This window comes from Mycolicibacterium chlorophenolicum (genome assembly GCF_001044235.1).
Lineage (GTDB): Bacteria > Actinomycetota > Actinomycetes > Mycobacteriales > Mycobacteriaceae > Mycobacterium > Mycobacterium chlorophenolicum.
On the sequence record NZ_JYNL01000011.1, the window covers coordinates 1 to 47,047 of the forward strand.

A 47,047-nucleotide genomic window follows, 5' to 3' on the forward strand; every position below is an offset into this window, starting at 1 on the left:
CAACTGGCACTTCGCCGCACGGGGCGCCGAACCCGGCTCCCCGCTCCAGCACTACTGGCCGCTGTCCATCGAGGAGCAGTTCTATCTGCTGTGGCCGCTGCTGATCCTCGCGGTCACCGCGCTCGTCGTCCGCCGCGCCTGGAGCCGCGACCGCTGGGTCGGCCTGATCGCCGCCACCAGCGGCCTGCTCACCGCCGCCTCCCTGGCCTGGGCCACCTACCAGACCGCGGTGTCCCCGCACAGCGCCTTCTACAACACCGTCGCCCGCGCCTGGGAACTCGGCGTCGGCGCGCTGCTCGCCACCGCCGTCGCCGTCCTCACCACCACCCCGGCCTGGTTGCGCCCGCTGCTGTCCTGGGCCGGGATCGCCCTCATCGCCGCCGGCCTGGTCCTCATCTCCCCCGACTCCGCCGGCTTCCCCGTGCCCTGGGCCCTGCTCCCCGTCGCCGGCACCGCACTGGTGATCGCCGCCGGCGTCGGCAGCGAACCGATGTTCCAACCCCTGCTGCGCAACCCGGCCGCCACCTATCTGGGCGACCTGTCCTACGCGCTCTACCTGGTGCACTGGCCGGTCATCGTCCTGCTCGGCACCGTGATGGACACCAGCGTCTACTTCTACGCCGGCGCGCTGGCCCTGTCCTTCGGCCTGGCCATCGCCTGCCACCACTTCCNGTCGAACCCGGGTTCACCACCGATTACCGTTTCGTCTGGGCGGTGCCCGCGGCCGACCTGGCCCGTCATCGTCCTGCTCGGCACCGTGATGGACACCAGCGTCTACTTCTACGCCGGCGCGCTGGCCCTGTCCTTCGGCCTGGCCATCGCCTGCCACCACTTCCTGGAAAACCCGCTGCGACACGGAAGTTGGGGCGCCGTCCAGCAGGCCCGCGAAGACATGCGGCACGGCCTCTACCACGTCGAGCGGTCCACCAAGATCGCCGCCGTCGCCGCACTGGTGCTGATCACCCTGTCCGTCATCACCTTTGCCGCCCGCCCCGACCGCTACGAACAGACCCACCCCGCCCTGCCCTGCTGCGGCCATCTCGANCGCACTGGTGCTGATCACCCTGTCCGTCATCACCTTTGCCGCCCGCCCCGACCGCTACGAACAGACCCACCCCGCCCTGCCCTGCTGCGGCCATCTCGAGTAACGACCACGCAACATCTCGGCGCGGGGTTTGCCCCAGCCCCCGTAAGGCTAGCTAGGGTGGACGTCAATCCCCCGAAAACAAGGCGAACAGTGACGGACCTCCTCGACGATGCCGCGTTGGGTAGTGGCCTGATTCCGAGCTTTCAACAGGTCGTGTCACTTCCCGGCGGGACCGTCGTCGGATACGAAGCACTGGCGCGGTGGCCCCAACTCGACGGGACCGGCCCGCTGCAGGTCTTTGCCCACGCCGCCCGCAGAGGCACGTTGGACGTGCTCGACCGGGAATGCATCCACCGCGCCGCCGACGCCGCACTGCGCGGCAACAGCACACCCGGAATGCTGCTGCTGATCAACTGCGAACCGTCGACGGAAGATCTGGACCTCGACGACGACGCCGTCGCCGAGGCGGCCGGCGCCTTCCACCTGATGTTCGAGCTCACCGAGCGCGGATTGCTGGACAACCCCCGCGCGCTGCTGCGCAAGTTGGACGCGCTGCGCGCACACGGCTTCATGATCGGTCTCGATGACATTGGCGCCCAACGTGATTCGCTGGCGCTGCTGGACATCATCGCCCCGGAGATCCTCAAACTGGACATGGGGCTGGTGCAGCACCAACCCGACGACGTCCAGGCGCGCACCGTCGCCGCGATCATCGGTCACCACGAACGGACCGGCGCGACCATTCTGGCCGAGGGCATCGAAACCGAACTGCACCTCGAACAGGCACTGGCCTACGGCGCCACCCTGGGCCAGGGTTACCTCTTCGGCCATCCCGGCGCGCTGACCACCGTGCCCGACGTCCGGGCGCTACCCTCGTGGACGTCACGCACGCCGGAGTCGACCAGCCCCTCGGTGTTCGAGCTGGCCACCCCGGGTCTGGTGCAGCGGACGGTGCGCAAGCAGACGCTGCACGAACTGTGCCGGCACATCGAACGTCTGGCCCTGACCGCCGACAGCACCCCGATGGTGTTGGCGACCGTGCAGCACGCGGGCAACTTCGGCGGCGCGACCCGCGACATGTACACGCAGATCGCGCAGCGCTCACCCCTGGTCGTGGTGTTCGGCGAGGGTGTTCCCGACGAACCCGAACCGGGCATTCGAGGTGTGGCCGTCACTCCCGACGATCCCCTGGCCACCGAATGGACCGTGCTGGTGCTCGGGCCCGACACCGCTGCGGCGCTGATCGCGCGCGAACAGCCCGGCGAGCACCCGCCGGTCCTTGACGGCGACCGGCGCTTCGAGTCGGTGATCACCTTCGACCGCACCCGCGTCGCGGCGGCGGCCCGCAGCCTCCTGAAACGTCTGCCCGACAGCGCCGCCGGTTAGCGGCGTCGACGTCACGCGAAAGACGTTCCCCGGCGCAGGATCTTGGCCTGGTACATCGCCGCGTCCGCGTCGCGCAGGATGTCCTCGACGTCGCGCTCGTCCGCGGCCGACAGCTCGGTGACCCCGATGCTGACACTGACCCTGCGAAGCCTGCCGCTGACATAGATCGGTTCCGCGAACTCGCCGTGCATACGCGCGGTGAGGCCTTCCAGCGCCGCGCGGTCCAGGCATCCGTACAGCAGCACCACGAACTCGTCGCCACTGAGCCGGCCCACGAAATCGCCGTCGCGCACGCTGTTGCGCAGCCGTCGCGCGGTTTCCCGCAGCGCACCGTCGCCGGCGTGATGGCCCAGATCGTCGTTGATGGCCTTGAGGTCGTCCAGATCGACGAACAACACCGCCGAAAGGTGCGGGGCACCCGGCTTCTCCGCCCGCGCGAGCCTCGCCTCGATCTGCGCGCGGTTGGGCAGCCCCGTCAGCGGATCATGGTGCGCCTGATAGGCAAGGTGGGCTTTGGCGTTGTGTTCTGCGGTGATGTCGGCGAACGAGACGAGTAGCGCGGAGTTCTCCGTGTCTGCTGGGTCCAGCAGACAGCAGTTGACCGACAGCCATGCGTGGGTGCCGTCCGCCCTCTCGACGCCCACGACCATGTTCTCCAGTGGGGCGTTGGCGAACATCAGCTTCACAGAACCCAGTTCGTTGTCGCCGATCTTGACGCCCCGGTAGTTGAAGACCGGAAACGTGAGCGCGCCGCTGGTGTAGTCGGCGACCAGACCCGCAGTGCCCAGCCGCAGGATGTGGCGGGCCGCCGGGTTGATCGACTGCGGTTTCCCGTGGCGGTCGAGCACGATGACTCCGTCGTGCAGGGACCGTACGACGGATTCGAAGTGGACCTCCGCGCGCCGCTGCGCCGTGTAATCCGAACACAGCACCACATAGCCGTCGTCCATCGCCGCGACCGACAGCCGGACGTTGACGGGAGACCCGTCCGCCGCGCGGTGCCTGGCGTGCACGACCCCGCCGCCGGCGACGATGTCCGCCAGGTCGACATCGCCGTCGACGGCTTCGACCAGCGGCAGGCCGAGCGCACGCTCCACCGGACGCCGGTACACCGCCGCCGCGGCCGAATTCCAGCTGGTGACGATGCCGTCCGCGGTCGTGGCGATGATCGCGTCACTGACGTGGTTGACCAACGCCGCCTGATAGCGCAGCGCCGCCTCGGCCGCCTTCTGCGCGGTCAGGTCGCGGAAGATGACCTGGTAGGCGGGTTCACCGTTCCAGGTGGTCAACACCGAGACCACCTCGACCTCCAACGGGCTGCCGTCGAGGCGCCGCAGGACGGCTTCGGAGGCCGGTGAGCTGTCGCCTTCGTCCGACAGAGCGAGGATGCGTTCCAGCATCGAGCCGATTGAGTCGGGATGGACGAAGTCGATGATCGGACGCCCCACCAATTGCTCGGCGCTGTCGGCGCCGAAACCCCGCACCCCCGCGGGATTGACGTAGACCACCCGACCGTCGGAATGCACGCACATCGGGTCCGGGCTCAGGTCGACCAGCCGACGGTAACGCTCCTCGGCCGTATCGACGTGGCGTCCGGAGTTGCCCTGTGTGCTCGATTCCGACGTTGTCCTCACACTCCCCCTGAGAAATGATTTGCTGCACAATCATATTCAGCAAATCTGACACTCCACTGCCACGAGTGCCTCGCTTCACAGTATGGCCGCGACCTGGCCTTTGGGCTAGTGATCTGCTTGCGAATGGGTGTTAATCGAGCTAGGGGCCCGCGGGGGCAACGCCACAACGAAGGGGAGATCACATGAACACTGCGCACATGGGCATCGCGGGAATCGGGGCTGTCACCGGCTACGGGTGGGGACGGCAAACATTGTGGAACGGGCTGGCGAGCGGAAAGCCGGCCGCGACGCTGTACCCGGGCTTCGGGCCCGGCGGGAACGACGACGCCTGGCTGTCCCGGATCAGCGACGACGGCGATCCGCGCGACGGTCTGAGCCGCTTCGGCCAGGCGCTGCGCGCCGCGGCACGCGAAGCCATCACCGACGCCCGCCGGCGCGGGTGGACACCCGGGCGCCGGGTGGGCCTGCTGCACGCGGTCGTGATCGCCGAGGTCGAGGGCTGGCGCAACTTCTACCTCAAGGACCACGCCACCCGGCGCGTCCGCGACTATCTCACACTGATGCCGTCGACCCCGGTGTCGATGTTGATGCAGGAGTACGGCTTTCACGGCCCGGCGATGAACGTGTCGGCGATGTGCGCGTCAGGCAACGCCGCGCTCATCACCGCCAAGATGTGGCTGGACGCGGGCATCGTCGACGACGTCGTGTTCGTCTCCACCGACCTGTCACTGACCCCGGAGAACGTCGAGCACTTCGTCCGGCTCGGCGTCGGTGTCGTCGACACCGATCCGCTGGACGCCTGCCGTCCGTTCCAGGAGGGCAGCCGCGGCTTCCCGGCCGGCGAGGCCGCCGTCGCGTTCGTGCTGTCCCGACGTAGCGACGCGCCCTACGTGCACGTGCTCGGCGGGGCGATGTCGCACGACGCCTTCCATCTCACCTCGGTCGATCCGTCCCGGACCGAGGTGGACCGCTGCGTGCTCGACGCGCTGGCGTCCTCCGGCGTCGACGCCGCCGACATCACCTACATGAACGCGCACGGACCCGGCACCCAGCAGTGCGACACCGTCGAGGCGGCGGTCCTCGACGAGGTGCTCGGCGGCACGGCCCACATCTATTCGGTCAAGCCGCTGACGGGGCACTGCCAGGGCGCCGCGGCCGCCGTCGAGGTCGCCGCGGCGGCGCTCGGCTACGGCCAGCAGCAGGTGCCCGCCCCGCCGACCGTCGCCCCCGGCCATCCCCGCCTGCTGGACGGACTCACGCCGATGCGGACGGGGCTGACGCTGAAGACCTCGCTGGGCATGGGAGGGCACAACGCGGCCGTCGTCCTCGCCCCTGTTGCGTGAGGAAGGCGTAGCCGCTCGCCGGTAGGCTGACTCCCGTGCCGCTACCGCCTGATCCCACGCCTGCTCTGCAGTCCTACGCCCACCCCGAACGGCTGGTCACGGCCGACTGGCTGTCGGGCAACCTCGGCCGGCCGGGCCTGGCCATCGTCGAGTCCGACGAGGACGTGCTGCTCTACGACACCGGCCACATCCCGGGAGCGGTGAAGATCGACTGGCACACCGACCTCAACGACCCGCACGTGCGCGACTACATCACCGGCGAGCAGTTCGCCGACCTGATGAACCGCAAGGGCATCTCCCGCGACGACACCGTCGTCATCTACGGCGACAAGAGCAACTGGTGGGCCGCCTACGCGCTGTGGGTGTTCACGCTGTTCGGCCACCCCGATGTGCGCCTGCTCGACGGCGGCCGCTCGCTGTGGATCAACGACGGCCGCGACACCACGCTCGACGTCCCGTCCAAGCAGACCACCGGCTACCCCGTCGTCGAACGCAACGACGCCCCGATCCGCGCGTTCAAGGACGACGTCCTCGCCGCGCTGGGCAAGGAACCGCTGATCGACGTCCGCTCCCCGCAGGAGTACACCGGCGAGCGCACCCACATGCCGGACTACCCCGAAGAGGGCGCGCTGCGCGGTGGCCACATCCCGACCGCCGTGTCGGTGCCGTGGGCCAAGGCCGCGCAGGACAACGGAAAGTTCCGCAGCCGCGCCGAACTCGACGAGCTGTACGGCTTCCTCCAGCCCGATGTGAACACCATCGCCTACTGCCGCATCGGCGAACGGTCCAGCCACACCTGGTTCGTGCTGACCCATCTGCTCGGCCGCGAGAACGTCCGCAACTACGACGGCTCGTGGACCGAGTGGGGCAACGCGGTGCGGGTGCCCGTCGCTGTCGGGGAAGAGCCGGGCGAGGCGCCGTGAGCATGCCGGCCGCGCTGGCCGAGGTGGTCTCCGACTTTCAGGAGGTCGAAGGCCAGGACAAGCTCGCGATGCTGCTGGAGTTCGCCAACGAGTTACCGCCGCTGCCTTCGGATTTGGAGGAGGCGGCAATGGAACCGGTACCCGAGTGCCAGTCCCCCCTGTTCCTCCACGTCGACGCCGGCGACCGTGAGCACGTGCGGCTGCACTTCAGCGCGCCGGCCGAAGCTCCCACCACCCGCGGGTTCGCCGCGATCCTGGCGGCCGGCCTGGACGGGCAGTCGGCCGACGACATCCTCGCCGTGCCCGACGACTTCTACACCGACCTCGGGCTGGGCGCGCTGATCAGCCCGCTGCGCTTGCGCGGCATGTCGGCGATGCTGACCCGGATCAAACGCCGGCTCCAAGGCTGAGCGACGCACTACGCTGGACTCCTACGGGTGTGCCGACGTCTCGAGGGGGTCTTCCGATGACACCGGGCGCATTGCCGATCGACGGGCAGCCGCAGCTTGCCGCCGATGACCAACCACCGCACTTCTCCGAAGCCGACTATGTGCGGGGGATGACGCGGCTGACCGACGTCATCCAGGAATTGTCGCTGTCACGGACCGCGAGCGAGGTGCAACGGATCGTCGCCTCCACCGCGCGGGAGGTACTCGGCTGCGACGGGGCCACGGTCGTGATCCGGGACCGTGACATGTGCTTCTATGCCGACGAGGACGCGGTCACGCCGCTGTGGAAGGGCAGGCGCTTCCCTATGGAGGCGTGCGTCAGCGGATGGGTGATGGTGCACAAGCAACCCGCGGTGATTCCCGACATCTACGCCGACGAGCGCGTCCCCCATGACGCCTACCGTCCGACCTTCGTGAAGAGCCTGGCCATGGTGCCGATCCGCCGGCGGGATCCCGTCGGCGCCCTCGGCGCGTACTGGGCGCAGCGTCGGCGCCCCACTCAGCACGAGCTGGCCCTGTTGCAGGCGCTGGCCGACGTGACCTCGGTGGCGATGGAGAACGTCCAGGTGCACGCGGTGCTCGAGCAGCAGATCGGAGAACGCCCGACATCGATCGACGTCGCGATGCCGTCCGCCGCCGCGCCGGGGGGCCTCGACGCGACCTTCGCGGCGGCCTTCGCGAACGCCCCGATCGGCATGGCCGTCATCGGGCTCGACGGAAGCTTTCACAAGGTCAACCGGGAGTTCTGCCGCATCGCCGGGTACCAGCCCGAGGACCTGACCAGACTGACGTTCCAGGACATCACCCATCCGGATGACCTCGATATCGACCTCGCCGAGGCGTCGCGACTCCTCGCCGGCGAGATCGCCAGCTACCAGATGGACAAGCGGTACTACTCCAGGGACGGACACGTCGTCTGGGTGCGGCTCTCCGTCTTCCTGGTCCACGACGACTCCGGCGAGCCGCAAGCATTCATCTCCCACATCGAGGACATCTCCGCGCGCCGCCGCGATGAGGAACAGCTGCGACGGCAGGCGACGCTCGACACCCTCACGGGCGTCTACAACCGCAACAGGTTCGAGGAGGAGCTGCGGCGTTACAAGGTGCGGGCAAGCCGGCACTCGAACGTCGACGAGGCAGCCGTGTTCATGATCGACCTCGATGGTCTCAAGCAGGTCAACGATCAACACGGTCACGGCGCGGGTGACGCCTACCTGAGGAACGTCGCCGACATCATCAGCCGGCGACTGCGTCTGTCCGACGTTCTCGCCCGGATCGGTGGCGACGAGTTCGCCGTGCTGCTTCCTCGGACGACTCCGGCGCAGGCCCAACAGATGGCGCAGACATTGGTGGAGCGCGTCGAGGCTCTGTCTCCGGGCACCATCTGCATCGGTATCGCCATGCTCACGCCGGATGCCATCGACGAAGCCCTCGAGCGCGCCGACCGGGCCATGTACCGCGCCAAACGTCAGGGCGGAAGCCACTGGTGCGGGCCGGAGCCGGCTCCAGTGATCAGCGAGGAGTCAACACGATCACCGGGATCTCCCGCGTCGTCCGCTTCTGGTATTCGGTGAAGTAGGGGTACATCTCGACCAGCCGCCGCCACAGGTCCGGCCTCTCCTCGTCGGTGGCGAGTGCCGCGTCGACGCGGATCGTCTCCCCGTTGACGTCCAGGGTTGCTGTCGGATTCGCCTGCAGGTTGCGCCACCACACCGGGTCGGTGTCGCTGCCCGAATACGCCGCGGCGATGACGAAGCGGTCGCCCTCCTTGATGTAGATGACGGGCACCGTGCGCGGCTTGCCGGTCTTGCGGCCGGTGACGGTCAGCAGCATCGTCGGGTACTTGTGGTTCTGCGCGCGGCCCCCGGTGAGCCGGTAGGCGACGGCGTGCAGCGTGCTGAACGTCCGGGTGACGGGCCGCATCGCCGGACGGCGCAGTACGTCGCTGAGGGCGTTGAAGACCCGCGCTGCCGGGGACTGCATGGAGGACATCAGGGAAGTCTCCCGCACACGGCCGGCAAACACCGGCTCCGGGGATAGCCCGTACAGAACAGCAGTCACTCCGGTAACGTCTGGCGCTCGGGGGACGACGCACTGAGCAAACACCTATCAAGGGGGGCACGTTGACCATGTCGATGACCAAGCGATCGGCGCTGACGCTCGTCGCACTGGCCGCAGCCATGACTGCGGGCGCCCTGAGCTTCGGCAGCGCACTGGCCAAGGCCGACGACATCAAGCCCAGCCCATGGGTGAAGAGCCCGCAGGCCGGCGACGTCCGCCGCGACTCCACCCAGGGCGAGGTGCGCGACGGGTACATCCTGGCCCCCGCCGGCGGGGCCATCCGCCAGTCCCCGGTCGCGACGCCCGGCACCACGGCCGGCGGCTTCAAGGGTGTGCGCGTCGGCCCCGGCATCGGCGGCTGGTGAACGCATGACCGTTGTCCCGAACGCTGACTGACGGGACGTTCCTGCGCGTACGCTCCCGCCATGCAGAAGCTGCTCCAGTCCCTGAGCGAAGCCGACTTCCAGGTCGTCCGCGCGACAGAACCCCGGCAGATGGCCGACCTGGACGAGGACGACCTGCTCGAGTTGCACGCTCGCGTGCGCCGCGCCCGCAACAAGCACGTCGGGAAGTACCGCCGCGCCGGAGCCGTGAAAGTCGGCACCAAGGGATCACGGGCCGCGGCCAAAGAAGCCAACGACCGCAACGCCGATCGCGCTGAGATCTTCGAGGACGCACTGAGCCGGGTCAGCAGACAACTCGCCCAGGTCGCACGGCGCAGCGCCGTCGAACTCAAGGCCGAACGCCTCGCCCGCGCCCAACAGACGCCCGCACCGAGCACCCCGACCCCACGTGAGCGCGGCAAGGTCCGCGCGAGCAGGGCACCCCGGTCAGATGACACGCGGGCCAACCCTGGACGCAAGAAACGCGACGCGGCATCGACGGCAGCGGGCGCCCGACGACAAGCCAAGCGCGACAGTCGCTCCTGACCGTCAGCGCACCGCGTCCCCCGTCTCGGCGTCGAACAGATAGGTCCGCTCCGGCGGCACCAGCAGCCCGACCGGCGTGCCGGCCTCGAGCGCCGTCCCGGGCGGCGCCTGCGCGATCACCCGCGTCGGATCCGGCGTGTCGACCAGCGCCGTCATCAGCACGTGGCTGCCCAGCGGTTCGACGAAATCCACCCGGGCCGGCACCGCGCCGTCCGCCTGGGCGCCGCCCAGCTGTAGATGCTCCGGCCGCACCCCGACCGTGACCGGGCCGTCCGGGCACGGCACCGCGTGCAGCTCCGCCCCGCCGAGATGCAGTGCACCCGAACGGACCACGCCCGGCAGCAGGTTCATCGGCGGGCTGCCCATGAATGCGGCGACGAAGGTGTTGGCCGGCCGGTGGTAGACGTCGTCGGTGCTGCCGATCTGCTGCACCTCGCCGCCGGCCATCACGCACAGCCGGTCGCCCAGCGTCATCGCCTCCACCTGATCGTGCGTGACGTACACCGACGTGACCGGCACCTCGCGGTGCAGCCGCTTCAGGTCGCCGCGAACCTGGTTGCGCAGCTTGGCATCCAGATTCGACAGCGGCTCGTCGAGCAGGAAGGCCTGCGGATCACGCACCAGCGCGCGGCCCATCGCGACCCGCTGGCGCTGCCCGCCGGAGAGCTGACCGGGCTTGCGGTCCAGCAGCTCCCCGATCTGCAGCAGCTCGGCCGTCTCCCGCACGCGGCGCTCGATCTCCGCCCGCGGGGTCTTACGCTGCTTCAGCCCGTAGGCCAGGTTGCGGTACACGGTCATGTGCGGATACAGCGCGTAGTTCTGGAACACCATCGCGATGTCGCGCTGCCCCGGCCCCAGCGTGTTGACCACCTGCCCGCCGATGCGGATCTCCCCCGCCGTGGGCTTGTCCAGCCCGGCCAGCAGCCGCAGCGCGGTGCTCTTGCCGCACCCGGACGGACCCACCAGGATCAGGAACTCGCCGTCACCCACGGTCAGGTTCAGCCCGTTGAGCGCGGTGACGCCACCCGGATACGTCCGGGACACCTCACGGAATTCGACTTCTGCCAACGCCCTACCCCTTGATCCCGGTACTGGCCACGGACTGCACGAAATACCGCTGCGCGATGACGAACACCAGCAACATCGGCAGCAGGCTCATCACGTTGGCCGCCATCAGCAGCGGCCACTGCACATGATGCGCGCCCTGGAAATAGCTCAGCCCCAACGGGATCGTCATCTGATCCTGCGAGGTGATGACGATCAGCGGCCACAGGAAGTCGTTCCACGACGTCAGCACCGTCAACGCGGCCAGCGTCGACATCGCCGGAAGCGACAGCGGCAGCACGATCTTGAACAACACCCCGAGCCGGGAGGTGCCGTCGACGCGGGCGGCCTCCTCGAGTTCCACCGGCACCGTCTGGAAGAACTGGCGCAGGAAGAAGATCCCGAACGCGGTCGCCAGGTTGGGCAGCATCAGCGCGCCGATGTGGTCGATGCCCAGGCCCTCCCACACGTTGTCGCCGAACCACTTCACGATCAGGAACACCGGGATCATCGTCACCTGGAACGGCACCATCAGCGTCGCCATCAACGTGACGAACAGCGCGCCGCGCCCCAGGAAGCGGATGCGCGCGAACGCATATCCCGCGAGGCTGCACACCACCAGGTTGCTGACGAGCACCACCGCGGTCACCGTCAGGCTGTTGAGGAAGAAGTGCCCGAACGGCGCCTGCGCCCACGCCTCGGTGTAATTCGCGAACCGGGGCTTGGCCGGAAACAGCACCGGCGGGAAGTGATTGGCCTCCCCCTCGGTCTCCAGCGAGGTGATCAGCATCCACAGCAGCGGCACGAGCAGCAGGAAGCTCAGCGGGATCAGCACCAGATGCCAGGGGCTGAACGGCAGCCGCCGGCGCGTCGTCGCCGTCATCGTCGTCATGGGTGGTGCGCATATCTGCGGGCGAGCCGGAACTGCACCGCGGTGACGATCAGGATGACGACGAACAGCGCGTAGGCCATCGCCGCGGCGTAACCGGCATCGAAGTGCACGAACGCCTGATCCCACAGGTAGTAGACGATCACCGTGGTGGCCCGCAGCGGGCCGCCGCGGGTGGTGGCGTACACCTCGTCGAACAACTGCAGCGCGTTGATGGTCAGCCACACCAGCAGGAACAGGTTCGCCGGACCCAGCAGCGGCACGGTGATGGTGCGGAACCGGGTGAATGGCTTCGCCCCGTCGATCGCCGCCGCCTCGTGCAGTTCAGGCGGAACACCCTGCAGCGCAGCCAGATACACGATCACCGAGAAGCCGGTCCAGCCCCAGATCGTCATCGCGACGATCACGAAGATGGCCTGCGACGGCGACGCCAGGAACGGTTGCGACGGCACCCCGACCGCGTTCAGCGCGGCATTGACCAGACCGTAGTCCCGGTCGGTCAGCCACAGGAAGATGATGCCCTGCGAGATCGTCGACACCGCCATGGTGATGTAGGCGGCGGTCCGGTACACCGAGATGAACCGCACCGACCGGTTCAGCGCCGCCGCGGCCAGCAGGCCGACGATCATCGTGCCCGGCACGAACAGCGCGGTGTAGATGATCGTGTGCTTGATCGCGTCGAGGAACACCGGATCGTCGGCCATCTTGCGGTAGTTGTCCCACCCCACCCACGGCGTCTCCGGGGTGAGCAGATCCGACTTCTGGAACGACAGCTGCAGCGACATCAGCACCGGCAGCAGACCGAAGATCCCGATCAGCACCACCGCCGGGGTGACCAGCGCCCAGCCCGTCACCCCGTCGGTGCCGTGCGAGCGCCACCTACGCCGCGGCGGGGTGGACGCTGTGCGGTGCGGCGCTCCGGTGTCGGAGACGTCGGCGATCAGCATCGGCGAATGTCCCGTCTACTTCTCGGCCAGCTTCGCGTCGGCGGTCTGGGCGGCGGCGTCCAGGGCCGCAGCCGGCTGCTCTTTGCCGAGCATGACTGCGACGATCGCCTGTCCCAGCGCTTCGGAGATGTCGGGGTACTGCTCCACGGTGGGCCGGACCTTCTGCACGTTGTTCAGATTCTGCACGAACGCGGCTGTGCCGGGCACGTTTTGGTTCAGCTTGTCCAGCACCGCCTGATCCTTGCCGACCGATTGGCGGATCGGCAGGTCACCGGTGCCCAGCGAGAACGCCTTGACCTGCTCGGGCGCCGAGAGCCACTTCACGAAGTCGACGGCCGCCTGCTTCTTCTTGTCGCCGTTGTCGAACACCACCCAGTTGTCGGGACCGGCGATGGTCTGGTGCCCGCCCGACGACCCGGCGAACGTGGGCATCACCTGGACGTCGTAGTCGATGTCGGAGAGCTGGCTGAGATCCCACGGGCCGGTGACGAGCATCCCGACCTTGCCGCTGTTCATCAGCTTCGGGCCGTTCTCGTTGGTGGTGTCCAGATACAGCGACTTGTCGGTGACGGCCATCTGCTGCAGCACGGTCAGCGCCTTCACACCGGCCTCGGAGCTGAACACGGCCTTCTCGTTGTCGGGCGAGAGGATGTCCCCACCGGCCTCCCACAGCATCGGGAGGTAGTGCCACACCGTGTCCTCGCTGCCGTCGGCGGGAATCAGCCAGCCGTACTGCCCCTTCGACGGGTCGGTGAGTTTGGCTGCGGCGGAACGGAAGTCGTCCCACGTCCAGTCCGGGCTCGGCGGGGCCACGCCGGCGTCGGCGAACAGCTTCTTGTTGTAGACGATCGCCAGGTTGTCCACCAGCGCCGGCACGCCGACGATCTTGTCCCCGACCGTCGCGGCCTCCCGCTCGGCGGGATAGAAGTCGTCCCACGTCCAGTCCGGGTTCTTCACCTCGCCGGCCATGTCCACGACCTGCGGGATCTGCGCGATGTTCGGCGACCACGACCCGAACATGTACGCCACGTCCGGCGCGCTGCCGCCCCGCACCGCGGTCAGCACCTTCTGCAACACCAGGTCGTTGCTGGAATACAGCTCGTTGACCTTCACGTCGGGATGGTCCTTGTTGTACTGCGCGATCAGGCCTTTGAACACCTCCCCCTCGGTGTCCTGATATCCGTGCCACACCGCGATCTCGGTGGGTCCGGACGACGAGCCACCACCTCCGCAGCCGGCGAGCACGAGCGCGAGAACGGCGAGCAGGGCGATGCAGAGGCGGCTTCTGATCACGGTGGACACTCCTTAGTGGTGGGTACGCAGGGGTTCGGGCAGCAGATCGCCGTGGGCGGCGGTCAATTCGTCACACAACTCGGCGATCTGGTCGACGCTCAGCGTGGCCGCGGTGTTCGGGTCGACCATGGCCGCCGCGCGGACCAGCCGCCGATCGCCCTCGACGGCGGCGCGCACCGTCAGATCGACCGGGCCGAGGAAGCTCCGGTTCAGCGCGGCGCACTGCGGCGGCAGGTCCCCCACCGCCATCGGGTGCGCGCCCAGGCTGTCGAGCAGCGCGGGCACCTCGACCGCGAGACCGTCGGGCAGGTTCGTGATCAGGCCGGCGTTGACGACGTTGGCCGAGATGACCCGCGGCGTGCCGGTTTCCAGCGAGTGGATCACCTGAGGGGCGTACTCGGTGGACCCCGTGTCGATCGGCAGCGTGTCGGTGTCGGCCAATTCGGCTCGCAGGCGCTGGTATTCGGCGAGGTTCGCCTCGCTGATCGACACGTACTCGCCGACATTGAGTCGCAGCCGCTGCACCTCGTCGGGGTCGTGCAGGTACCACGGCACGTATTCGCTGCTGTGCTCGCTGGTCTCGGTCGGGTAGTGGCCGAGCCGGCGGTACATGTCGACGCGTACCCGCCGTTGCAGTTCGGGGTCGGCGGCGATGCGCTCGTCGAGCAGCGGGTACAGGTTCTGCCCGCCGCGCTCCCAGCGCAGCACCCACGCCTGGTGATTGACCCCGGCCGACCAGTAGGACACCTCGTCGTACGGCACGTCGATCAGCTCGCACAGGCCCACCATCGTCCAGTACACCGAATGGCACAGCCCGAGCACCTTGAGATCCGGCGCCACCCGGTGCAGATAGGTGACGTTCATCGCCATCGGGTTGGTGTAGTTCAGCAGCCACGCGTCGGGGCACACCTGCGCCATGTCCTCGGCGATCCCGGCGAGCACCGGGAACGTCCGCAGCCCACGGAAGATGCCGCCCACCCCGATGGTGTCGGCGATGGTCTGGTTCAGGCCGTACTTGGCGGGGATCTCGAAATCGCGGACGGTCGCGGTGTGCCCGCCGACGGCGATGGTGTTGATGACGTAGTCGGCGCCGTCGAGCGCCCGGCGCCGGTCGGTGGTGGACACCACCTCCGGCTGCGCCCCGGCCGCGCGGGCGGTGGCCCGGGCGATCGCCTCGGCGGTCTCGAGCCGCTCGGTGTCGATGTCGTGCAACACCACCCGCACCGCGCCCAGTTCGGGGAAGGACAGGATGTCGCCGAGCAGTTCGCGGGTGAACTCGACGCTGCCCGCCCCGATGATGGTGATCGTCGGTTTCACGCCTTCGTCGCCTTCGTGTCCGGTTGCAGCACGGCCGCGGTCGGCTCTTCACCGCGCTTCTCGTCGGCGTAGACCATCAGCGTCGAACCCACCAGGGCCAGCACGATGCCCACGGCGCCGTACGGGCTGGGCAGCGTCTGGTAGGCGATCAGCGACACCACGATGGTCAGTGCCGGGGCGAGCGCATTGGTGGTGGGCGCCACGATGGTGGCCTTGCCGCGAGCGAGCGCCATCACCAGGAACAGGGCGCCGACGGCGTTGAGCAGCTGCGTGCCGGCCGTCAACACCGGCGCCTGCCAGGGGAAATCGAGCGGCAGTCCGCCGAGGGAGAACAGCGCGACGGGGATCAGCGCGATCCCGGAGATCGCCATCCAGCCGAACGTGGTGGCCTCGTTGACGCCCAGCGTCGCAGTCTTGCGCATGAAATACGCCTGCACCCCCCAGGCCACGCAGATCAGGATCGCCAGCAGCAGCCAGGGACCGGAGGAGGCGTCGGAGTCACCGCTGGTGATGCTGAACAGCACGATGGCCGCCAGTGCGCAGATCAGCCCGACGATGGCGAGCCCGCGGATGCGTTCGCGCAGCAGCACCATCGCCATCAGCACGGTGATCGCCGGGGAGATCGACACGATCGGGAAGATCAGATAGGCCGGCCCGATCGTCAGCGCCTGGAACAGCAGCAGCTGCCCGCCGGCGCCGGTCAGTCCGATCAGCAGACCGTAGATCGTGGCCTTGGGCCGGCGGTCGAACGTCTCCCCCTTCAGCGCGAAGGCGGCGGGGATGATCATGGTCAGCGCCCAGATGCAGTAGATCATCTCGTCGGGGTAGCCGTACCAGGTGGCGGGCAGCGCGGAGAACGCGCCCCACACGCCCCAGAACAGGATCAGCAGCGTCGCGTAGAAGATCCAGCTGCGGGTGCCCTTACCGGTCCTGCCGGTGGTGGTCATGTCGGTCATGGTGTGGTCACCTTCTCGGATGTGGTTGCGGCACCGGCGAGTTCCTTGACCGATGTCGCGCTCAACGGATGTCCGCTGTGCTTGGCGGCGTACAGCGCCGCCCCGACCGCCGGGTCGAGCAGCGGCTGCCGCAGGTCGTAGGTCGCGGGCAGGGCGCCCAGCGCGGCCGTGAAGCCGTCGAGGAGGCGACGGTCGGAGAACATGCCACCGGAGTACGACACCGGCACCGTCTCGTGTTCGGTGAAACCGACCAGCACGCGGGTGGTTTCGACCAGCGCGACCAGCTCGTCGACCGCGTCGGCGAGGATGCGCGCCGCGGCGTCGTCGCCGGCCTGCGCGGCCTCGCACACGGTGGTGGCCAGCGCGGCTATCGACCCGCGGCTGCCCTTCCAGGTGTCGATCACCAGACTGACGACGTCGAGGTCACCGCCGATCCCGAGCCGCTCCTTGAGCAGGTCGTACAGCGGGCCGCGGGGCGCGCGGCCGTCGCTCATCCGGCTGAACGCGTTGAGTCCGCGGGCGGCAACCCAATACGCCGAACCCTCGTCGCCGAACAGCTCGCCCCAGCCGCCGACGCGGTGCCCGGTCCCCTGCCGCTCCCCGTAGGTCATCGACCCGGTCCCGCTGATGACGTTGATGCCGTCCTCACCGGCCAGCGACCCGGCCCAGCCGCACACCATGTCGTTGTCGCAGCTGTAGCGGTCGTGCCCGAGTACTCCGGCCGGGACGGCGTTCAGCGCAGCGATGTCTCCGCTGGCCTCGCCATAGCCCGGCAGGCCGAAGAACGCCGCGTCGATGGCGGCGGTGTCGATGCCCGCCTGCCCGCAGATGTCGGAGACACCCTGTGCGAGAACGCGTTCCACGACGTCGAAGCCGTCGTTGAAGTAGTAAGACGTCGGCGCGGTCGCGCGGGCCAGGACGTGACCGCCGTCGTCGATCAACGCGAACGCGGTCTTCGATCCGCCGCCGTCGACCCCCAGATAGCGCGCCATCACCGGTCTCCGTTCATCGGGTAGATCGTGACGCCCCGCACGACGCGGCTGACCTCACCGGACGGGAACGGGTTGTCGGGCGTCTTGCCGTAGTCCAGCGACGTGAACAGCGCCAGATACTGACCGAACACCAGGTACGGCAGCGCGACCAGCGCATCGGGCAGCCCGGCCAGCCCAGGCAGCACCACCGACCGACCCAGGTCGTCGGGGATCGGCTCGGTGCTGACGACCCGCACGGCGTCGGGGCCGAGTTGGCCACGCAACTCCGCGATGATGTCGAGGTCGTAGCGGCGGGTGTAGGGGTCCGTCGACAGGTACACCACGGCCAGGGTGTCGGTGTCCAGCACCGACTTCGGGCCGTGCCGGAACCCCAGCGGCGAGTCGAAGTACGTGACCACCTCTCCCGCAGTCAGTTCCAGCAGCTTCAGCGCCGACTCCCGCGCCAGGCCCTGCAGCGGGCCGCTGCCCAGGTACACGAACCGCTGCTTCTTGGTCTGCGCCAGCGCCCGGATGTCGGACTGCAGCCCGACGACGTGCTCGGCCGCCCCCGCCAGCGCCTCGACGTCCTCGGCCCGCGCTGGACCGAGCAGCAGCAGGCAGCTCAGCAGCATCGAGGTCAGGCTCGAGGTCATCGCGAAGCCGGAGTCGTTGGTGCGCTCCGGCATGTAGACCACCAGCGAGTCGGGCCGGCCCAGGTGGGCGCGGCCCAGCTTCCCGTCCCGGTCGCAGGTCAGCACCAGGTGCCAGACGTGGTCGACCAGCTGGTCGGCCAGCGCGGTGGTCGCCAGGCTCTCGGGGCTGTTGCCGCTGCGGGCGAACGAGACCAGCAGCGTGGGGGTTTCGGCCTCGAGGTGATCCAGCGGGCTCGCCACGATGTCGGTGGTGGCGATCGGCTCCACCCGGCGGTGCAGGTGGCGCCGCAGCACCGGCGCGGCGATCTCCCCCGCGAACGCCGAGCTGCCCGCGCCGGTCAGGATGATCCGCAGATCGGGGCGCGCCAGCAGGTCGCGCAGGAACGCGTCGGACTGCTCGACCCCCTCTGTCAATCGTCCCGCGACTTCCCGCCACGCATCGGGCTGCTGTCCGATCTCGAGAATGGTGGCGCCGCCGTCCTTCTGGTCGGGAATGGCGGTGTGCGTCATCGGGTACCTCCGGGGTTGTCGGCGCGGCACGCGTCCGCGTAGGGCCGCAGCGCGTCGCGGACACGGTCGATCACGAGGGCCTGGGCTCTCTGTTCGAGCAGGCCGGCGCGGAGACGGTCGTACTGCAGGGGCAGGAACTGACTGATCAGCGGCAGCGGGATGCCGACGCGGTCGAGGTTGGCCAGCAGCATCTTTCGGGCGGCATCCACCTCGTCGTCGGCCCAGTAGTAGCGCAGCCGGTCGCTGTAGCTGTAGCGGCGGGCCGTGCGCTGGGCCACGGGGTCGCCCTCGTAGTAGTCGCGCCAGTACCTGGGCTCGGCGAGCATCCGGCGTTCGACGACCTCGATCAGGTTCGACCGCGACGGCCGCGGCACCAGCTCGGTCTCGATCATCGCCAGCGCGAACAGCGCCTCCCGCATCGCGAACGTCAGCCCCGGCCCGACTTTCAGGACGGCCCAATGGTCTTCGACGAGCTCGCGCAGCTGCGCCGGCCGCTGGTAATCCGTCGAGTGCGCCTCGAACACCAGGTGCGGTTCGCTGTCCAGGACGTGGCGCAACTCGGCGGTCGCCGCGTGCTCGTAGTCGATGACGTGCAGGTGGTCGAATTCGACGCCGGGCTGCACCACCAGCGCCATCACCCGCGGCCACACGTCGTCGGCGCCGACCGAGGCGAACGCGGTGCGATGCGCGGCCAGTGTGCGCCGGGCCCGTTCAGCCGGTGTCGGCGTGAGCCGGTCCAGCGTCTCGTGCGCGCCGCCGGGCACCGGCACCTCGGTACCGATCACATAGACCGGACCGTCGGATGCCACGCGCCGCGCCGTGTCCTCGGCCACCCGCAGCAGCCGCGCGCTGCGCTCGGCGACCACCTCGTCGGCCAGTACCGCCGGATCGTCGGCGCAGCTCATGCTGCAGTCCAGGTGGATCTTCGCGTAGCCCGCCTCGACGTACGCGGCGATCAGCGTCTCCGCGTGATCCATGGCGACATCGGCGTTCTCGCGCTGCCAGCGGTTCGGTCCCAGATGGTCGCCGCCCAGCACCACCCGCTCGCGTGCGAAGCCGTGCGCGTCGGCGATGCCGAACACCAGGTCGCGGAACTGCGCGGGCCGCAGGCCCGTGTAGCCGCCGAACTGGTCGACCTGATTCGACGTCGCCTCGATGAGGACGTAGCCGTCGTCGGCGGCAGCCTGCAGGATCGCCGCCTCGAGCACGGTCGGGTGCGCCGAGCACACTGAGTACACCCCGACGGGCTCACCGGCCTTGTGCCGCTCCACGGTGTCGGCCAGCCAGTCGACCCGCCGCAGCATCTGCGCACGCGTCATGACGCCTCCACCGAGCTCGCGGCCACCACGCGGCACAGCGCGGCCACCGTGTCCGCGACGGCCTGCCGCGCGGGCACCAGATACTTGCGCGGATCGGACAGCGTGGGGTCGGCGTCGAGAACGGTGCGGACCGCGCCGGTGTAGGCGAGGTTGAGCGCGGTGCCGATGTTGATCTTCCGGATGCCCGCCGCCACGGCGCCGCGCAGGTTCTCGTCCGACACCCCCGAGGAGCCGTGCAGCACAAGGGGAACCGGCACCGCCGCGGCGATGCGCTCGATCAGCGCCATGTCGAGTTCGGCGTCGCGGGTGGTCATCGCGTGGGAACTGCCGACCGCGACCGCCAGCGCGTCGACTCCGGTCTGCGCCGCGAACGCGGCCGCCTCGTCGGGGTCGGTGCGGGCGCCGGGCGCGTGGGCGCCGAGCACCTGCCCGTCCTTCCCGCCGACCTGACCGATCTCGGCCTCCACGAACAGGCCGACACGATGCGCACGATCGACGAAAGTCGTTGTCTGCTCGATGTTCTCGCCGTGCGGAAGATGCGCCGCATCGATCATGATCGACGTGATCCCCAGCGTCGCCGCCGTGTCGACGGCCTCGTCGAGCAGTGCGGCGTCGGTGAAGTGGTCGAGGTGCACGGCCAGCGGCGCGCTCGAGTGCGCGGCGATGCGGGTGCACGCCCCGGCGATCGGCGCGATCTGCCCGCCGTGAAAGCGCACGGTGTTCTCGCTGACCTGGATCAGGGCGGCGACACCGGCGCGCGCGACGCCCTCGGCGATGCCTTCGGCGTGCTCGAGGGTGATCGCGTTGAACGCCGGCACGGCGGTGCCGTTGTCGATCGCGGCGGCGAGAAGCTCGGCGGTGGCAACGAGGGTCACGATGTCACCTCCTGCGGCGCGGCTGTGTGGTACATCACTCGAGCATGAGAAGCTCGCTCATAGCGCGCAATACCAAGCGGTCAAACGATCAGGAAAACTGATCGCCAGCATTCACGCCGAGGAGGCCCGCGATGTCGATCAAGCGCACCGACCGGATGCGCGCCGTGCTCTCGCTGCTGCGTGACCGCGGCGAGGTCGCCTCCGCGGTGCTGTGCGCCGAACTGCGCGTCTCCCCGGCGACGCTGCGGCGCGACCTCGCGGACCTCGAGGAGCAGGGCCTGCTGGTCCGCACCCACGGTGGCGCCAAGGCGCTCGACCCGAGCGGCAGCGAGATCCCGGTGCGGTTGCGGGACCATCGGATGGTCGCGATCAAGCGACGCATCGCCCAGCACGCGGCGGCGCTGGTGCCGGCCGGCCCGCAGGCGGTCGCGCTGACCGGCGGGGTGACCTGTGGCGAGGTGGCCCGGGCGCTCAAGGGCCGGCCGCACATCACGATCGTCACCAATTCGCTGACCATCGCCGCCGACTGCGCCGTCGACGCGCACATGAAGGTGATCGCCACCGGCGGGCTGGTGCGGGCGAACTCGCTCGAAGCCGTTGGGCCCATGTCCGAGCACGCTTTTCAGGTGATCACGGTCGGTACCGCGGTGCTGGGCGCCGACGGCATGTCGGCGGAGATCGGCGCGACGACCTACGACGAGGCCGAGGCGCGCACGGCGATCGCGATGGCCGCCAACGCGCAGCGGGTCGTCGTCGCGGTGGACGGCTCGAAGATCGGCAAGGTGACGCTGGCCAAGATGATCGCGCCGGCGCAGATGCACCACCTCGTCACCGACTCCACCGCCGACCGCGACCAGCTCGACCGCATCGCCGCGGCCGGGGTGCACGTCCACGTCGTCGACGTGGACTGAAGGGTTACTCGCCCGTCGCGCCGTGGGCCGCCCGCCACGCGGACCACACGTCCGGACGCAGTCGGCCGCGGTCGGGCACCGGCAGGCCCGTGCCGCGGGCCCACGCCCAGACCTCGGCTGAGCTCGGTTCAGCTCCGGATTCACCAGTGCCGATACCGGCGGACTGAACCTGTTGCACGGCAACATCTTTCGAGGCGGTCCAGGTACGCGCCGCAGCGAGGAAGCGATACGTCCACTCCTCGGCGAGGCCGTCGAGGACCACCGCAGCCGGACCCGATCGAGTTTGAACAGTTGCGAGTAGCGTTCTTCGATGACGACAGCGGCCCGGGGTAGCGCAGCCAGATCGGCGACCTGGAATCGAAACCGGCCACTGGTCAGACTCGCGACAAAGGTCCGCGAGGGACTTGCTCTCGACACAGGCGATCAGGACCCCGTCGACCTCGATCCCGTAATCCCCGCATGGCAGCGCCCGTCGGTCCGTCTTCGCCTGCTGGTGAGAGAACCCGTAGGCGTAGCGCTCGTGAGCATCGACCAGGATTTGAAGCGCATCGATGCCGTGCGCCCGCGCAGTGGGGGTGCGGACTTTGGGCCGAGCCTGCCTGCGCGTACGGGGCGACTGCCAGAACACCATGTCCCGACCGCGTGCGGTGGTGAAGACCAGCTGCAACCGGTTCTCGCGGCCTCGCTCAGCGATGACGTCGATCGACGCACCGGATCGGCGGCACGACCGCAGAGGTAGCCGCTCGACGATGTCGGCCTCCTGAGGCCACTCATCGAGATCGACCGGATGGCAGTAGAGGGCCTTGGTCCGGGGCCAGGTGTCCGAGGTCCGGAATAGGAGATCGCCGCCGGATTGCGGAATCCGCAGCAGGTAGGGCAGCCGCGAGCCGGGTCCGGATTGTGCGCGTTCAACACCTCGGCCACGGCTCTTCAGTCTGCCGGACACCGGCGCCGCGAAGGATCACACTGATGGGGTGTCGTCCTTCAAGCCGGCGCCAGGTCTGCGTCAGCGGAAGAAGACCGCTACCCGGCTCGCCATCCGCCGGGCGGCGATCCGCCTGTTCGAGCAACACGGATTCGCCGACACCACCGTCGAACAGATCGCCGACGCGGCAGACGTCTCACCCCGCACCTTCTACCGCTACTTCGCCGCCAAAGAGGCTGTGCTGATCTGCGATTATGCCGAGCTGGTCATGGGCGCGTTCCAGCGTGCCCCCGCCGAGCTGTCGCCCGTCGCCGCTTACCGCTACGCGGTGGCCGCGTATTTCGACGAGCTGAGCGATGCCGAGCGCCACGAGACCATCGTCGCCCAACACCTGCTGTACTCCGTGCCCGAAGGCCGGGGCCTGCTCTACGCCGAATACACCTTGCTGATGAGGCTAATGACCGAGGCACTCGGCGTTCGGCTCGGCCCGTCCTCGAGGCTGGCCGAACGCCAGACCATCGCGGGCGCGATCGTTGGGGTGTTGATCGCCGTGTCCGACGCCAACCCCCTGCCGGAGGAATCGCTGACGCGCGGCCTGGAGATCCTCGAGTCGATGCTCGCGAGGTGAACTCGGCCCGGCGGGGCGACGGGGTTACTCGCGGGTAAGGGACCGGCGCGCCGAGACTCAGATTGGGACGCCTAAACTCCCCCGGGATACATTCTTTAAGACGTTCTTAGAAATGACAGCCATCAGGAGGCGCAGTGGCCACTCACGCCAGCTCAAAGATCTCCAAGGTCCTCGTTGCCAACCGCGGAGAAATCGCCGTCCGGGTGATCCGAGCAGCCAAGGACGCCGGACTCGAGAGTGTGGCGGTGTACGCCGAGCCCGACGCCGACGCGCCGCATGTGCGCCTCGCCGATGAAGCGTTCGCGCTCGGCGGGCAGACCTCGGCGGAGTCCTACCTCGTGTTCGAGAAGCTGCTCGACGCCGCCGCCAAGTCCGGCGCCAACGCCGTGCACCCCGGCTACGGCTTCCTCTCCGAGAACGCCGACTTTGCCCAGGCTGTCCTCGACGCCGGGCTGATCTGGATCGGACCCAGCCCGCAGTCCATCCGCGACCTCGGTGACAAGGTCACCGCCCGCCACATCGCCGCCCGCGCCCAGGCGCCGCTGGTGCCCGGCACCCCCGACCCCGTCAAGGACGCCAACGAGGTCGTCGAGTTCGCCAAGGAGTACGGCGTGCCCGTCGCGATCAAGGCGGCGTTCGGCGGCGGCGGCCGCGGTATGAAGGTGGCCCGCACGCTCGAGGAGATCCCCGAGCTGTTCGAGTCGGCCACCCGTGAGGCCATCGCGGCGTTCGGCCGCGGCGAGTGCTTCGTCGAGCGCTACCTCGACAAGCCGCGCCACGTCGAGGCGCAGGTCATCGCCGACATGCACGGCAACGTCGTCGTCGCAGGCACCCGCGACTGCTCGCTGCAGCGCCGCTTCCAGAAGCTCGTCGAGGAGGCCCCCGCGCCGTTCCTGACCGACGCGCAGCGCAAAGAGATCCACGAGTCGGCCAAGCGCATCTGCAAGGAGGCCGGCTACTACGGCGCCGGCACCGTGGAGTACCTGGTCGGCCAGGACGGCCTGATCAGCTTCCTCGAGGTCAACACCCGCCTGCAGGTGGAGCACCCCGTCACCGAGGAGACCTCCGGCCTGGACCTGGTGCGTCAGCAGTTCAAGATCGCCAACGGCGAGGCGCTCGACATCACCGAGGACCCGACGCCCCGCGGGCACTCCTTCGAATTCCGCATCAACGGCGAGGACGCCGGCCGCGGCTTCCTGCCCGCCCCGGGTCCCGTCACCCGCTACGACATCCCGACCGGTCCGGGCGTGCGCCTGGACTCCGGCGTGGAGGCCGGCTCGGTGATCGGCGGCCAGTTCGACTCGATGCTGTCCAAGCTGATCGTCACCGGCGCCACCCGCGACGAGGCGCTGGAGCGCTCGCGCCGGGCACTCGCCGAGTTCCATGTCGAGGGCCTGGCCACCGTCATCCCGTTCCACCGCGCCGTGGTCTCCGATCCCGCGTTCATCGGTGACGGCACCAAGTTCGACGTGCACACCCGCTGGATCGAGACGGAGTGGAACAACACCGTCGAGCCGTTCACCGGCGGCGACCCGATCTCCGAAGAGGACACGCTGCCGCGGCAGACCGTGGTGGTCGAGGTCGGCGGCCGTCGCCTCGAGGTGTCGCTGCCCGGCGATCTGGCGCTCGGCAACGGCAGCGGCGGCGCCCCGCACGGCGCGATCCGCAAGAAGCCCAAGCCGCGGAAGCGTGGCGGCGGCGGCGGTGCGGCCGCGTCGGGTGACTCGGTGACCGCGCCCATGCAGGGCACCGTCGTCAAGGTCGCCGTCGAAGAAGGCCAGACCGTGGCCGCGGGCGAACTGGTCGCCGTGCTCGAGGCGATGAAGATGGAAAACCCGGTGACCGCGCACAAGGACGGTGTCGTCACCGGCCTGTCCGTCGAGCCCGGTGCGGCCATCACCCAGGGCACCGTGCTCTGCGAGCTCAAGAGCGAATGACCTGACGCCGAACGTACGGTTTCTGATGGGATCTCGCCGATTTCCGTCAGAAACCGTGCACTCGGCGATCGTCTGAGCCCGTGGAGCCTGTCGAGATCAACGCCGGCGCGTGGTATCTGCGCGCGCTGCGTGCCGACGACCGCGTCGACGACCGGCCCGCGCTCGCCGACCTCGGTGAGCACCGGCCCGACCACGTGAGTCAGGCCGCCGCGCACTGGGATTCGGAGACGCTGTTCACCTGGGCGGTGTGTGAGCCGACGACGGGCGAGCTGCTCGCCGAAGTGACCCTCGACCCGCAGACCCGCGCGATCGCGGTGCGCGCCCGCCCCGGCCACGAGCCCGCAGCCCAGACCGGGGCCGACGCGGTGGCCCGCTTCGCCGAGGCGATGCTCAGCTGATCGGCTCGGGCCGCATCGTGAAGCCGAGATCCTGCAGCATGGCGTATTCGATCGGGCTGATGAAGCGCACGTTGTGCCACCCCGTCCCGGGGCTCTTGTCGTTCATCAGCTTGTAGTCGTTACCGGAGAACACGAACCGGTCCAGGTGAGACGGCGACCCCTGGTGTGAGAGCGGGATCGGCTTGCCGTAGGCGGCGATCGCGTGCGGACCGCCGAAGTAGGCGCCACCGTTGAGTCCGTTGAGGTAGTCCTCGGCGTCGGGGCGGAGCTTGCCGTCCGGACCGAACAACGACGTCCCGTCGGCGGTCGTCAGGAAGCTGTCGTAGACGGACCACAATCCCAGGTCGGAACCGGTCAACGAGTAGATGCCGAACGAGTGCAGGAGCTCGTGTCGCGCCGTGTTCTGGAAATCCAGTTCGTCGTCGGCGACGACGTCACCCGTCGCCCACTTCCAGGCGAAGTTCCAGTTCAGGAACGCCTGGAGGGCGCCGTTCTCCACGTCGACGCCGGTGATGACCTCGTGCTGAATGGAGGTCTGCAGGAAGCCGGGAGGTTCGGTGAAGGCTGCCAAGGTGTCGGCATTCACGAGGTAGTCAGGATCGTTGATCGCGTTGAGCTCGTAGGAGAGCACGATCGGCGTTCTCACCACGAAGAACCCGGCGATGTAATCGGCTGCCCGCTGGAACGCCGCCTTGCGGTCCGCCGTCCATTCGTCGCCGACCCAGGTGAAGTCGTAGGTGATGGCCCGGTGATTGATCACCGATTCGGCGCGGGTCGCGGGCGGCCGGAACCAGTCGAGCAGATTGACGTGCAGCCCGAGGTCTCGGGCACGCACGACGAACACGTCCACCCCGTTGAAGCCCTCGCCGGGGGTGTAGCTGTAGGAGCCGTCCCTGTTGAGCGTCACCGTGCCCGTCGTCGGTTTCTTCACGACGCGATAGACGATCCGGTCTCCGTCGGGATCCTCGGCACCGATCGTGCCGGCGATCGGGCCGTCCATGACGCCGGTGACCTGCACCGGGTTCACCGTCGGGGCCTGGTTGAACAAGGTGCGGCGCGTGGCGGCCCACGCCTCCTCCAGTCTCTCCTTCCTGGCATCGCTGACCGGCCGGTTGTCGATCCACTCCAGCGCCTCGGCCGTCATGTCGTTGATCGCCTGGCTGACGCGCTCCTGGCGGCTGGGTCGGGTCGCGGCGGTCTTCTCGATGACCGCGTCCGAATCATCCTCGGCGGCCTTGGAAACGGCTTCGTCGGTGTCGCCGGTGTCGTCGGTGTCGGGCTCCGATGCCTCGTCGGCGTCGGAGTCTGCGGCGTCGGTGTCGGGCTCATCGTCGCGCGTTGCGGCGTCCCGCGCGTCGTCGTCCGTGCCGTCGGCTTCGGCCGGCTTGTCGCGCTCGGCGCTCGCCTTCGGCCCGCGTGACCCTGCCGTCTCCGCGGGTCCGCCGCCGTCCCCCGCCGACGCGGCGGCCGATGATCCGTCCGCCCCGTCGGCCGAGGCCACTCCCATCGTGTGCTCGGCCAGCAGCGAGCCGCCCAGCAACGCTGCGCTCACCCCCGCCGACGCCGCACCGAGCTGCAGCCAACGCCTGATCGCGAACTGTTCCGCGCGCTGACGACTGTGCTTCCCCATACCCCCGACCCCTCCGTCAATTTTTCAGGGAGCGTACAGCAACTTTGTTTCCCATTCACAGATTTGGCTGATCGACGGCTAAAGGGTTGTGGCGAGTACTCTCTGATACTTGCCGCGCGGGACGAGTCCAGCCTGAGCAAACGTGCTCAGTGGCTCTGCTGAATGGACCAGCTCGGCGAGGAGAAGCTCTGCTGCGGCCAGTAGTAGCCGTAGCCGTAACCGACGCGCGGCCAGCCGACCCACGGCTGGGCAACGGTGTCCGGCGTGGCGACCATGCTGCCGTCGTCGTTGACGGTCATCGCGGCGCTGGCGGTGCCTGCCAAGCCGAGCGCGGCGCCGCCGATGATGCCGGCGGACAGCAGGGGCAGGGCGACGATGCGGGTGATGCGGTTCATGATGTGCCTCCTTGTTGAGTGATGACTCAACTTTCGCTGGTCAGAGGCTTGTCGTCTGTCGGGCGATCGGGCGGTGTGCCGGTGGAAAGTGGTGTCCCCCGATCGGTGGACATCACCGGTGATCGATGTCGGAGCCGGAGCCCAGATCCGCGCAGTCGACGATCGCGACGTCGTCGCGAGCGCGCAGGAACGGCCCGGCCCCTTCGTCACCGGCGAGCCTGTCGAGCAGCGCGGGCCAATGCCGGCGGGCGATCACCACGGGATGTCCCGGCCGCCCCGCGTAACTCGCGCGCGCCAGTCCAGTGCTCTCGGCTGCGGCCAACACCCGGCGCACGGCCGCCGCGGTGACGTCCGGGGTGTCGACCGTGGTCAACACCGCGAACCCGACGTCCTCCCCCAGCGCGCGCACCCCCGCGCGCACCGATGCACTCAGCCCGTCCGCCCAGTCGTCGGCCACCACCGCGCGAGCCGGCGCAGGTACGTCGACGCCCTGCACCGCCGCCCCGAGCACCACCACGACGTCACCGCACCCGCCGTCGCTCAACGCCGCAACCGCGGACGCCAACCAGGCGCCATTCTCGGCAAGCACCTTCGGCATGCCGTACCGCGTTCCGGCCCCCGCGGCCAGCACCACGCCTGCCGCTGAAACGTGTTGTGTCACAGAATGATTCACCGCCCTTCGCTGGCCATATGGCAAATTTGACAAACGAAACCTGAGGAAATGTGAACAACCGTGGAAAGCCGTTGTCCAAGATCACGGCGTGAGCGTATGGTTCACCTCAGGGGTTGAACGAACAGCCTTTCGAAGGAAACGTCATCGACACGCGGGCGAGTTGTCCCCGCGCAGGCTTTAAGAACTCTAGGGCCCCCCTTGGCGCGACCACAGACCGAATCACATTTCGACTGATGGAGCCAACAGTGCCTCAAGCCCCCGGCGAATCGCCCCCGGACCTCGCACCCGACAACCGCGTGTGCCATTCCGCCCACTTCGAAACCCGCTGGCCGCAGCCTTCCACCGCAGTGGTTTCCGCCCGCGGTGAGCTCGACGCCGCCAACGGCAACAAGTTCGTCGAGTACGCGTTGCGGAATGCGACGCAAACCCAGTGGTTGGTCATCGACCTGACCGGCTTGACCTTCTTCGCCACCGCCGGCTTCTCGGCGCTGCACACCCTCAACGTGCAGTGCGCCGGCGAGGACATCCGCTGGGCCCTTGTGCCGAGCCTGGCCGTCGACCGGCTACTGCGTCTCTGCGATCCCGATTCCACGCTGCCGATCTGCGTCGACATCCCCAACGCACTCACCACGGTGCACAGCGATCCGCCGCGGCTACTGAAGCTGATCCCGCAGACGCGTTAGCGACTTCGCCAGCAGCCGAGAGACGTGCATCTGCGAGATGCCGACCCTCTCGGCTATCTGCGTCTGCGTCATCGACTCGAAGAACCGCAGCACCAGCACGGTGCGCTCCCGCTCGGGCAGAGCCTCCAGCAGCGGGCGCAGGGCCTCGCGGTTCTCGATCTGATCGAGGCTCATGTCCATGTCACCGAGCGTGTCGGCGATCGCGGGCGCGTCCTCGTTGCCGCCGCTGCCACCGCTGTCGATCGACAGAGTGTTGTAGGAGCTGCCAGCGACCAGGCCTTCGATGACCTCGTCGCGGTCCATCTCCAGTTCGGCGGCGAGCTCGGTGGCCGTCGGCGCCCGGCCCAGCCGCTGGGACAGGTCGGCGGTGGCGGCACCGAGCCGCAGGTGCAGTTCCTTGAGCCGGCGGGGCACCTTCACCGACCAGCTGTTGTCACGGAAGTGGCGACGGACCTCGCCCATGATCGTCGGCACCGCGAACGACACGAAGTCGGAGCCGGCGTTGACGTCGAAGCGGATGACGGCGTTCACCAGACCGACGCGCGCGACCTGCACCAGGTCGTCGCGGGGTTCGCCGCGGCCGTCGAAGCGGCGGGCGATGTGGTCGGCCAACGGCAGGCAGCGTTCGACGATGCGGTCGCGCTGGCGCTGGAACGTCGCCGACCCGTCTTCGAGTTTTTCCAACTCTCGGAACATGTCGGCCACGTCCGCATATTCAGAGCTCGGTCGTGAGGAGGAACCCTGCGAGGACGACCGGGTCACTGCAATGAACTCGCTCGCCTTGTCGTCATCGAGATGCCGAATATCTGACCTTCGGGCGACTGGCCGTCGGAGAACGTGGTGACCTCGTCGGTCAGGGAGCTCAGCACGTGCCAGCTGAAGCTGCCCGGGGCGAGAATGTCGGGGCTGTCGCACGTGGTCGACGCATGCACGACCAGGGCGTCCGGCTGCGGATCGACGACGAGCAGCAGCGTGGAGTCGGGAACGGCGGACCGGATGAGCCGGGTGCAGGCCTCGTCGACGGCGAGCCGCAGATCGGCGACGGCGTCGAAGTCGAGGTCCTCGAACGTGCCGATGGCGGCCACCAGGGTGCGCAACACGGCGAGGTTCTCCAGGGTGGCGGCCACCCGGAGCTCGACCGATTGAGGGCTCTGACGCTTCCCGTTGATGTGGCTCGCACCCTCCGCCATATGACCTCCCGAAAACTTCCCCGAGAGACTACCCCAGGGCGCGTTACTGCTACCCATGGGAGCTCCGGCCCGGCGTGAATGGCGGCAGAATGTCATCCTCGCGCCGTTGATGAAGTGAATCTGTCATGGTCCGGGTTCCATACCCCGGGCCCCAAACACGCAAACTCGGCGTCGAATTACCTTGCGACGTGGCGGTTTCTGGGCTTCCGGGTGAGACGCGCGTCACCCGTTTAGGCGCTCAGGGGCCCGGGAAGCCTGTCGGCAGCCGGTCACCGGAGCCGGATCTCAACACCGATCCCCACAGCGGAAGGTAACCATGACCGAGAAGAACAGTGGTCCCGAAGAAGGCATCAAGGGCGTCGTCGAGGACGTGAAGGGCAAGGCCAAGGAGACCATCGGCACGGTCACCGGGCGTGACGACATGGTCCGCGAGGGCAAGGCCCAGCAGGACAAGGCCGAGGCAGAGCGTGAGGTTGCGCAGAAGGAAGCCGAGGCCGAGTCGGCTCGCGCCGGGGCCAAGGCCGCCGAGAAGCGCCAGGAAGCCAACCAGTAATACGGAAGCTTTCATGGGCCCAACCGGATCACCGGTTGGGCCCATTGCCGTACATGGTCAGTACAGGGCGATCCCGCCGCGGCGGGGGTGATAGCCGCGTTTCTCGAAGGCGTTGCGGGTCTGGGCCAGCACTTGGCCTCGGTTGACCTGCCGGAAAACGAGGATGTAGATCCATCCTGCCCGGGTGACATATCGGGTCTTTCGCGCCAAGTCGGGACGCACCTTCACTCCGCCCGGGCGCCTGATGAAGATGTCGGTGTGGTCCTCTTCCACGACATCCAGCGCAACCTTCGGGCCGCGATAGCCGAGGTCCACGTAGAGGTCGGTGCCCAGCCGGATCTGGGTGTCCGGCACGTCGCGCCATTCTTTTCGCAACAGCAGACGCACGTTCGTTGCGTCGGGGCTGTCGGCGCCGCCGTCCATGAGGCTGATGGTTTCCAGTGCGTCGCGCCACCAGCGGGCGGCGGGGTATCGGCCGGCCAGGGTGAGCACGGTGCCGATCCCGACGCCGGTGGCCCGGGCCAGAGCGTCGAGGCAGATCACCGCCCTGCCGCGGGGTAGATGGCGTGCGAGATCGAAGGCGGTGCGTGCCGGAGTGGTGACGAGCATCCCGTCGACGGAGGTGATCTCGTCGGCGGCGATGGTCTCGTTGCGGACGATGATGCCGCGGGGTGGACGTGGGCAGCGCCGGATCATCTCGATGTGCGCGCGGTCGTCGATCCACTGGGCGCCATGGAGGGCGGCGGCAGCACGGCCGGCGATCACGCCGGCGCCGCGGGACCAGAGGGAGGCTCCGATGGTGCGGTCACGGAGGGACGGTTGCACGGCGGCCGGGATGTAGATGTCGGGGAAGATGCGGCGGAAGTTGTAGCGGAGGGCGCCGCGGGTGAGACGGCCGGCGTCGATGGCCTCGCTGCCGCGGAAGATCTCGTCCATGCGGTGATCGTGGGTTCTGACACCGACACTTCCGGCCCGTGCGGACCGGGCCTGTGGATAGGTTTCCCGCGCCTGTGCACGAGGTTGCCGCCATGGTCGCGCGCCCTCACCGTCGGCCCGACTCGGCGCAGGTCCCTGTCCCCACCCCTATGCACGAGGTTGCCGCCATGGTCGCGCACCCTCGCCGTCGGGGCAATGTCGGCATGAGGGTCGGGACCAGGTGGGACGAACCCCGCGCTCCGCCTGACATGTCCACGTTCCGCCACAACCGTCACGGCAATGTCGACCCAAGGGGCGAGAACAGGTGGGGCGAACCCGAACCCTGCCCGGCCACTGTGGCGCACAACCCTCAGGGCAACCTCGACGCTAGGGCCGAGGACAGGCGGTCAGCTCAGGGCGGCGATGAGTTCGCCGACGCTGTGCGCCGACTCGAGCGGGTGGCGCAGCCGCCCCGCCGGGTTGACGGTGTAGTTGTTCCGCCGGCCCACTTTGGACTTCTTCAGATAACCGTCGGCGATCAGATCGGCGAGGATCGCCTGCACCGATCGCTCGGTGATCCCGATCAGCACGCTCAATTCGCGGGCCGTCAGCGACTCCCCCTGCGCCAGGCACAGCAGCACGTGCGCGTGGTTGGTCAGGAACGTCCACGTGCGCGTGGGCGAACCGGCCGCCTTCAGGGCTGCGCGGGCAGGCGCCTTCTTCGGCGCCGCCTTTGCTGTGCTCTTCCGTGTCGCGGCCATCCGGGCCAGCATAAGTTATTCGTGTAGTGCATTTCCGCAATCAGCGTGCGTCGTGCACCTCGCGCGTCGCCACCAGGCTCCACACGATCGACACGGTGAGGGTCACGACGATGACGCTCATCGTCAACGGGATCGGCAGCTTGCCCACCGGCGTCTCCGACAGGATCAGCTTCACCCCGGCGAAAGCGAGCAGCAACGCCAACCCGTAGTGCAGATGACGGAATCGCCGCAGCAGCCCCGACAGGCAGAAGTACAGACTGCGCAACCCCAGCACCGCGAACGCATTCGCCGTCCACACGATGAACGTGCTCGTGGTGATCGCGAGCACCGCCGCCACCGAGTCGATCGCGAAGATCAGATCCGTGGCCTCCACGGCGACCAGCACCACGAACAGCAGCGTCGCGACGCGCTTTCCGTCGATCCGGGTGAACAGCCGGTCCCCGTGATACTGCGCGTCGATCGGCACCACCCGCCGGATCAGTCGCACCAGCAGGTTCTTGTCCGGCTGCATCTCCTTATCGTGCTGGAACGCCATCTTGTACGCCGTGTAGATCAGGAACACGCCGAACACGTAAGCGGTCCAGAAGAACGTCTTCAACAACTCCGCCCCGACGAAGATGAACACCAACCGGAACAGCAACGCACCGACGACCCCCCAGAACAGCACCTTGTGCTGATAGCGGTCCGGGACGGCGAAATACGTGAAGATCAACGCGAACACGAACACGTTGTCCACCGACAACGCCTTCTCGATCAGATAGCCGGCGTAATAGGTGCCCGCGACTTCGCCGCCGTAGATCCACCACAGCACGACACCGAAGCCCAGACCCGCACCCACCCACACCGCCGACCACACCGCCGCTTCCCGGAAGCCGATCACGTGATTGTCCCGGTGCAGGAACAGATCCAGAGCCAGCATCGCGGCGATGGCGACAGTCAACGCCACCCACCCCCACAGAGGAACCACCACAGCAGACGTCATCAACACTCCTCGTCGTCAGGGATTGCAGTACTCGCACCGGCCGGGATCCGCTCCGGCCGAGGCGTTTCGAACAGTGCTCCGGTAGGCACACGCACAGCACGCGTGCTCGTCGTAGAGCGGCAGACTCGTCGGCGATCCGCACGCCCTGCACGGCAGACCCGCCGTGCTGCCCACCCGTCCGAAACCCGGTGAGCCGCAGTCGGGGCACGGCGTCGCCAACCGGTGCGCCAACCGGTATCCCAAGCGTGCCAACGCCCGTTGCCGCGGCGGGTTGTGATGCGCGCGCAAGTCGGGCTCCACCACCGCCACCCCGTCCCCGGCGTGCCGGACCGCGCCCGCAACCGCCGCGCGCAGGCACGCAATGTCGTTGACACCCTTGACAATGCCGTCACGCGAATCCGACGGCCGTACGATCACCGCCTGCGCCGACAACGCATCCGTCACCGACCCGGGCAACTCCTCGACCGATCGAACGCAGTGGCTGACCGCGTACTCCGCAACTTCCCAATGTGTTTCATAAACCTCGATGCCACGCACGTCGTCCAGGAAGACCAGGATCTCCTTGTGCCCGGCCGGGCTGTAACTGGCCTCGCTCGCCATGCCATGCCGCAGGCCGGTGACGCACATTCCCAGCCGCGCCTTGCGACGCGCCGTCTCCAACGCCGATGCCGTCCGCGGAACCTCTCCGGAGAACGTGCCGAACAGATCGGTGTCGAGATCGTCGGGAACCACCAGCCGCGCACCGAGAACGTCGGCGAACGCCGGCGCGAGCTGGTGCTGCTTGAGATGGCGTGTGCCCACCGCCACTACGACACCGAGATACGGTTTTATTACGAAGCTTGACACGCGATCCACAATACACGTAATTTACTTCGCATGTTGGACGCGATTGCGACACCCGCTCTGCTGGCGCTGATCATCGCCCCTCTGGTGGTGGCGGTGGTGGCCGCCGCGATGGGGCGCCGCGCACCGGTCTTCGTCGCGCGGCTCGGCACCGCGACTGCAGCCGCCGGCCTGCTCATCGCGATCGCCGGCCTGCCCTCGGCCACCGATCACCTCGCCGCGGCCCTCCTGCTGCTGATCTTCGGTGTCAGCGCGATCGCCCAGGGTTTCGCGGTGCGCTACCTCGCCGGCGACTCGCGCGCGGCCTGGTTCACCTGCGGCGCATCACTTCTCACCAGCGCATCCACGGTGATGGCCTCCGCGACGACGATGATCGGGCTGGCGATCGGCTGGACCGCGGTCGGTCTGGTGCTGTGTCTGCTGCTCGGCACCTACCGCGAACTGCCCGCCGCACGCGACGGTGTCCGCCGCACCGCACTGGCCTTCTGCATCGGCGACGGCGCGCTGTGGGCAGCCGTCGGCCTGCACCACCTCGACGCCGACGCGCTCGCGCCGATCATCGCGGTGCTCATCGTGATCGCCGCACTCTCACGCTCCGCGCAGATCCCCTTCCACCGCTGGCTGCCCGCCACGCTCGCCGCGCCCACACCGGTGTCGGCCCTCCTGCACGCCGGGGTGGTCAACGGCGGCGGCGTGCTGCTGGTCAAACTCAGCGGGCTCTCCAGCCCACTGGCCGCCGGCATCGTCATCGCCGCCGGTACCGCCTCGATGGCCTACGGCGCGGTCCTCATGCTGGTCAAGCCGGACATCAAAGGCGCGCTGGCCTACTCGACGATGGCCCAGATGGGCTTCATGATGCTCACCTGCGGGCTGGGGTTGTGGGCCGCCGCGGTGATCCACCTGATCGGCCACGGCTTCTACAAGGCGACGCTGTTCCTCTCCTCGGGCACGGCCGTCGCCCGGCACCAGCGCCACCACGCACTCGCCCCACCCCCGGGTCTGACACGCCCGCGCCGGTGGACCATCGCGACCACGGCCGCGCTACTGCCGCTCAGCGCCCTCGCCATCGGCGCGGCCGTGATGCCGACCTGGGCCGAAGGCCACGCCGCCGAACTCGCCCTGTTGGTCTTCGCCTGGGTGACCGGGGCCGCCGCGACCTGGGGCTGGCTGCGCCGGCAACCCACGCTCGCCGGTGCCGTCGGCGCCGCGGCGGTCCTGCTACCCGCAGCGGTCACCTATGTGGCGGTGATCAGCGCGGTCAGCCGCTACCTCGCACCGGCCCTGCCCGCCTCCACCGTGTCCCCGGCCACGATCTGGGCGGTGATCGCCGGAGCCCTCGCGGTGCTCGGAGCCCTGGCGGCCCTGCGGGCATCGCCGGCAGCGCGCGGCCTGCAGCGCACGCTCTACACCCACGCGATCAGCGCCGGGACCCTTCACCCGACAGGAGCACACCGATGACACCGACGGACATCGCCTCCCAGCGCGCCCGGCTGCGCAGCGACATCCGGCTCGCCGCCCGCGCGCTGCCCACGCACTACCCGCTCGGCACCTTCATCGCGGTCAACCCGCTGGCCGGTCTGCAGACCATGCCCTTCGAACAGGCCGTGCGGCGCGCGAGCGACGTGTACGGGATGCGCGGCACCCTGCCCGAAGTGGTCTTCCGGGCGCTGTACCGGCAGGGCCGCATCACCGACACCGACTTGGACGCGGTGCTGATGCGGCGCCACCCGAACCTGGCCGACGAGCCGGAGCTGCAGCTGGCCGGCCGCACCGTGACGGCGATCGAACTGCTGCGCGCCGACCTGCTGCACGGCCAGACCGCCCCGGAACCGCTGCGGCGCTTCACCACTCACGCCGAACGGGTCTCTTCGCGGCTCGCCGCCGACATCGACGCGCACGCCGCCACCTGGTGTGCGGCATTCCTCGGCGGCGGCAGCTGGCCGATGCCCGGCCGCGCCGACGGGTTCTACCCCGCCTGGCGCGAGCTGGCCCGCACCGACCGCACCCTGCCGCGCGCGGTCCGTAAGCGGCTGCGCGCCAACGCCGAGCGCGCCGACGACGCCGTGCTGCAGGCGCTCGACGCGCTCGGTATCGGCGACGACGACCGCGTCATCTACCTGCAGGCCCACCTGACCCGGCTGCCCGGCTGGGCCGCCCACATCCACTGGGGCACCGACCGCGGAGCAGGCATCGACCTGCTGCAGTACCTGGCGATGCGGCTGAGCTACGAAGCCGCCTTCGTGCCGGAGCCGCCCGACGCGCCGGTCGCCGAGCCACCGCGGCCCGCGACCCCCACCGCGAGGGAGCGCGCGGCCCACCTGCTGAGGGTCTGGGACACCGACATCGTCTCGGAGGACGAACTCGCGACGGCCGCACGCATTCTCGCAGCACTACCGCTCGCCGCGCGGGAGATGGTGTGGCAGCAGGCCTTCGAGAGCCACTACCAGGACCATCTGCTCACGGCACTGGAGACCACACAGGCGAAGGCGGCCGGGCCGGTCCACACCCAGCTGGTCACCTGCATCGACACCCGCTCGGAGGGGCTGCGCCGGCATCTGGAGAACCGCGGCGGCTACCAGACCTACGGATTCGCCGGGTTCTTCGCGGTCGCGATCCGCTACACCGGTCTGCTCGGCGGAGATCCGGCCGACCTGTGCCCGGTGCTGATCTCCCCCAACCACGACGTCACTGAGGAACCGGCCGACAGCCGCGGCGCCGACCGGCAGATCAGCGGCGCCACCGGCCTGGCCGCGGCCGAGACCGCGTTCCACACCGCCAAGCAATCACTCACAGGTCCCTTCACCCTCGCCGAGGCCGCCGGTTGGCTCGCTGCACCGCTCGCGGCAGCCAAAACCGCGGCTCCCGCCACCGTCGGCACGCTTCGTCACCGTCTGCGCGATCTCATCGCGCCGCCGGCGGCGACCGTGCTGGCGGTGGCCGGGATGCCGCGCAGCGAGCGAGTGTTGTTCGCCCAGGCCCTCTTCCAGTCGATCGGCCTGGTCCGCGGCTTCGGTCGCCTGCTGGTGCTCTGCGGGCACCACAGCACCACCGAGAACAACCCGTACCAGGCCTCGCTGGACTGCGGGGCCTGCGGCGGACAGGGCGGCGGCCCCAACGCCCGGACGGCGGCGCTGATCCTCAACGACCCCGAGGTGCGTGAGGACCTCCGCGGGTCCGGGATCGACATCCCCGCCGACACCCTCGTCGTCGCCGCGGTGCACGACACCACCACCGACCGGGTCACGGTGCTCGACGACCACCTGATCCCGGCCAGTCACCGCGCCGACATCGACCGGCTCACCGCCGATCTCGCGCAGGCGGGTGATGCGCTGGCGGCCGAACGGTGCGCCGACCTGCCCGGCGCACCCCGCCGGCGCTCCCCCGCGAAGGCGGCGCGCCATGTCGCGGCACGCTCGCTGGACTGGGCGCAGGTGTATCCCGAATGGGGGCTGGCCGGCAACGCCGCTTTCATCATCGCCCCGCGCGATGTCACCGCGGGGATCGACCTGCAGCGGCGGGCGTTCCTGCACTCCTACGACGCGGACGTCGACGCCGACGGCACCGCGCTGGAGACCATCATGACCGCGCCGCTGGTGGTCGCACAGTGGATCAACTGCCAGTACTACTTCTCCACGGTGGCCCCGGACGCCTTCGGGGCCGGCACCAAGACGATCCACAACGTGGTCGGCGACGCGGGCGTCCTCGCCGGGCATGTCGGCGATCTGCGCCTCGGCCTGCCGAAGCAGTCGATCAGGTTCGGCGACAGACTGATTCACGAGCCGCAGCGACTACTGGCGATCATCCAAGCCCCGCTCTCGCGCATCGACACGGTGATCGAGCGCAACCCCCTGCTGCAACAGCTGTTCGACAACGACTGGGTGGCCGTCGCCGCGCGCGAGGACACCCACGACAGCTGGCGCCGCTGGACCCGCAGCGGATGGCGCAACTGGCACGAAACCGACCGTCCCACAACCACTCACACCAAGGAGATGATCCGATGACACCCACGCTCACCCGGATGACGAAGGTCGAGGTCGTCGTCTCCGGACAGGACGCGGCGGCGGTGCGCGAACTGATCGCCGGCGTCGGCGCCACCGGCTACACCAGCGTGTCCGGGGTGTCCGGCCTGGGCCACCACGGCTACCACCAGGGCCGGCTGCTGTTCAACCAGCAGGCCACGCTGGAACTGATCATCACCGTGGTGCCCGACGACAAGGTCGAGGCGCTGCTGGCCGGACTGCGCCGGTTCCTCGACGCCTCCCCCGGTGTGCTGTTCGTGACCGAGACCTACGTCAGCCGTCCCGAGTACTTCAGCTGAAGACCCTTCGAAAGGAAATGAGTGACATGACCACTGACATGCCTGACGCGACGACGACCTGGCAGCGACTGCGGGCCGGCATCTCCCACCCCACCGACAAACCCGTCGCCGCGGTGTTCCGCTGCGCCGACGCCGGCATCAGCAGCGAGACGGTGTTCAACCAGCCCGCCGGCGCGCTGCTCGACGTCAGCACCTGGGGTCACGCAGTGGACACCAGCGTGCTGGCCAGCATCGAGTACGCGGTGGAGACCCTCGAGGTCCCACTGGTGGTGGTGCTCGGCCACGACGACTGCCCCGCCATGCGGGCCGCACTGCGCGCCTGGGAGCAGGCGCAACTACCCGACGGCGCGATGCGCACCGCGGTCGAGCACGCGCTGCTGTCGGTGGTGCGTCGCGGCGCCGCGGGCGACTCGGTGGAGTCGGTCACCTCCGCGCACATCGTCGAGACCGGACTGGGGTTGATGCAGCGGTCGCCGGCGCTGGCCCGAAAGGTCGACCGCCGGGAGTGCGGAATCGTCTGCGCGACCTTCTCTCCGGGGGACCAGGAGATCAGCGTGCACGCCACCCTCGGTGCGGTCGGCGAGACGAACGGTGTTCTCGTGGAGTGTGTCTGAGCGGCCGAGGCGGGTTCAGGGCAGGGCGACCACGACGCTGACGGCCATCAGGACGAGCAGCGTCCACCCGGCGCCCTGCCACGCCCACCAGGCGGGCGCCTCGCGCCGGACCCGGGCGCCGCGCAGCAACGACCACGCGGCGCCGGCCAGCAGGATCAGCGGCGCACCCGCCGCGGCGCCGGCACGCTGCGGCGCACCGCACGCCAGCGCGTCGACCGTCGAACCCGTGCAGGTGCTCATCCACAACGAGGCGGTGATCAGGAACAGCAGACCGGCCGCCGCGAAACCCAGTCCGGCGCGCACGGCGTCGCGCACACCGTGGTCGTCGTAATCGACGCCGTGCCGGCTCCGGTGGCCTGACAGGTCCGTCATGCGATCGTGACTTCCCGGACACCCCCGCGGGTAAACGTGGTGTGTCGGGGTGCGCCCCTACGATCCGGGTGTGAGCTGGACACGCTGGCGACTGGCGATGGCGCTGGGCGTCGCCGCGGGCGCCTGCGCGTATCTGCTCGGGGTGCCGGGCTGGTGGTGCGTGGTGCTCGCGGCGGTCACACCGCTGCTGCCGCGCTTCCTGACCGCGATCGTCGTCGGCGCGGCCACCCCGGGTGAGCGGGAGCGGGCCGTGCGGGACGAGATGTCGGGCACCGAGTTCGAGGACTACGTCGCGCGGATCGCACGCTCGGTCGGCGTGCCGGTGATCATGACGCCGCTGTCCGGGGACTGGGGCGTCGACCTCATCGTCGGCCACCGGCCGCACCGCCTGGCCGTGCAGTGCAAGCGTCAGTCACGGCCGGTCGGGACGGGCGCGGTGCAGGAGGTGGTGGCCGGCGCCCCGATGCAGGACTGCACCCGCACCATGGTCGTCACCAACCACCAATTCACCCCTGCCGCACGCAAACTGGCGGAACTGCACGGGTGCGCGCTGGTCGGCGGCGCCGAACTGCCGAGACTGCGCTCGACGATCCGCCGGCTCACCCAGCCGATCGAACCGACATCGACCTGAGCACCGCGCTGACCGCGTCGACCGCCGTGTCGATCTCGTCGCGCGACACCGTCAGCGCGGGCCGGAACCGCACACTGTCGGGTCCGCAGCCGAGCATGATCACCCCGGCGTCCCACAGCCGGGCCACCAGCGTGTCGCGCAGCGCGGCACTGGGCATGCTGAACGCGCACATCAGCCCGCGGCCGCGCACGTCGTGCACCAAGGTTGGGAACGCGGCGGCCAGCTCGTCGAGCCGGTCACGCAGGTAGCGGCCGTTGTCGGCGGCGCGCTCGAACAGGCCGTCGGCCTCGATCACCTCGAGGATGCGGCGTGAGCGCACCATGTCGACCAGGTTGCCGCCCCACGTCGAGTTGATGCGCGAGCTGACCGCGAACACGTTGTCGGGCACCTCGTCGACCCGGCCGCCGGCCATCACGCCGCACACCTGGGTCTTCTTGCCGAACGCGACGACGTCGGGCATCACCCCGAGTTGCTGGTAGGCCCAAGCGGTTCCGGTGATGCCGCAGCCGGTCTGCACCTCGTCGAAGATCAGCAGCGCGTCGAACTCGTCGCACAGCGCGCGCATCGCGGCGAAGAACTGCGGGCGGATGTGCCGGTCACCTCCCTCACCCTGGATCGGCTCGGCGATGAAGCACGCGATGTCGTGGGGAGCGGCTTCGAACGCGGCGCGGGCCTGGCGCAGCGACTCGGCTTCGAGTGCCTCGACATCGGCACCCGACCGCAGGTACGGCGCGTCGATGCGCGGCCAGTCGAACTTGGGGAACCGGGCGACCTTGTTCGGGTCGGTGTTGGTCAGCGACATCGTGTAGCCGCTGCGGCCGTGGAACGCGCCGCGCAGGTGCAGCACCTTGGTGCCGAGTTCCGGGCTGCGGCCCTGCGCCTCGTTGAGCCGGCTCTTCCAGTCGAACGCGACCTTGAGCGCGTTCTCGACGGCCAGCGCGCCGCCGTCGACGAAGAACAGGTGCGGCAACGCGGGGTCGCCGAGGACGCGCGCGAAGGTGTCGACGAAGCGCGCCATCGGGACGCTGTAGACGTCGGAGTTGCTCGGCTTGTTCAGCGCGGCGGCGGTCAGCTCGGCGCGGAACTCCTCGTCACCGGCCAGCGCCGGATGGTTCATGCCGAGCGCCGAGGACGCGAAGAACGTGAACATGTCGAGGTAGCCACGACCGGTACGGGCGTCGACCAGATACGAGCCGTGCGAGCGCTCGATGTCGAGAACCAGGTCCAGGCCGTCGGCCAGGATGCTGCGGGCCAGCACGGGGCGGACGTCGGCGGGGGTGAGCGCATTCTGGACGCGCGCCGGCAGAACATCAGTCATACGGGCATCCTAACGGAATATTTACCGTCAAAGCCACTTTTGACCGCTACTACTCCGGTATGTACCGTCTGTCGCTGTAGAATTTATGTAAGATGATCGTGCTGCGGGTCTTCACGTCGGCCGCGGTGCGGATCCGCTGCAGCAGACCTTCCAGCGCCCGCGCCGACGCCACGTGCACCAACAGGACGTAGCTGTCCTCCCCGGCCACCGAATAGCAGGACTCGATTTCGGGGATGTGCTCGAGCCGGGCAGGCGCATCATCGGGTTGAGACGGATCGAGAGGAGTGATGGCGACGAACGCCGAGAGCATGTTGCCGACGGACTCCGGGTTGATCCGGGCCGTGTACCCGGTGACCACGCCGCGCGACTCCAGCCGGCGCACCCGCGACTGCACCGCCGACACCGACAGCCCCGCCGTCGCGGCCAGCTGTGCCAGCGTGGCGCGCCCGTCGGCGACCAGTTCACGCACCAGCACGCGATCGATGTCGTCGAGCGGCGGGCATTCCTCGGGGCCGGTCATGGCCGCACTGTATCGGAAGGGGGCATGCGTACGTGTCCATCACTGAAACCTGGCGATTACGGGCGCAATTCGCGGCCGGGTTGGCGGCGATGTACGGCGCCGAGGTCCCCGCCTACCACACCCTGGTCGAGGTCAGCTCCGAGGTGAACCGCGGCGTCGTCGCCGCCGACGGCGAGGCCGTGCGGCTCGGCTCGCTGGACCGGGTCACCGCCGAACGGCACGGAGCGATCCGCGTCGGCACCGCCGAGGAACTCGCCGACGTCGCCGACCTGTTCTCCGCGTTCGGCATGTACCCCGTCGGGTACTACGACCTGCGCGAGGCCGCCTCCCCGGTCCCGGTGGTCTCCACGGCATTCCGTCCGATCGACCCGGAGGAGTTGGCGCGCAACCCCTTCCGTGTGTTCACCTCGATCCTGGCCTCAGCCGACCGGCGGTTCTTCTCCGACGACCTGCGCGCGCGGGTGGCGGCCTTCCTCGAGACGCGCCGGCTGTTCGACCCCGCGCTGATCGCGGCGGCGCGGCGCATCGCCGCCGACGGCGGATGCCCCACAACGGAGGCCGACGACTTCGTCGCCGCCTCCGTGTCGGCGTTCGCGCTGTCGCGCGAGCCGATCGACCGGGGCTGGTACGACGAACTCTCCGCGGTCTCCGCGGTGGCCGCCGACATCGCCGGCGTGCGCTCCACCCACATCAACCACCTGACCCCGCGGGTGCTCGACATCGACGCGCTGCAGCGCGGGATGACCGCCCGCGGCATCACGATGATCGACCACATCCAGGGCCCGCCGCGCACCGACGGCCCGCAGGTGCTGTTGCGGCAGACCTCGTTTCGGGCGCTCACCGAGCCGCGCCGGTTCCGGCTGGCCGACGGTTCCGTGGTGGACGGGACGCTGCGGGTGCGCTTCGGCGAGGTCGAGCAGCGCGGGGTTGCCCTGACCCCGCTTGGCCGGCAGCGTTACGACGCGGCGATGGCGTGCCCCGATCCGGCCGCGGTGTGGGATCAGCACTTCCCCGCGACCGACGCCGAGATGGCGGCCTCCGGGCTGGCCTACTACCACGACGGCGATCCGGCGAGACCCGTTGTGTACGAGGACTTCCTGCCCGCGTCGGCGGCCGGCATCTTCCGCTCCAACCTCGACGGCGACTCCCCCGCCGCCGAGGGCGCCGATGACACCTCCTACAGCCAGGACTGGATGGCCGGCCGGATCGGCCATCACATTCACGACCCGTACGACCTCTACGAGAAAGTCGCGTGCTCATGACCACCGTTGTGACGTCCCCCCTGCCCACCTCCGACGCGCTGCGCACCCGCGTACGCGAGGCGATGACCGCCGTCGGCGCGCAGGTGCCGCTCGGCGACCCGAACGCCGGCGGCGTCACCGCCAGCTCGCCGATCAACGGCGACGTGCTGTTCACCGTCGCGGAGTCGACCCCCGATCAGGTCGACGCGGCGATCGCCGCGGCCGCCGAGGCGTTCGCCACGTGGCGGACCACGCCGGCGCCGGTGCGCGGCGCGCTGGTCGCCCGGCTCGGTCAGCTGCTCGTCGAGCACAAGGAGGAGATGGCGTCGCTGGTGACCATCGAGGCGGGCAAGATCACCTCCGAGGCGCTGGGCGAAGTGCAGGAGATGATCGACATCTGCGAGTTCGCCGTGGGACTGTCCCGGCAGCTCTACGGCAAGACGATCGCCTCCGAGCGGCCGGGACACCGGCTGATGGAGACCTGGCATCCGCTGGGCGTGGTCGGCGTCATCACCGCGTTCAACTTCCCCGTCGCGGTGTGGGCGTGGAACACCGCGGTCGCGCTGGTCTGCGGTGACACGGTGGTGTGGAAGCCGTCCGAGCTGACCCCGCTGACCGCGATCGCCTGCCACGCGCTGCTGGCCCGCGCGTGCGCCGACGTCGGCGCCCCCGAAGGCGTTTCGCAGCTGGTGCAGGGTGGCCGCGAGGTCGGCGAGCGGCTGGTCGAGGACCATCGCGTCGCGCTGCTCTCGGCGACCGGCTCGGTGCGGATGGGCCGGCAGATCGGCCCGCGGGTGGCGCAGCGCTTCGGCAAGGCGCTGCTCGAACTCGGCGGCAACAACGCCGCGGTGGTGACACCGTCGGCCGACCTGGACCTCGCGGTGCGCGGCATCGTGTTCTCCGCGGCCGGCACGGCCGGTCAGCGCTGCACGACGCTGCGCCGGCTGATCGTGCACTCCTCGATCGCCGACGAGCTGGTGTCCCGGATCGTGTCGGCGTACGCCCAGCTGCCGGTCGGCGACCCGTCGGCCGACGGCACACTGGTGGGCCCGCTGATCCACGAGACCTCCTACCGCGACATGGTCGGCGCGCTGCAGCAGGCCGCCGCCGAGGGTGGCACGGTGGTCGGCGGCGAGCGCGTGGACGTCGGTGACGAGGGCGCGTTCTACGTGCGTCCCGCGGTGGTGCGGATGCCCGCGCAGAGCGAGGTGGTGCACCTCGAGACGTTCGCGCCGATCCTCTACGTGATGACCTACGAGACGCTCGACGAGGCGATCGCGATGAACAACGCGGTGCCGCAGGGACTTTCGTCGGCGATCTTCACGCTCGACGTCCGCGAGGCGGAGCGTTTCCTGGCCGCCGACGGATCGGACTGCGGGATCGCCAACGTCAACATCGGCACGTCCGGCGCCGAGATCGGCGGGGCGTTCGGTGGTGAGAAGGAGACCGGCGGCGGCCGCGAATCCGGCTCGGACGCGTGGAAGGCGTACATGCGGCGCGCCACCAACACGGTGAACTACTCCTCGGAACTCCCGCTGGCCCAGGGCGTCCACTTCGGCTAGGAAGCCCCCTCCCCTCTCCGCCCGACAGTGCGTGTCTGCGGCCGACACGCCGCCCCAGACCGGGAGTTCACGCACGCTCACGGTCGACAATCAGCGCATGGAATTGGACGGCAAGGTCGCGATCGTCACGGGCGCAGGCTCAGGAATCGGGGCGGCGATCGCCGACGGTCTCGCGCAGCGCGGAGTGCGGGTGGTCGTCGGCGACCTCGACGAGCAGAACGCGCACGCGACAGCGGAGGCGATCCGCTCGGCCGGGGGCCAGGCGGTGGCGCTGCGGGCGGACGCCGCCGACGTGGTCGACATCGAAGGCATGATCACGCTGGCCAGCCGGGAGTTCGATCCGGTCGACATCTACGTCGCCAATGCCGGCGTCATGGGGGCCCCGGGCCTGGGGTCCGAAGCCGACTGGGACGTCATCCTCGACGTGAACCTGCGCGCGCACATCCGAGCGGCGAGACTGGTTGTCCCGCACTGGCAGTCGCGGGGCTCGGGGTACTTCGTGGCGGTGGCGTCGGCGGCGGGACTGCTGACGCAACTCGGTGCGGCCGGATACGCGGTGAGCAAGCATGCGGCGGTCGGGTTCGCCGAGTGGCTGGCCATCACCTACGGCGACGACGGCATCGGTGTCAGCTGTGTGTGCCCGCTCGGGGTGGAAACACCGCTGCTGCAGGCGGTCCGGAGCACCGACGATCCCGATGGCCGGCTCGGCGCGTCGTCGGTCGAGCAGTCTGCCTCGGTGATCAGCGCGGCCGACGTCGCGACCGCGACGATCGAGGCGATGCTCGCCGACCGGTTCATGGTGCTGCCCCACGCCGAGCTGCTGGGGATGTACCGGCACAAGGGCGGCGACTACGACCGCTGGATCTCCGGGATGCGGCGCTACCAGCGGACGCTGCGCGCGCTCTGACCGGCGGCGAGCCTATCCGACGCCGTCTCCGACGAACTCGCAGAACGCCGAGTACGCCCGTGCCCCGTAGATGGTCGCCGGGCCGCCGTGCATCATGATCGTCACGCCGATCGCCTCGGCCGCCTCCGCTGAGGTGGCCCCGGCACGCGCCGCCGACCGCGCGTGCGAGGCGATACACCCGTCGCAGCCGTGCACGATCCCGATCGTCATCGCCATCAGCTCCTTGACCTTCTGACTCAAGGCACCGTCGACGAGCGCCGCCTCGCTCAACGCGGCGAACCCCTTGTAGACGTCCGGGATCATCTGCCGCAGCGCGCGATGCTGCGGCCGCAGGTCGTTCAGAACGTCGTGATGATGCCCATGGTCGTCCATGCCGAGAGTCTGAGGCCCATTGACGCAGGCGACGAGGGCCGAAAGGCCCTTATGCGGCAGGGGCCCCGTTCGTAGCGTCGTGAACCATGAAGGGCCGTCTCGACCGTGCGCAGCTGCGCGAGCTCGACCGGTTGAACGCCGACGTGATGTTCGGAGAGTCGACCGTGATCTTCGGTGAAGGTGATCCCGGCGATCACATGCTCGTCATCCGCAGCGGCCACGTCCGCGTCTCACGCCGCAGCCACGACGGCCGCGACTTCCTGATGGCCGTGCTCGGCCCCGGCGACGTGCTCGGTGAACTCGCCGTCTTCGATCCCGGGCCGCGCACCAGCACGGCGACCGCACTGTCCCGGGTGATCGCCACCAAGGTGCCGCGGCAGCTGCTGCGCGCCGTGCTCACCGACGATCCGCAGTGGTGCTGGCTGCTGCTCGAACGGCTGACCGAGCGCCTCGACGACGTGGAGGCGCAGCTGGTGGGCTTCGCGTCGACCGGGGTCGCCGGCCGGATCGCCGGACAGCTCGTGCACCTCGCGTCGCGCTTCGACACCCGCAGTGACGGCACCGTGCACATCGCCTGCGGGCTGCACAACGACGACCTCACCCAGCTGGCCGGCGCCGGGCACACCTCCGGCACCGACGCGCTCGCGGCCTTCGTCGCCAACGGCTGGATCACCCTCGACGACCACGGGGTGACGATCCGCGACCTCGCCGCGCTACGGCGCTGCGCGCGGCAGGCCGATGCGCTGATCGCCGTGCACCGCCCCGCCTGACCAGAACAGACGATTCGTAAGAAACCCGTAACGACCAGCGCATCGTGTGCGCGGCGACCGTGCCGGGTGAGCCACTTCTCGCAAACAGCCCACCGGTCAGCACCTGCATGTCGTCCCCGTCCCCGCACACGCCGGCAAACACCGACTGCCGGCAGGGGTGGCGGTCGCGCCGTCGTCGGCGGCGCCCGCGCCGCCCAGCACACCCGCGGGAGCGTCGATTCGCCGCTGGTCAGCCGCTTTCTTTCGCCCGGGCGGGGCACGCGCCGCGTGTAATCTCCGAACTCTGGACGGCCGCTTCCGGCCTTCGAGGAAAGGACTCTCAATGAAGAAGTCAAGCCGCGGCGGTGACCGGGGGTGAATCAGGTTGCCAGGTCCGGTTGTCACGGATGAGGGCGTAGAGAACGTTGGTGCG

At 69.2% G+C, this 47,047-nt stretch carries 48 protein-coding genes and 1 pseudogene; 23 read left to right on the plus strand and 26 right to left on the minus strand.

What is annotated here, in order from left to right; genetic code table 11:
* The coding region (locus MCHLDSM_RS39090; protein ID WP_268781316.1) for an acyltransferase family protein at positions 1 to 671 on the plus strand (671 nt) is incomplete at both ends.
* A gap of 566 nt (positions 672 to 1,237) precedes the next feature.
* Positions 1,238 to 2,473: a sensor domain-containing phosphodiesterase gene (locus MCHLDSM_RS06350; protein ID WP_053082930.1), complete on the plus strand. Its 1,236-nt coding sequence runs from the start codon at positions 1,238 to 1,240 to the stop codon at positions 2,471 to 2,473.
* Between the two features lie 11 nt (positions 2,474 to 2,484).
* On the opposite strand, the gene MCHLDSM_RS06355 is transcribed toward MCHLDSM_RS06350, so the two are convergent.
* A complete protein-coding gene (locus MCHLDSM_RS06355; RefSeq protein ID WP_048469396.1) occupies positions 2,485 to 4,107 on the minus strand; it encodes a sensor domain-containing diguanylate cyclase in 1,623 nt (540 codons plus the stop codon).
* A gap of 182 nt (positions 4,108 to 4,289) precedes the next feature.
* Here MCHLDSM_RS06355 and MCHLDSM_RS06360 point away from each other — a divergent pair, with 182 nt between their 5' ends.
* From MCHLDSM_RS06360 to MCHLDSM_RS34940, 4 genes are read left to right on the plus strand one after another with little or no spacing between them, the layout of a single operon-like run.
* Positions 4,290 to 5,450, plus strand: coding sequence for a beta-ketoacyl synthase N-terminal-like domain-containing protein (locus tag MCHLDSM_RS06360; RefSeq protein ID WP_048469397.1), 1,161 nt, complete (start codon positions 4,290 to 4,292; stop codon positions 5,448 to 5,450).
* Positions 5,451 to 5,485: 35 nt separating this feature from the next.
* A complete protein-coding gene (locus MCHLDSM_RS06365) occupies positions 5,486 to 6,373 on the plus strand; it encodes a sulfurtransferase (protein WP_048469398.1) in 888 nt (295 codons plus the stop codon).
* A 2-nt stretch (positions 6,374 to 6,375) separates the two neighbouring features.
* Entirely contained in the window at positions 6,376 to 6,783 is a 408-nt protein-coding gene (locus MCHLDSM_RS06370) for a SufE family protein (protein ID WP_174545960.1), read from the plus strand.
* Between the two features lie 56 nt (positions 6,784 to 6,839).
* The gene (locus MCHLDSM_RS34940; protein WP_053082924.1) at positions 6,840 to 8,396 is read left to right on the plus strand and encodes a sensor domain-containing diguanylate cyclase; all 1,557 of its coding nucleotides are present in this window, start codon (positions 6,840 to 6,842) and stop codon (positions 8,394 to 8,396) included.
* Here the strand turns inward: MCHLDSM_RS34940 and MCHLDSM_RS06380 are convergent.
* Positions 8,335 to 8,814, minus strand: coding sequence for a nitroreductase family deazaflavin-dependent oxidoreductase (locus tag MCHLDSM_RS06380; RefSeq protein WP_060937700.1), 480 nt, complete (start codon positions 8,812 to 8,814; stop codon positions 8,335 to 8,337). The genes MCHLDSM_RS34940 and MCHLDSM_RS06380 overlap by 62 nt on opposite strands.
* A gap of 143 nt (positions 8,815 to 8,957) precedes the next feature.
* Here MCHLDSM_RS06380 and MCHLDSM_RS06385 point away from each other — a divergent pair, with 143 nt between their 5' ends.
* Both MCHLDSM_RS06385 and MCHLDSM_RS06390 read left to right on the plus strand, forming a co-directional pair.
* Entirely contained in the window at positions 8,958 to 9,248 is a 291-nt protein-coding gene (locus MCHLDSM_RS06385) for a hypothetical protein (RefSeq protein ID WP_131722608.1), read from the plus strand.
* 60 nt (positions 9,249 to 9,308) lie between these two features.
* Positions 9,309 to 9,812, plus strand: a complete 504-nt coding sequence (locus MCHLDSM_RS06390) for a hypothetical protein (protein ID WP_048469401.1) — start codon at positions 9,309 to 9,311, stop codon at positions 9,810 to 9,812.
* 3 nt (positions 9,813 to 9,815) lie between these two features.
* Here MCHLDSM_RS06390 and MCHLDSM_RS06395 read toward each other — a convergent pair whose 3' ends face one another.
* From MCHLDSM_RS06395 to MCHLDSM_RS06440, 10 genes are read right to left on the minus strand one after another with little or no spacing between them, the layout of a single operon-like run.
* Positions 9,816 to 10,880 carry an ABC transporter ATP-binding protein gene (locus MCHLDSM_RS06395; RefSeq protein WP_048469402.1) on the minus strand — a complete coding sequence of 355 codons (1,065 nt, stop codon included), beginning with the start codon at positions 10,878 to 10,880 and terminating at the stop codon, positions 9,816 to 9,818.
* A 4-nt stretch (positions 10,881 to 10,884) separates the two neighbouring features.
* Positions 10,885 to 11,748: a carbohydrate ABC transporter permease gene (locus MCHLDSM_RS06400; protein WP_109788759.1), complete on the minus strand. Its 864-nt coding sequence runs from the start codon at positions 11,746 to 11,748 to the stop codon at positions 10,885 to 10,887.
* On the minus strand, positions 11,745 to 12,692 hold the full coding sequence (locus tag MCHLDSM_RS06405) for a carbohydrate ABC transporter permease (RefSeq protein ID WP_082168771.1): 948 nt from the start codon (positions 12,690 to 12,692) through the stop codon (positions 11,745 to 11,747). The genes MCHLDSM_RS06400 and MCHLDSM_RS06405 overlap by 4 nt, the downstream gene beginning before the upstream one ends.
* A gap of 15 nt (positions 12,693 to 12,707) precedes the next feature.
* On the minus strand, positions 12,708 to 13,985 hold the full coding sequence (locus tag MCHLDSM_RS06410) for an ABC transporter substrate-binding protein (protein WP_048469435.1): 1,278 nt from the start codon (positions 13,983 to 13,985) through the stop codon (positions 12,708 to 12,710).
* A gap of 12 nt (positions 13,986 to 13,997) precedes the next feature.
* On the minus strand, positions 13,998 to 15,302 hold the full coding sequence (gene melA, locus MCHLDSM_RS06415; protein ID WP_048469403.1) for an alpha-glucosidase/alpha-galactosidase: 1,305 nt from the start codon (positions 15,300 to 15,302) through the stop codon (positions 13,998 to 14,000).
* Positions 15,299 to 16,258 (minus strand): DMT family transporter, encoded by a 960-nt coding sequence (locus MCHLDSM_RS06420; RefSeq protein WP_048469404.1) that lies wholly within the window; start codon positions 16,256 to 16,258, stop codon positions 15,299 to 15,301. Before MCHLDSM_RS06420 ends, melA begins: the two co-directional genes overlap by 4 nt.
* The gene (locus MCHLDSM_RS06425) at positions 16,255 to 17,250 is read right to left on the minus strand and encodes an N-acetylglucosamine kinase (RefSeq protein ID WP_048469405.1); all 996 of its coding nucleotides are present in this window, start codon (positions 17,248 to 17,250) and stop codon (positions 16,255 to 16,257) included. Before MCHLDSM_RS06425 ends, MCHLDSM_RS06420 begins: the two co-directional genes overlap by 4 nt.
* The gene (locus MCHLDSM_RS06430; RefSeq protein ID WP_048469406.1) at positions 17,250 to 18,392 is read right to left on the minus strand and encodes an SIS domain-containing protein; all 1,143 of its coding nucleotides are present in this window, start codon (positions 18,390 to 18,392) and stop codon (positions 17,250 to 17,252) included. The genes MCHLDSM_RS06425 and MCHLDSM_RS06430 overlap by 1 nt, the downstream gene beginning before the upstream one ends.
* Positions 18,389 to 19,711: a D-tagatose-bisphosphate aldolase, class II, non-catalytic subunit gene (locus tag MCHLDSM_RS06435; protein ID WP_234713902.1), complete on the minus strand. Its 1,323-nt coding sequence runs from the start codon at positions 19,709 to 19,711 to the stop codon at positions 18,389 to 18,391. Before MCHLDSM_RS06435 ends, MCHLDSM_RS06430 begins: the two co-directional genes overlap by 4 nt.
* The gene (locus tag MCHLDSM_RS06440) at positions 19,708 to 20,586 is read right to left on the minus strand and encodes a class II fructose-bisphosphate aldolase (protein WP_048469407.1); all 879 of its coding nucleotides are present in this window, start codon (positions 20,584 to 20,586) and stop codon (positions 19,708 to 19,710) included. Before MCHLDSM_RS06440 ends, MCHLDSM_RS06435 begins: the two co-directional genes overlap by 4 nt.
* Before the next feature lie 131 nt (positions 20,587 to 20,717).
* On the opposite strand from MCHLDSM_RS06440, the gene MCHLDSM_RS06445 reads away from it, so the two are divergent.
* On the plus strand, positions 20,718 to 21,497 hold the full coding sequence (locus MCHLDSM_RS06445; protein ID WP_048469408.1) for a DeoR/GlpR family DNA-binding transcription regulator: 780 nt from the start codon (positions 20,718 to 20,720) through the stop codon (positions 21,495 to 21,497).
* Positions 21,498 to 21,501: 4 nt separating this feature from the next.
* Here MCHLDSM_RS06445 and MCHLDSM_RS06450 read toward each other — a convergent pair.
* Positions 21,502 to 22,421, minus strand: a pseudogene (locus MCHLDSM_RS06450) (ERCC4 domain-containing protein).
* Positions 22,422 to 22,471: 50 nt separating this feature from the next.
* Here MCHLDSM_RS06450 and MCHLDSM_RS06455 point away from each other — a divergent pair.
* The 3 genes from MCHLDSM_RS06455 (at position 22,472) to MCHLDSM_RS06465 (ending at position 25,385) form a co-directional block, all read left to right on the plus strand.
* A complete protein-coding gene (locus MCHLDSM_RS06455; protein WP_048469409.1) occupies positions 22,472 to 23,050 on the plus strand; it encodes a TetR/AcrR family transcriptional regulator in 579 nt (192 codons plus the stop codon).
* A gap of 134 nt (positions 23,051 to 23,184) precedes the next feature.
* Complete coding sequence (locus MCHLDSM_RS06460) at positions 23,185 to 24,987, plus strand: acetyl-CoA carboxylase biotin carboxylase subunit (RefSeq protein ID WP_048469410.1); 1,803 nt, start codon at positions 23,185 to 23,187, stop codon at positions 24,985 to 24,987.
* Positions 24,988 to 25,067: 80 nt separating this feature from the next.
* A complete protein-coding gene (locus tag MCHLDSM_RS06465) occupies positions 25,068 to 25,385 on the plus strand; it encodes a hypothetical protein (RefSeq protein ID WP_048469411.1) in 318 nt (105 codons plus the stop codon).
* Here MCHLDSM_RS06465 and MCHLDSM_RS06470 read toward each other — a convergent pair.
* The 3 genes from MCHLDSM_RS06470 to MCHLDSM_RS06480 form a co-directional block, all read right to left on the minus strand.
* Positions 25,378 to 27,015: an Ig-like domain-containing protein gene (locus MCHLDSM_RS06470; protein WP_048469412.1), complete on the minus strand. Its 1,638-nt coding sequence runs from the start codon at positions 27,013 to 27,015 to the stop codon at positions 25,378 to 25,380. The two genes, MCHLDSM_RS06465 and MCHLDSM_RS06470, sit on opposite strands and share 8 nt — an antisense overlap.
* 146 nt (positions 27,016 to 27,161) lie before the next feature.
* Entirely contained in the window at positions 27,162 to 27,410 is a 249-nt protein-coding gene (locus MCHLDSM_RS06475) for a hypothetical protein (protein ID WP_048417316.1), read from the minus strand.
* Between the two features lie 112 nt (positions 27,411 to 27,522).
* Positions 27,523 to 28,071 carry a nucleotidyltransferase family protein gene (locus tag MCHLDSM_RS06480; RefSeq protein ID WP_048469413.1) on the minus strand — a complete coding sequence of 183 codons (549 nt, stop codon included), beginning with the start codon at positions 28,069 to 28,071 and terminating at the stop codon, positions 27,523 to 27,525.
* Positions 28,072 to 28,316: 245 nt separating this feature from the next.
* Here MCHLDSM_RS06480 and MCHLDSM_RS06485 point away from each other — a divergent pair, with 245 nt between their 5' ends.
* Positions 28,317 to 28,766 (plus strand): STAS domain-containing protein, encoded by a 450-nt coding sequence (locus tag MCHLDSM_RS06485; RefSeq protein ID WP_109788760.1) that lies wholly within the window; start codon positions 28,317 to 28,319, stop codon positions 28,764 to 28,766.
* Here MCHLDSM_RS06485 and MCHLDSM_RS06490 read toward each other — a convergent pair.
* Positions 28,737 to 29,462 (minus strand): RNA polymerase sigma factor SigF, encoded by a 726-nt coding sequence (locus tag MCHLDSM_RS06490; protein ID WP_407661957.1) that lies wholly within the window; start codon positions 29,460 to 29,462, stop codon positions 28,737 to 28,739. The genes MCHLDSM_RS06485 and MCHLDSM_RS06490 overlap by 30 nt on opposite strands.
* Positions 29,463 to 29,524: 62 nt before the next feature.
* Positions 29,525 to 29,956, minus strand: coding sequence for an ATP-binding protein (locus MCHLDSM_RS06495; RefSeq protein WP_048469416.1), 432 nt, complete (start codon positions 29,954 to 29,956; stop codon positions 29,525 to 29,527).
* A gap of 316 nt (positions 29,957 to 30,272) precedes the next feature.
* Here MCHLDSM_RS06495 and mbp1 point away from each other — a divergent pair, with 316 nt between their 5' ends.
* Entirely contained in the window at positions 30,273 to 30,509 is a 237-nt protein-coding gene (mbp1, locus tag MCHLDSM_RS06500) for a microaggregate-binding protein 1 (protein WP_048469417.1), read from the plus strand.
* A gap of 57 nt (positions 30,510 to 30,566) precedes the next feature.
* On the opposite strand, the gene MCHLDSM_RS06505 is transcribed toward mbp1, so the two are convergent.
* From MCHLDSM_RS06505 to MCHLDSM_RS37025, 4 genes are all read right to left on the minus strand, one after another.
* Positions 30,567 to 31,445, minus strand: a complete 879-nt coding sequence (locus tag MCHLDSM_RS06505) for a type IV toxin-antitoxin system AbiEi family antitoxin (RefSeq protein WP_048469418.1) — start codon at positions 31,443 to 31,445, stop codon at positions 30,567 to 30,569.
* 386 nt (positions 31,446 to 31,831) lie between these two features.
* The gene (locus tag MCHLDSM_RS06510; protein ID WP_048469437.1) at positions 31,832 to 32,185 is read right to left on the minus strand and encodes a helix-turn-helix transcriptional regulator; all 354 of its coding nucleotides are present in this window, start codon (positions 32,183 to 32,185) and stop codon (positions 31,832 to 31,834) included.
* Positions 32,186 to 32,225: 40 nt separating this feature from the next.
* On the minus strand, positions 32,226 to 33,167 hold the full coding sequence (locus tag MCHLDSM_RS06515; RefSeq protein WP_048469419.1) for a TerC family protein: 942 nt from the start codon (positions 33,165 to 33,167) through the stop codon (positions 32,226 to 32,228).
* Between the two features lie 15 nt (positions 33,168 to 33,182).
* The gene (locus tag MCHLDSM_RS37025; protein WP_131722609.1) at positions 33,183 to 33,968 is read right to left on the minus strand and encodes a DUF6671 family protein; all 786 of its coding nucleotides are present in this window, start codon (positions 33,966 to 33,968) and stop codon (positions 33,183 to 33,185) included.
* Between the two features lie 75 nt (positions 33,969 to 34,043).
* Between MCHLDSM_RS37025 and MCHLDSM_RS06525 the strand changes: the two genes are divergently transcribed.
* From MCHLDSM_RS06525 to MCHLDSM_RS06540, 4 genes are read left to right on the plus strand one after another with little or no spacing between them, the layout of a single operon-like run.
* Complete coding sequence (locus tag MCHLDSM_RS06525; RefSeq protein WP_053082927.1) at positions 34,044 to 35,468, plus strand: proton-conducting transporter transmembrane domain-containing protein; 1,425 nt, start codon at positions 34,044 to 34,046, stop codon at positions 35,466 to 35,468.
* Positions 35,465 to 38,011, plus strand: coding sequence for a DUF2309 domain-containing protein (locus MCHLDSM_RS06530; protein WP_048469420.1), 2,547 nt, complete (start codon positions 35,465 to 35,467; stop codon positions 38,009 to 38,011). Before MCHLDSM_RS06525 ends, MCHLDSM_RS06530 begins: the two co-directional genes overlap by 4 nt.
* The gene (locus MCHLDSM_RS06535) at positions 38,008 to 38,328 is read left to right on the plus strand and encodes a P-II family nitrogen regulator (protein WP_048469421.1); all 321 of its coding nucleotides are present in this window, start codon (positions 38,008 to 38,010) and stop codon (positions 38,326 to 38,328) included. The genes MCHLDSM_RS06530 and MCHLDSM_RS06535 overlap by 4 nt, the downstream gene beginning before the upstream one ends.
* Before the next feature lie 26 nt (positions 38,329 to 38,354).
* Positions 38,355 to 38,942: a carbonic anhydrase gene (locus MCHLDSM_RS06540; RefSeq protein ID WP_053082928.1), complete on the plus strand. Its 588-nt coding sequence runs from the start codon at positions 38,355 to 38,357 to the stop codon at positions 38,940 to 38,942.
* Positions 38,943 to 38,957: 15 nt separating this feature from the next.
* On the opposite strand, the gene MCHLDSM_RS06545 is transcribed toward MCHLDSM_RS06540, so the two are convergent.
* Positions 38,958 to 39,314, minus strand: coding sequence for a hypothetical protein (locus MCHLDSM_RS06545; protein WP_048469422.1), 357 nt, complete (start codon positions 39,312 to 39,314; stop codon positions 38,958 to 38,960).
* Positions 39,315 to 39,384: 70 nt separating this feature from the next.
* Between MCHLDSM_RS06545 and MCHLDSM_RS06550 the strand changes: the two genes are divergently transcribed.
* Positions 39,385 to 39,945, plus strand: coding sequence for a restriction endonuclease (locus MCHLDSM_RS06550; RefSeq protein ID WP_060937701.1), 561 nt, complete (start codon positions 39,385 to 39,387; stop codon positions 39,943 to 39,945).
* Here the strand turns inward: MCHLDSM_RS06550 and lat are convergent.
* Together lat and MCHLDSM_RS06560 are read right to left on the minus strand one after the other, a co-directional pair.
* Positions 39,914 to 41,263: an L-lysine 6-transaminase gene (gene lat, locus MCHLDSM_RS06555; protein WP_048469424.1), complete on the minus strand. Its 1,350-nt coding sequence runs from the start codon at positions 41,261 to 41,263 to the stop codon at positions 39,914 to 39,916. The genes MCHLDSM_RS06550 and lat overlap by 32 nt on opposite strands.
* Before the next feature lie 49 nt (positions 41,264 to 41,312).
* Complete coding sequence (locus MCHLDSM_RS06560; protein WP_048416577.1) at positions 41,313 to 41,783, minus strand: Lrp/AsnC family transcriptional regulator; 471 nt, start codon at positions 41,781 to 41,783, stop codon at positions 41,313 to 41,315.
* 32 nt (positions 41,784 to 41,815) lie between these two features.
* Between MCHLDSM_RS06560 and hglS the strand changes: the two genes are divergently transcribed.
* The 3 genes from hglS (at position 41,816) to MCHLDSM_RS06575 (ending at position 45,493) form a co-directional block, all read left to right on the plus strand.
* Positions 41,816 to 43,045, plus strand: a complete 1,230-nt coding sequence (gene hglS / locus MCHLDSM_RS06565; protein ID WP_082168774.1) for a 2-oxoadipate dioxygenase/decarboxylase — start codon at positions 41,816 to 41,818, stop codon at positions 43,043 to 43,045.
* On the plus strand, positions 43,042 to 44,586 hold the full coding sequence (gene amaB / locus MCHLDSM_RS06570) for an L-piperidine-6-carboxylate dehydrogenase (RefSeq protein ID WP_048469426.1): 1,545 nt from the start codon (positions 43,042 to 43,044) through the stop codon (positions 44,584 to 44,586). The genes hglS and amaB overlap by 4 nt, the downstream gene beginning before the upstream one ends.
* Positions 44,587 to 44,683: 97 nt before the next feature.
* The gene (locus MCHLDSM_RS06575; protein WP_048469427.1) at positions 44,684 to 45,493 is read left to right on the plus strand and encodes an SDR family oxidoreductase; all 810 of its coding nucleotides are present in this window, start codon (positions 44,684 to 44,686) and stop codon (positions 45,491 to 45,493) included.
* A gap of 12 nt (positions 45,494 to 45,505) precedes the next feature.
* Here the strand turns inward: MCHLDSM_RS06575 and MCHLDSM_RS06580 are convergent, their stop codons facing one another.
* Complete coding sequence (locus tag MCHLDSM_RS06580) at positions 45,506 to 45,865, minus strand: carboxymuconolactone decarboxylase family protein (protein ID WP_048469428.1); 360 nt, start codon at positions 45,863 to 45,865, stop codon at positions 45,506 to 45,508.
* A gap of 86 nt (positions 45,866 to 45,951) precedes the next feature.
* On the opposite strand from MCHLDSM_RS06580, the gene MCHLDSM_RS06585 reads away from it, so the two are divergent.
* Positions 45,952 to 46,635, plus strand: coding sequence for a Crp/Fnr family transcriptional regulator (locus tag MCHLDSM_RS06585; RefSeq protein WP_053082929.1), 684 nt, complete (start codon positions 45,952 to 45,954; stop codon positions 46,633 to 46,635).
* Positions 46,636 to 47,047 lie beyond the last annotated feature (412 nt).

Coding starts and splice junctions, on each gene's coding strand:
- MCHLDSM_RS06545 (WP_048469422.1), bottom strand. CDS start 39,314: ATGACGGACCTGTCAGGCCACCGGAGCCGGCACGGCGTCGATTACGAC.
- MCHLDSM_RS06430 (WP_048469406.1), bottom strand. CDS start 18,392: ATGACGCACACCGCCATTCCCGACCAGAAGGACGGCGGCGCCACCATT.
- MCHLDSM_RS06580 (WP_048469428.1), bottom strand. CDS start 45,865: ATGGACGACCATGGGCATCATCACGACGTTCTGAACGACCTGCGGCCG.
- MCHLDSM_RS34940 (WP_053082924.1), top strand. CDS start 6,840: ATGACACCGGGCGCATTGCCGATCGACGGGCAGCCGCAGCTTGCCGCC.
- MCHLDSM_RS06525 (WP_053082927.1), top strand. CDS start 34,044: ATGTTGGACGCGATTGCGACACCCGCTCTGCTGGCGCTGATCATCGCC.
- MCHLDSM_RS06435 (WP_234713902.1), bottom strand. CDS start 19,711: ATGACGCGTGCGCAGATGCTGCGGCGGGTCGACTGGCTGGCCGACACC.
- MCHLDSM_RS06470 (WP_048469412.1), bottom strand. CDS start 27,015: ATGGGGAAGCACAGTCGTCAGCGCGCGGAACAGTTCGCGATCAGGCGT.
- MCHLDSM_RS06540 (WP_053082928.1), top strand. CDS start 38,355: ATGACCACTGACATGCCTGACGCGACGACGACCTGGCAGCGACTGCGG.
- MCHLDSM_RS06390 (WP_048469401.1), top strand. CDS start 9,309: ATGCAGAAGCTGCTCCAGTCCCTGAGCGAAGCCGACTTCCAGGTCGTC.
- MCHLDSM_RS06490 (WP_407661957.1), bottom strand. CDS start 29,462: ATGTTCCGAGAGTTGGAAAAACTCGAAGACGGGTCGGCGACGTTCCAG.
- MCHLDSM_RS06505 (WP_048469418.1), bottom strand. CDS start 31,445: ATGGACGAGATCTTCCGCGGCAGCGAGGCCATCGACGCCGGCCGTCTC.
- MCHLDSM_RS06380 (WP_060937700.1), bottom strand. CDS start 8,814: ATGTCCTCCATGCAGTCCCCGGCAGCGCGGGTCTTCAACGCCCTCAGC.
- MCHLDSM_RS06510 (WP_048469437.1), bottom strand. CDS start 32,185: ATGGCCGCGACACGGAAGAGCACAGCAAAGGCGGCGCCGAAGAAGGCG.
- MCHLDSM_RS06515 (WP_048469419.1), bottom strand. CDS start 33,167: ATGACGTCTGCTGTGGTGGTTCCTCTGTGGGGGTGGGTGGCGTTGACT.
- lat (WP_048469424.1), bottom strand. CDS start 41,263: ATGACTGATGTTCTGCCGGCGCGCGTCCAGAATGCGCTCACCCCCGCC.
- MCHLDSM_RS06485 (WP_109788760.1), top strand. CDS start 28,317: ATGGAGCCAACAGTGCCTCAAGCCCCCGGCGAATCGCCCCCGGACCTC.
- MCHLDSM_RS06445 (WP_048469408.1), top strand. CDS start 20,718: ATGTCGATCAAGCGCACCGACCGGATGCGCGCCGTGCTCTCGCTGCTG.
- MCHLDSM_RS06535 (WP_048469421.1), top strand. CDS start 38,008: ATGACACCCACGCTCACCCGGATGACGAAGGTCGAGGTCGTCGTCTCC.
- mbp1 (WP_048469417.1), top strand. CDS start 30,273: ATGACCGAGAAGAACAGTGGTCCCGAAGAAGGCATCAAGGGCGTCGTC.
- MCHLDSM_RS06370 (WP_174545960.1), top strand. CDS start 6,376: ATGCCGGCCGCGCTGGCCGAGGTGGTCTCCGACTTTCAGGAGGTCGAA.
- MCHLDSM_RS06400 (WP_109788759.1), bottom strand. CDS start 11,748: ATGACGACGATGACGGCGACGACGCGCCGGCGGCTGCCGTTCAGCCCC.
- MCHLDSM_RS06530 (WP_048469420.1), top strand. CDS start 35,465: ATGACACCGACGGACATCGCCTCCCAGCGCGCCCGGCTGCGCAGCGAC.
- amaB (WP_048469426.1), top strand. CDS start 43,042: ATGACCACCGTTGTGACGTCCCCCCTGCCCACCTCCGACGCGCTGCGC.
- MCHLDSM_RS06420 (WP_048469404.1), bottom strand. CDS start 16,258: ATGACCGACATGACCACCACCGGCAGGACCGGTAAGGGCACCCGCAGC.
- MCHLDSM_RS06495 (WP_048469416.1), bottom strand. CDS start 29,956: ATGGCGGAGGGTGCGAGCCACATCAACGGGAAGCGTCAGAGCCCTCAA.
- MCHLDSM_RS06585 (WP_053082929.1), top strand. CDS start 45,952: ATGAAGGGCCGTCTCGACCGTGCGCAGCTGCGCGAGCTCGACCGGTTG.
- MCHLDSM_RS06475 (WP_048417316.1), bottom strand. CDS start 27,410: ATGAACCGCATCACCCGCATCGTCGCCCTGCCCCTGCTGTCCGCCGGC.
- MCHLDSM_RS06405 (WP_082168771.1), bottom strand. CDS start 12,692: ATGCTGATCGCCGACGTCTCCGACACCGGAGCGCCGCACCGCACAGCG.
- MCHLDSM_RS06575 (WP_048469427.1), top strand. CDS start 44,684: ATGGAATTGGACGGCAAGGTCGCGATCGTCACGGGCGCAGGCTCAGGA.
- MCHLDSM_RS06360 (WP_048469397.1), top strand. CDS start 4,290: ATGAACACTGCGCACATGGGCATCGCGGGAATCGGGGCTGTCACCGGC.
- MCHLDSM_RS06560 (WP_048416577.1), bottom strand. CDS start 41,783: ATGACCGGCCCCGAGGAATGCCCGCCGCTCGACGACATCGATCGCGTG.
- MCHLDSM_RS06425 (WP_048469405.1), bottom strand. CDS start 17,250: ATGGCGCGCTATCTGGGGGTCGACGGCGGCGGATCGAAGACCGCGTTC.
- MCHLDSM_RS06385 (WP_131722608.1), top strand. CDS start 8,958: ATGACCAAGCGATCGGCGCTGACGCTCGTCGCACTGGCCGCAGCCATG.